This is a genomic window from Sporosarcina luteola, assembly GCF_023715585.1.
Taxonomy (GTDB): Bacteria; Bacillota; Bacilli; order Bacillales_A; family Planococcaceae; genus Sporosarcina; species Sporosarcina luteola_D.
In genome coordinates this window covers 1-57671 of record NZ_JAMBOK010000002.1, presented here as the reverse complement: position 1 = coordinate 57671, position 57671 = coordinate 1, and the positions used below count along the sequence as shown (strand labels likewise).

Sequence of the window (57671 nt, the reverse complement as noted above, 5' to 3'; positions counted from 1 at the left end):
ACAGAACCAATCTTATGGATTGTTTTTTTCACCGAGACGCTTTTCGGCTTAAAACGCAGGTTCGTGCGGATTCTGGCCAGCAGTTCCTCAATTTCGAATGGTTTTGTGATATAATCATTAGCACCCAAGTCAAGACCGTTCACTTTGTCAAACACTGAACTTCTTGCTGTTAGCATAATAACAATAATTTCGTTATTCGCCTGACGGATACGTCGCAGTACTTCCATTCCGTTTAATTCCGGAATCATGACATCCAGAATCACCAAATCTATCTTTTCCTTTTCAATTAAGGCCATACCCTCCCTGCCTGTGTGGGCAATGCTTACATCATAACCTTCATACTCCAGTTCAAGCTGAATGATTCGGGCAATTTTATTATCATCTTCGATAATTAATATATGGTCAGACATTTTATCACCTCATTTATAAATGCAGTCCTGTCCACTGCCAGTACGTAAAATAAAATAACAGCATGACTAGTAAGTAAATCGGCATTAAAACGGAGCTGATTTTGGCTAGCTGCTTTGCATCGTAGGAAACTTCACCTTCTTCGTAGAAAAGCAGTAATGCCTTCGAGCTGACAGGTACCGTTATGCAGTAATTCATCCCTATTAAACTTAGAAAAACTACCGCGGCTGGGTCCATTCCAATACTTTGACTGAACAATATAAAACTTGGGATGAAGACAATCGCCCTTGTCGTATGAGATGTAATATATAAATGGCTCGTAATAGTTACAAGTAAAATAATACTTACAACCACCCACTCAGGCGCCTCGCTAAACAGGTGAATAGCGCTGAACATCCCTTTCTCTATCCAAGAGACAACACCAGTATCTACTAAGACTTGGCCAAGTGCAGTTGCCGCAGCTACAAATAGAATAAGATTCCATGATACCGCCTTGATTCCTTGTTTCCAAGTGATCACTCCATAGTTTGGAAGCATGACTAACACCGAGCCAAGCATCGTAATGAAAGCAATATCATAACCATGGATGCTCTCTGACAGCCAGCCGGCCATCAAAATAAATATAATGACCAATGTCTTTTTTTCGTTTTTCCCAAATGGTCTATTCGGCAAAGTATCATTTCTGATTTCCGTCGATTCAAATTTGTTCGATGCTTCTTTTGGCCATAACATGAACTTTATAACCACGACTGAAATAATAGTGATAATGAGGGCGAACGGTACACCCCAAATAAGCCATTGGACAAAGGAAATGGACTGTCCGACCGTCGTTTCCAATAACCCTATTCCAATCAGGTGGGAGCCGGCTCCTATTAATGTTGCGGAAGTACTCATTAAAATAACGACTGGCGCCATGATTGCCAACACGCTTTGTTCCTTAGCGGAAAACTTGTTGCGCAACTGTTCCAACATCGGCATGGAAAGAGCGGCCCTTCCAGAAGTGGATGGGATAAAAAAGGCGGAGGCGAACAATGCCGACGAAACACCTCCTAGCACTCTATTCTTATTGCTGGAGTATTTTACGATCGACTCAACGAAACGCGTTGCAAGCCCTGATTGTTTGACCGCTTCACCTATAATAAATGAGCCGACCATCAACCATACAATCTCCTCCGAAAGGGAATTGTAGAGGAGCTCTGGTTTACCTGCCTTAAATAATACAATAAATATGAGTAGCGAGACCGCCACGAACCCCGCAGGAATTTTGGTCGCCACCCATAAAGTCATAGCAGACAAGAATGCAAATAGAGAAACCTTGGCAGCATAGCCAAGTTGGGCGGCTGAAGCAATGATCATCAAGTAGAAGACATGGACACTAATAATCCCTAATGTTGCTGTTGGAATTCTGTCGACTAGAGCAACTGCGAAGCTTTCTTTTGTCCTTCTCTTATTCATTCTCGTAATCATCGGTCCACCACCTCATCTATGCCATTTTTCTTCTAGCAATCCGTAAGCCTACGCTCACTTGGCGAAGAACTGCTACAATACTGTCTTCAATCCATTGGGGTGCTTTGCTGATCGCCTTTTCCAATGTCGTCGGTTTTTGAATGATGCTTGAATATGCATCGATACCCGCCTGGTAGTTTAGGTCTGCACCTTTACCGATCGTACCTGTAATCGCTATAACCGGAATTTGATTCTTTTTCGCAATCCTAGCCACTTCAGCTGGAATTTTTCCGTTCGGTGTTTGAAAATCGATACTGCCTTCCGCAGTGAGTACAATATCCGCCCCTGCAATTTTTTCCTCTATATCAATATAATTTTTAATAATATCGAACCTTGGGTGAAGGGTTGCGCCTGTAAAGGCAATTAATCCTGCTCCAAGTCCGCCGGATGCGCCACTGCCTGGCAATGTCCTGACATCGAGTGAACTATTCTTTTGAATTAAAGCAGCATAGTGCTCCAGTGCTGCCGACAATTTTTCCACTTGGTGGGGAGTCGCTCCTTTTTGTGGGCCAAAGACTCGAGCTACCCCTTTCTCCCCGCAAAGTACGTTCGTCCAATTGCATGCCACGTCGATGGAAACATCCGCCAATCGTTTGTCTACATGTGTTGAATCTATATGGGCAACCTTTAGCAAATCTTCACCCCCCTGGATGAGTAGCTGCTTGCGATGATGATCAAAAAACTTCACTCCAAGAGCTTGTGCCATTCCCGAGCCGCCATCTGATGTACCGGAATCCCCACACCCAATAAGGATATTATCGACTCCAAGATCAAGGGCTGCGAGTATCAGTTCACCTACCCCGTATGTAGTCGTTTTCAACGGGTTTCTTTGATCTCGGGGAACATGCTTCAACCCAGCAACAGCCGCCATTTCAATTACAGCCGTCCGTTTATCGTTCTCAGTAAAAACCCCAAAATGGCTTACAATTTTCTCTCCAACAGGGCCCGTCACTTCTTTATGAATTAATTCACCGGCCTTTAAGCTCACAATTGTTTTTGCAAACCCTTCCCCTCCGTCAATCATCGGGACAACTACAACTTCAATTTCCTCATCAAACCGCCTTACCCCTTTAGCCATCGCGATCGCAACCTCTTCTGCATCTAAACATTCCTTAAACCCCGATGGTACAATTACAATCTTCATGTGAATTTCCTCCTCGAAATCATTAATAACTGTAATGTACCTATCAAAAGCTAATATATTTTGAGAGATAGATTAATAAATGATTAGAAATGGAGGATATTTAGTCTGTGAAACGACCTATTCCAGTGTTGTAAAGGGAGGAGAGCAATGATATACTTCCAACTGCGAAAGGCAAATGAAGGGTTGGTCATCAGGAAAAGAAAAATTTTAGTAAATAGAAAGGAAGTTTTTTCAAATGAAGCAACACATTATGAAAACTCTCCTCGTTGTTTTGCAAATTTGTATTTTATATATATTTTCGTATGTTGGAAACGTTATTCAGAACTTTTTCCACTTAGTCATTCCGGGCAGTATTATAGGACTCTTATTACTATTCACTTGTTTATGTTTTAAAATTATTCCGGTGAAATGGATAGAAAGTGGAGCGGGATTTCTACTCAGTTTATTAATGTTATTTTTTATCCCGACAACAGTCGGTGTCATGAACTATTCCTCGTTACTCTCTTTTCAAGGTGCACTGTTCATCCTTGCTGTTCTAGTAAGTACAGTCATTTCCATTGCAATTACAGGTACGGCAGGACAATTTTTTGAGAAAAAGGCACAAAACAGAAAGGGTGATCAAGAATGCAGCAAGCCACACTCGCCTTCTGCATGATTTTAGTAACCATCATTGCATATCTAGCGATGGCTAAAGTCTATAAGCGGTATTCTTACTCATTTCTCATACCTGTTTTAACTGCGACTACGATTATTATCATTATCTTGTCTTTGTTTCATATTTCATATGACAGCTATATGGTTGGAGGGCAATGGATCAGCTCCCTATTAGGTCCATCCGTTGTCGCACTTGCCTATCCTTTGTATAACCAACGCCGTTTTTTACTTGATAACCTTTTGCCAATACTAGGAGGCGTACTTGTTGGCGCCAGTTCCGGAATGGTGAGTGTTGCCCTTCTCGCTAAGCTTCTCCGAATCGACCACTCATTGGCCCTTTCCCTTATCCCGAAATCCCTTACGACTCCTATTGCAATTGAAGTCGCGAAAGGGTTGGGCGGAAGTGCATCACTGGCGGTTGTCTGTGTTATGATTGCAGGTATCTTTGGCGCAATAGTTGCACCTTCTATTTTTACGTGGTTGCGCGTGCATACGGCGATCGGCCGAGGTATTGCCCTTGGCAGCGCATCACATGCGATAGGGACTGCTAAAGCCGCTGAATACGGTGAACTAACCTTTTCGATGAGCTCTATCACAATGGCATTAAGTGCAATCATCGGATCCGTTCTTGGACCAATTGTTGTATGGATGTTTCATATTTGAGAATAAGAAAAGTCCAATCTCCTCTTTGAAGATTGGACTTTAACATGTAGTAATTGCTTTGTTTATCATTTGCTTGCATGGAACTGACGATGGAGTTCGCGAACTTGTTCAGCTAGTTCAGGGACAGGACCGTCAATTGCCGTATCACGGATGACATCCTGAATAGAAAGATTACGAACGCGTGATGGAGCAACCCCCATTTCATTTAACCACTGTTCCAGTTGTTTGGAGGAACTTGCGTATACAATCCGGCCTAGCCCTACCCACCCGTGAGCCGCAGCGCACATAGGACAGTGTTCACCAGAGGTATATACTGTTGCCTTGCTTCTCTCTTCAGGCGTCATGTTCGCAGCCGCCCATCGCGCCAATGCAAATTCGGGATGCTGCGTATGGTCGCCGCCTGCAACGTGGTTATGATCTTCTGCTAGTACTTCTCCGTTAGCTGAGACCAGGACTGAACCAAATGGCTCGTCCCCCTTCTCTAGCGCAGTTCCCGCTAATTCAATACAACGTCGCAGGTGCTTCAAATCTGAATTACTAATCATAATTGAATCCTCCTAGTTTGCATTACTTCCACAAGATCAAATTGAACAGATGGATCAGCTCATTGTTGGTTAGGTTAAATAACTTTTTTCTTTTGCCAACACTAAATTGACGAGCATTTCATTGATCGGAACTTCCAGGCCAAGTTCTTTTGCCTTTTGAACAACTCCGCCATTAATAGCCATAATCTCAGTTCTTCTTTTATTTAGTACATCTACCAACATTGAAGTCTGGTTTGGCGCAGTTTTCCTAGCCAAGTCTTTAATAATAGAGGAATCAGTAAAACGTAAAGGAATGCCCGCTTTTTTGGCAACCATCAGACATTCTTCCGCAATTTTATCCTGTAGGTTAGAAGTCTCCTCGTTTTCAACCAACTCGCCGTTTCTCAGGCCGGTTAGTGCACCCAATGGATTAATACCGCAATTGCCAATTAACTTCTCCCAAATTAATGACATGACATTTTCGGAAACCTTGGATTCCCCAAGTTTTTCATGGTCGAACATGCGTTGAATCTCTTTGATCCGCTCAGTGACTTTACCATTAATCTCACCAATGACAGTACCCCCACTACCTGTGTGGAGGATCACACCAGGCTCCTCAATGTAGCCAGCTGTACTCGTATTCCCAGCAATAATTTTATCTTCATCAATAAACGCAGCGATTTTTTCAATATTACCGATACCGTTCTGTAAAGTTAACACAATCGTATTGTCGCCAAAGAGATCTTTATTTTGCTCCATAGCAATTTCCGTGATATATGTTTTGACTAAAACGATGACTACATCAAGTTCTTCTCCGATCTCTCTACCATCAGTGAACGCCTTGAGATTCGTATACACCTTTTTTTCGTCACCATGCAAGATTGTAAGTCCTTTAGAATTGATTGCGTCTATATGTTCCTTAAATATATCGATTAAGTAGACGTCATGTCCCGTTTCGGATAAGACAGCACCATACAGTCCGCCTATGGCTCCCGCGCCGATGATACCAATTTTCATACAAACTCAACCTTTCTATTACCTGTTCATCCATACTGCAACGAGCTCATTATATCATCCATTGCAACGAGTGATTGTTTGGACCGTTTATAAACCATCCAGCCATCCGTGTCATACAGATAGTTTGTTGGCAAAGAATTTTACAAGCAAGCCATACGCTATGAATGCTGTAACAAAACCAATTATCCAAGAAATTTCGGAGATGCTTGAAAGTAATGGTATGAAATTACCACTTAGAGATACGACTACTCCTAAAATCGTTGCAATATATGCATTCTTATTGACACCCTTATACTTACTAACAGCTGTCGGATCATTCGTATCGTAATATAGTTGGTCAAGATCAATCTCTTTTTTAGTTACGAAGAAAAATTGATAGATCATAACACCAGTTATAGGACCTAAAATGGCGCCAACTCCGCTCAAGAAGGTATAAATACTGTCAGGGTTCTCCATTAGTTTCCACGGCATAATCAAGAAACCGATGATACTCGCAATGAATACTCCCCTTCGATAAGTAACCCATTTAGGGAAGAGCGCAGTTAATTGATAAGCAGCTGGAGTGACATTTGCCGTTACATTTGAGTTGACAGTAATCAGCAATAAAATAAGCATTGCAAAGAATACGGCCGGCAAACTATCCCACTTATTAATTACGTTTAACACATCCCATTGTTCCATTCCATAATAAATGGAACTACCGATGAGAATGGAGATGCTAGTAAAAGCAAAAATGATGTAGCCAATAATTAAGCTCAATGACTGTCCAATCATTTGGTCTCTGTTTGACTTTGCATTTTGCGTAAAATCAGCAACGCTTGTTGTTGGTGCAGCCCAGAATGCCAATACCGCACTAATGATCAAAATGTAAGCAAAAAGAGGGTTGATGGATTGAGTCGGTCCTTCAATGGCGTAGTTTAAAATATTACCGAAACCACCGCCAACGATAACTCCCCAAATTCCCATGGAGATAAACAGAACATAAATGAAGACTGTTAATACTGTATTGAATTTATTTAAAAATCCGCTCCCACTTATGCCGAGCGCTACATTCACAAGCCAAAAGATTATAAAACATACTAGTCCCGGCAGTCCGATTCCGAGGAAAGTAACGTCACCACCAACTTTCAAGAAGCTTGGCCATAACTTTCCGATTATAATAAGCAGAGCTTGAGATCCCACGAAGGTTTGTAAACCGAACCAACCGATCGCCACTACAATACCACGTAAAATGCCCGGAAGTTTAGCTCCAGCCGCTCCATATGTCGCCCGCAAATGGAGAGCGAAGGGAATACCGTATTTTGAACCTGCTTGTCCATTAAAAGCCATGAATAGACCAGTTATAATGGCACCAAGTATCAATGCTATCATTATATTCAGAGGCGCAATTCCTAAAACTATTAAACCACCCACTGCAGCGTAATTCGGGATATTATGTAAGTTGCCCATCCATAATGTGAAATAATTCAAGGGACTCATGTTTCGTTTATCTTTTGTTTTTGGTAACAAGTCTTCATTATCGTACCCTCTAGACTTGAATATCGTAACTTCTTCTTGCGTTACCTTTATTTCCTCTTGAGCAGCCGCGCTCATGCCTTTTTGTTGTGTTGCCCCAATACCTAGTTGACTCATATTGACCCAAACCTCCCGGAGGAATGATAATTACCTAGTTCATTTCTTAAAAAGAGCCGGATAATGTATCCGGCTAACTTTCAGGTTTTCATTTACTATAACTATCAACTAAATCCACAGCAGTTTTCGCTAGCTGTAGATCACATCCACGGGCTCCAATTATTGATATGCCAAGTGGCACATCATGTTGTTTAACTAACGGTAACGTAATCTGTGGAGTGCCGGATAAAGGCGAAATACATAACAGGTTACTAGATTGTGCACGGACGGCATTTATATCATCTGCAGAGCTATCCCGCAAAGGTGCTACGGAAGCAGCTGTAGGTAAACAAAGCAATGCGCCGTCTTTCAAAACCTCATTCATTCTCTCAATAATCGGTTCCCTTTTCGTTAATGCCTCTTTATACTCGCTCAAAGTAATGGTAGATGCCCATTGTAAGCGTTCTTTGGGACCAGGTGAAAGATGCGGACGATGTTTTCTTATCCAGCCACCGTAGCTCTCCCAAACTTCATACCCTTGAATGATTCTAAAGACTTCGGTCCATTCTTCTAAGCCGTTTGGACTCAGTCTTACATGTTCAACATGAGCAAAATGTTGTTTTAGATGGGTAACAGCTGGCTGCAATGCCTCTGAAACATCATTGTTGATCGAATCAAAGCAATCATCAGCGATGAGCAACTTTGTAAATGCAACTTTTTCTGTGTCTTGTCCTAATATCTCTTCAGAAACTCGCCTGAAAATCTCTGTATTTCGGGCTACGTATCCTAGAACATCCATGCTCTCACAATAAGGTGCCTCGCCATCGTTCGCCACTCGGCCATAAGTAGGGCGCATTCCTAGTATTCCGGTGTAACTTGCTGGAACCCGAACAGACCCTAAGCAGTCGCTTCCAATGGCGAAATCGACTAAACCGCCTGCTGTTGCAACTCCCGTTCCGCTCGAAGACCCTCCTGCAAAACGTCTAGGATCATGAGGGTTAATGGGTGAACCATAATTCCAGTTTTCACCGCTGATGCTGTAACATAGCTCGTCGCAAACCGTTTTTCCTACTAAATCGGCTCCTGCAGATAATAATTTTGTTACAATGCTAGAAGTGAAGTCATCTGGAGCATGCGTCCGCAGCCATTCCGGATGCCCATTACTATACGTGCTTCCCAAAATCTTAAATACGTCTTTTACTGCAAACACTAGGTCTTCAAGTTTCCCTTCACCCGTTCCTTCAAGGGCAATATGGTTTTCTCGAACAAACGCTTGCAGCGCATCATAAGGCGGATTGTGTGAGACAGTTAGTCGATCATTAGTTAACATAGTATTCACAGTCAATAGTTTTCACCTTTCTGGATTAAAAATAATAGTTGAAATATGTTATTAATCTTCCATCAATACAGGTGCCAAATCTTGTGTCAATTCATTTTGGACGATGATCTTGCCATTTTTAATGACATAACGAATCAATGGCTGATCATTCACTAGATTACTCAAATCCTTACAATCATAGATGACTACATCAGCATTTTTCCCAACTTCCAAACCGTACGTCTCCGTAATTCCGATAGCTTTGGCTGCGTTATAAGTTACCATATCCAAAACCGAACGGCGCTGTGCAGCGGAGCCCATTTGTTGTGAAACTTGCAGTAAGTACCCGACGGCAATTAAATCAGCATTGCCAAACGGTGTGAAAGCATTTCGGATATTATTTGAGGAATAGGCAAGATTTACGCCGCGCTCCATCATCGCCAATACAGGTGCCATGCCGCGAGGAATATTCTTTCTCTCCGCGCGTCCCGTCATAAACATGTCTGTCACTGGCAGCGGTACGATTGAAACTTCTGCTTTCGCGATTTTATCAAAAATAGGCGCTGCTACTTCTGGATCCAGTGACCCTAAAGTTGTAACATGTCCGATTGCAACTCTGCCTTGGTATCCTCGTTCGATTGTCATATCACAAATTAATTCGATGCATGTATTTTGAGGATCATTCGCATCGGTGCCAAAATCGGCATGCATATCAATCGGTAAGTTGTATTTTTCCGCCAAGTCAAAAACGATTTCCAGTTGTTTTTTAGTATCATCCATCGTCTTTTCACTATAAGGACAACCCCCAACTACGTCTGCTCCCATTTTGATGGATTCTTCCATCATCTCGAGTACTCCGGGGGATTGAATGATGCCTTCTTGAGGGAATGCAACAATCTGCATATCTAGAACATCTTTAAATTTCTCTTTTAAATCTAGAAGCACTTCCACTCCAAGCGTCTTTTCGAAGGGATCCACGTCAGGATGTGCTCTCATGATCGTTGTTCCATTTAACACCGACCACCTGATCACTCGTTCAGCTCGTTCCTTTACATCTTCGTATGTATATAATTTCTTTAGTTCAGCAGTATTCTTCAGAGCTTCCTCTAAAGTGCCTGATAGATTCGGTTTACGCTCTTCCAGAAAAGCTTTATCTGGATGAATATGACTTTCAATGAGTGTTGGCAGTACCGCATTGCCTTTTGCATCAATCTCTCTTGAGTTATTGTCATTTTGAATATGAGCAGCTATTTCTACAATCTTGCCGCCACTTATTTTAATGTCTTTAAGAGCCTCGCCATCTTTGATATGTGCTTTTCTTATTAGTAGATTACCCATGTAAAAATGCCTCCTAAAAAATCGTATTCATCCCTAGGTCTTACACAATTACTTGGCCAATTTTAAACGGGTTGACTCGTGTCAACCCGTCTTAAAAATGCATTCCTTACTTACGCAATGGATTGTCCACCATCGATTTTCATTTCAACTCCGTTGATATGCTGAGCTTTGTCGCTTGCCAAGAAGGCTGAGAAAGCGGCAACTTCTTCAGGGCTGCCCACACGTCCGGATGGAATAGAAGCTACTTGTCTGGCTGCTGCTGGATGTTCTTGCTCAATCGCGTATCGCACCATTGGCGTATCGACTAATCCTGGGCAAAGTGAAACAGCGCGAATGCCATCTTTAGCGTAACTGAATGTCAGCTGTTTCGTGTATCCAACAACCGCGTGCTTAGAAGTGATATATGCCGCATCGCCGACACCTGCAATTGTTCCTCCAATGGAAGCAATATTAATGAAAGTTCCTTTCTTTTTCTCAAGCATATGAGGTAAAAGTTCATTCGTCAGTAAATAGACTCCTTTTACGTTTACAGCCATAATTCTATCCCATTCTTCTTCCGTAATATCGAGAGAAGCTTTGAAATCGGCCAAAATAGCCGCATTATTAACACAAATATCTACTGTCCCAAACTCTTTTAGAGCCTCGTTGACCAATTTATGTACTTCTTCTTTTTTAGAAACGTCAGCAACAACACTGAGTACAGTACCATTATTATCTTCAATTAATTTTGCTGTTTCAGCTAATCCTGTTTCATTCACATCAGTAATGACGATCTTTGCGCCTTCTTTTGCGTATTCAATTGCTTGTGCTCTTCCTAGACCCGACGCAGCTCCTGTAATCATTGCAACTTTTTCTTCTAATAACATAATAACCCTCCTAAATTTTTAAGAAATTGCTATTCAATTAGATATAAAAAGTGAAGCGTTTACATTTATAATTGTAAGCCACTTCTGAAGTTATATCAAATATTCATTACTATAATTGGTATAAAAAACCATATACAAAAATAATTTATTTATTCTATAAGCTCAATTACTTTAAAGACCGAGCACAGAACTAAACTAATTACAGTTTTCTTGGGTATAATAAGTTTATAGAAATAGTAGGTGATGCTAATGGTAGGAATGGGATATCGGACAATTAAAACTGCAATCGGTGCAGGACTAGCAATTTGGATTGCAAGTTTATTCGATTTGGAATTTTCGTCATTTGCAGCGATTATCGTTATTATGTGTATTGAGAAGACAAAAAAAAGAACATTGCATTCCATCCGGAAGAAGTTCTTCGCGTCTTTATTATCTTTACTTCTCGGATCCATCTGTTTTGAATTATTGGGGTATCATCCCTTTGTCTTAACTCTATTCATCTTATTTTTTGTTCCACTTCTTGTAAAAGCACGCATTCAAGAAGGTTTTGTCACAAGCATCGTTGTTCTATTGCATATATATACCGTCAAAGAAGCTAATCTTGAAATCTTATTGAATGAACTCTTTATTATTTTAATCGGCATTGGAATCGCCTTACTTGTAAACAGCATTATGCCAAGCTTTACAAATGAAATTAAAAAGTATAGAACCGAAATTGAACATAAATTCAGCGTTATTCTTTATCAATTCTCCCTGCTTTTAAAAGATAGTGAGCATAAGTGGGATGGCAAAGAGGTAAGCGACGTAGAAAATATCTTGAACGAAGCTAAAAACATCGCAATACAAGATGTAGAAAATCATCTGCTGCGAAGAGAAAATAAGCATTATTATTATCTCGAAATGCGGGAGGATCAACTGGAAATCCTAAAACAAATGGTTGGGATCATCAGCATTGTTTCTTCGTCAGCATTGGACGTCAAACAAAGAGGGATGCTTGCCGATATCTTTCTGAATATCAGTCAACATGTGGATTCGGGAGATACGACGATTGCACTGAAGCTTGTAGAGGAATACGAAGAATCCATACGGGAAACAGAATTACCGAAGACAAGGGAAGAATTTGAAATCCGCGCAAATCTATTTTATTTAAACTTCGAGATCAAGAACTACTTAATTATTAAGAAAAACATCTTTAAAAGGGACAGACTCTCGGCTTAGTAAGCCGAGGAATCTGTCCCTTTATTATTTATTTAGTTTTGGTACGGTTCACCTCACCATATTAAATGGTGGTTCTTTATCGTATAAAATTACTAAAGGCCAGCACTTTTATCAAATGCTGAACCTAGTCTGAAACTGTAAATATAAAAAACCGGTTCACACTATATTTGGGATTGCTTTATAAACTTACTTCTTTATCAATCCTTCTTAATCCAAACAAAACTCGTAACACGTTAAATCTTCGAATGATAAAGTGATATAAAATCATAATTATTGTAAATGCTATTGATACTAAAAACGCAGCCTTAACAAATACATCCCACTCCAAGTTATAGATAAAAAAGCCTATAATAATTATGATAGGTTGGTGAAGAACATAAAACGGCATAGCGGCTTCACTAGTATACTTTAATACACCATTTGATACGTTAAGGAATTTATCACCTAGAAAAAGGATATAAAATACTACGTTCCATACCATTATAACTCTAATAACAATAAAAATAGCCCAATTTAACGATAAGCTCATAGGAAACCCATTATACATAACCAAGAATATATATCCAGCCATACTTAGCACACTTAAAAAACCAGCAAAAATTCCTACCCTACGTATAAATTCCCTCAAATTTCCCCTTGTAAAAAAATAGTACCCATAAACATATAAAATGAAATAAAAGACCAATCCCCCCCCCCCTAGATTCACAATAGTATTAGTTGTTAATGCAGATACTATCAATGGGATTGGCATAAACAAATAATGGAAATACCCAAAAACTTTTTCTCCTGCATTTTCTCTTGGCTTTAGAAAAAAAGGTAATGTGAGAAGCGAAAAAAGTAAAAGCGCCAATAGATACCAAAGGTGGTGTCCAAAAAATGCGAAATTACCAGTTCCACCTATTTCTAAGTAGAGCCCATCAAAATAATGAGGGTAAAATTGAAAATACGTCCCTTCATATTGATTATTCGCGATTCTTTCAATATACACTTGAGGAGGTGACAAGAGAAAAATTCCTAGAATTAGAGGGATCCCAAGTCGAAGAAGCCTTTCCCTAATATAACTTTGAGTATTTCTCTTTTTAAGAGCATGAAAAGTAGCTATTCCTGAAATCACAAAAAAAATGGGCATAATCCAATTTCCTATTAAGAGGGAAAAAAACTCAATAGATGAGTTAATGATATTATTCTTAATGTGCCACTCAAAAGAATTAAAAAACATGGAGCAATGATAAAGGAACACGAGGAGCATTGCAAAAACCTTTATCCAGTCCAAATCGTAATGCCTTTCTATTTGATTATTATTCATAAATTCCCTCCCTTGCATAATACTATGTACAATCCAATTAAAACATTTAACGTTTGACCAAGAAAAACGGAATGAGTTTCTCCTTTTTCCTTCCAACGAGATTTTAGCCTAAAATATTCTGGTAAATAACCCCATTCACCTATATAATTATTATTATTGTTAAGGAGCGGATTCAGATGATGATCGTCACAACTGAAAACATTGCTAATCACCAAATTACAGAAGTGTTAGGTCCAGTATTTGGTTTAACCGTAAGAGCAAGAGGAATTGGTAAAGATATTGCTGCTGCTTTTAAGGGGCTAGTAGGCGGAGAAATAAATCAATATACGGAAATGCTTGAAGATGCCAGAAAACAAGCAATGGATCGTATGGTGAAAAATGCTACAACAATGGGTGCAAACGCTATTATTATGATGCGTTTTGACTCTGGTGAAATCGGTCAGAATATGAGTGAAATTGTAGCCTATGGAACAGCAGTTATTGTAGAAAAGAGATAACTAATGAAATGGATTATAGGATTTTACAGTATCCAATTCCTTATTCTCATTGTTTTAATCATAGGATCATGGCTCATTTGGGATCGCCGTTTCAAAACAAAACATGGCAGGCAAGTACCGAAAGGATTCATACGGACAAATGAGATTTCAATTGATCCAATCACAAATAAAAGATTGGTAGTTTACTTCAACCCGGAATCTGGGGAACGCTTTTATAAAGAGGAAAATGAAAATTGAAAAGGGGCCTTTAAAGGCCCCCTTTTCAATTTTTCTACTTTATCCGCCTTTTACTTATGATACGGTTCAATATAGCCCTGATGTATAACTGAATTTTGGCATGCCACTCCTTATCAATACCATTTCAATTCTCTGCTTTACCACCATTTATGATACGTCCCCCGTAGTATATCCTTTTAACTGTTTAATAGGTATCCGCATATTGATATAAAAACGAATGGAGTTGATCGCTTGGTCAAGTTCAACCCAGAAAAACTATTCGTTCAATATAGGCATGATATTACTATAATGGAACCTATCATTCCAAGACGTTACACACTTACTCACTCAGATGAAACTGGAGATCTATTTTTAGTGATTGGAAATGAATATGCTTGGGATAAAGTTAATACCAAGATGAGAGATGAGGTCTTAGGCGAATGGATTAGTAATGGAGAATGCATCTATTTCTATGTATATTTATATATAGACCAGGGAGAATACAATCAAAATACATCCGCAAAACGCAATGAAATATTTAGACGTGAGTTACCACTTGCACTAACAGCCATTCGATACGGCGATAGATTACTATTCGAAAAATACCCTAACCTCGATAACGCTCCTATCATCGTTAACTTTATATCCACATATCCTCAATTTGCTAGGCAAGAGAACTGGGGGACATTCAGTAATTTTTCTATGTAATACATTTAGGAAGCATTAAAGGAAACTTGCTATATTCATTTTGAAAGTTCCATACAAAAAAAGTAAGCTAGGCATGATAGAAAAGTCTTTGACTGCTTTTTTAAATCCTTCTAAACCGCACTTACTTATGAGTTCTGGTTTAACTTGCCAATTTCGTATATTACTATAATACAATCGTGTTGTTACTATCGTTTAATATTAGCAATACTATTGCCATAGACGTAAACAAATTAACATCTCCTCGTTCTTTTTCTTAGAAAAATCTATGTTACGATTATTTAAGATTAACAACCAAGAACATGGAGGATAAATGAATGCTAAAAAAAATTATATCAATTGTACCAGTTGCAATGCTCTCGGTAACTTTAAGTGCTAATGTTCAAGCTGCAACGATTACTGTACAAAAAGGAGATACACTTTGGGATTTATCACGTGCAAATAATACATCTGTAGAAAATATAAAAGAGTTGAATAATATTACTACCAACCTTATTCATCCCGGGGATGTCCTAACCATTTCACAACAAAAACAATATACCGTTAAGCAAGGTGATACACTATGGAACATAGCCCTAGATCATCAAGTAACAGTTTCGCAAATTAAAGAATGGAACCAATTACATACTGACCTTATTCATCCAGGTTTAAATCTATCCATCATTAATGGTTTGAAAACTAGTACGGCTATATCTGACAAACCAATAATGCCTGCTGCACATGAATCAAAGGAAACTACAACTTCAGCAACCGCTCCATCAACAAATAATACAGCTTCAAAAGAAATTACAGTAGAAGCTTCAGCCTATACGGCTTCATGTGAGGGATGTTCCGGTATTACCGCTACTGGAATTAACCTTAAAACAAACCCAAATGCAAAGGTCATCTCAGTTGACCCAACTATCATTCCACTTGGTAGTAAAGTTTATGTAGAAGGCTATGGTGAAGCGATCGCAGGGGATACTGGCGGTGCCATTAAAGGGAATCGAATCGATGTCTTTATTCCTTCTCAACAGGATGCAATCAATTTTGGAGTGAAAAAATTAAAGGTCACAATATTAAACTAACATATCTATTACCAGCCTATCCTTAAGATTTCTATATATGTACAAAAAGGTGACTTAAAACCTTATAATAAAGCAAAAAAAGAACCAATTGGGTTCTTTTTTTGCTTATTTTTTTCAGCCTTTCCAATGGTTCGTTAACTTCTCACTTACTTCTTCTCAACGTTCCAGGTGGCTCATTTAAAAACCGCACTTACTTATGATACGGTTCACCCCGCATAATCCTGAACCCTCGATAAATCTGCTCCAACAACACCAATTTCATAAGCTGATGAGGAAATGTCATCTTTGAAAATGACAACAGTTCATCCGCACGTTTCAACACATCATTATGTAATCCGAGAGATCCCCCTATGACGAAGACGACTTTGCTACGGCCGTACGTCATCAACGACTCCATTCCCGCAGCCAATTCTTCGCTCGTTTTCATCTTCCCCTCAATCGCCAATGCAACAACGTATGCATCCGAATTGATTTTCGCAAGAATCCGATCCGCTTCTTTTTTCTTGACGATTTCCATATCGGCTTCGCTCAATGACTCAGGGGCTTTTTCATCCGGCACTTCTACTAAATCGATTTTTGCATAAGCTCCGAGCCGTTTGGCATATTCTTCGATGCCCATTTTCAAATATTTTTCTTTTAGTTTGCCAACTGACACAATTGTAATATTCACAGGGTTGTCCACCTTTGCTGAAAAGTTATACACAGAACTTATACACATATCCACAGACAAAACTACATATTGTGCCCGATTATTCGTTCGCCACAATATACATTGCGGGTGTGTCACAGTAGTCGCATTTTGTGGATAACTTTTTCACTTCGTCGATCTTTTCCATGATCGGAAACGTCTCCTCTTTCGCAACAAACACATCAAGTGCATGATTGATATGGGTTTCGCAGCTGTATATTTTCATCATCAACACTTCTTTCATCATTTATTGTTTACACAATGTTATTCACAATTTTGATTTATTATCCACATGTCAATAACTTACCTCGAAAAACAGGCAGTATAGCCGATGTTCTGCTATGCTGCCTGTTGTGGATAAATATTTATTACATCCTTGTAAAAAGTGTAACACTCTACTCCGTTTTATGCCCTCTTTTATGCTAATTTCCTAAAACGTATTGCCGTCCTTCAGTTCCATTTCAATGTCAATCAATTTCCCATCACGATACACTTTCATTGTCATCGTGTCGCCAACCTTTTTGTCATTGTATAGATGCTTGCGCAAGCCGACCATGTCAGTAATTTTCTTGCCGTCCATTTCTACAATGACATCATATCGCTGCACGCCTGCCGCCTCAGCCGGCGTATTGCGGAATACTTGAGTGACAATGACTCCTCCCGCTATGTCCTCCGGCAGCTTGAGCATTCCTTTGCGCTCTGCGGAAGGCACATCCTCCAAATTGAATAGACTTACGCCCATTGTCGGCCGTTGAACCGTACCTGTCTTTTCGAGGTCATTGATGATTGGTACGGCAATATTGATGGGAATAGCAAGACCAATTCCCTCGACGGTTGCTTCCGTTATTTTCATCGAGTTGATGCCGACGAGCTGGCCAGCCATATTGATGAGCGCGCCGCCCGAGTTTCCAGGGTTGATGGCAGCGTCTGTCTGCAGGACATCTGCCTGCCAATCAATCGTCCCGTTCTGATCAAAATCCATCGGAATGGAACGATCTTTCCCGGAAACGATACCCATCGTTACAGATCCCGCAAAGCCGAGACCGAGCGGATTGCCGATAGCGATGACCGTTTCCCCCCGCTTCAAAGCGTCAGAGTCCCCGAACTGAATGACTGTGTTGACAGCAGCGCCATCAATCTCCACTACCGCAAGATCTGTCCACATGTCGCTTCCGACAAGTTTTCCGTTCACCTTCGTTCCATCATCGAACGTGATTTCCAGTCCCTCTGCATTTTCAACAACGTGATGGTTTGTGACAATGTATGCCTTGCCGCCTTCCTTCTTATAAATTACGCCCGAACCGCTGCCCGTTTCCCTTCTCGTTTCGGTCGATGACCAAAAATCGCGCACGGTTTGAAGATTGGTGATGCCCACGACCGTATCCGCGACTTCGGAGACAATGTCAGTAACATCCGTATTGATGTCTACGGAGACTCTCTCGCTCGTCAGGTTGTTTTTCCCTGCCGTTTCGCTGCCGACTTGGGGCGTTACTTTCTCTTTGTCAAATGCAGCATTCATCAGTAACCAGACGATGAGACCACCGAGAATAGCACCGAAGAGAGCGGGCAGAAATCCGCCACGGCGTTTTGACTTGGTCGGTCTATCGCTGTATCTTGGCGGTTCCTCAAACCTTTTTTGTTCTTCGATGAGCGGCTTTTCATCCTCATTGCGAGGACCTTGATTGAATCCTTCGTCCATTCTCCTCTCCCTTTCTATAGACAGATACACTCACTTTACCCCAATCGGGTACTTTAAAATCAAAAAGCCTCGCCAAAAGGCAAGGCTTTTCAATCTTTATTAAACAAGGACGAGCTCTGTCGGTTTGTCCGCGTCGGTGTCATGCAAATGCACGAATTCTCCCGGGCGTATCCCGCATGCTTCCAATGTTTGCGAAACACTCATCCTTGCGAGGTCTTTCATATTATTATCCTTGCTTAGGTGCGATAAATAAATTCTCGTTTCTTTTTGAGCGACAACTTCACTCATTGCAACTGCTGCATCTTCATTCGAAACATGCCCAACGTCGCTCAGGATCCGGCGTTTGACCGACCACGGGTAGCGTCCCATCTGCAGCATGCTGACGTCATGATTGCTTTCGAACACGAACGCATCAGACCCTTGGATATGCCCTTTCATCCTATCGCTCACATACCCCGTATCCGTGATGATTGAAAGCTTGCGGTCATTCTGATGGAATACGTAGAACATCGGATCCGCGGCATCATGCGAAACTGCAAAGGACTGGATATCGAGCGAGCCGAACGACATATTCGTCTCCATATTGAAATGGAAACGCTGCTCCGTTGGAATCTCGCCTACGAGTCCATTCATCGCAAGCCAAGTCTTCTCATTCGCGTAGATTGGCACTTTGTATCTTCGGGCCAGCACACCGATCCCCTTAATGTGATCGCTATGCTCATGTGTAACAAAAATGCCATCTACATTCGTCATGGAGCGCCCGATGTTTTCAAGCTGCTGCTCCATTCTTTTTGCACTAAGTCCGGCATCGACCAGAAAAGCATGCTCTTCGGTCTCTATATATATGGAATTGCCCGTACTGCCACTTGCGAGCACACTGAAACGCATATGAAAAACTCCTTATTCTTCTTCATCCTCGGCCTCATCGAGTTTTTCCTCTTCCATTTTGTCCAATTTGAAGTCTATCACTTTACCTTCAATGGCATTGATGAAGTGATCCTCGATGGTACCATCCTTCAATTCTACACGAATATTCCATGTCGGGGCAAATACTTGCTTTCCGGTCAATTGGACGAGTGACGAGTATCCTGGCGTCACTTTCAACACTTTGGAATCTTGCTTTAAATAACCGCGTGTAACAAGAGACCGAACCGCTTCATCTTGTTTCAACACTTCTTTTTTATGGTTATCGCTTGTGAATTCCTCTAGCATCCGCTGCCTATAATGGGTTACTTCATAGTTCTCGTCCCAATAGATCGTCAAGGTCGCATTCTGGCTGTAGAAAATCGGTTCCCCATTCACTCTTTGAAAGAAGATGGCTTTCCGTGCTTCCTTATCAATTTCCCAAAGCTCATACTCGGCTCCGTTCCATACATACTTCGTCAGGAAATCCGTGAAATGAATATCCTCTTTTGCGTTTCGTATGGAAACCGCGGTTTCCATTACAGATTCAATCTGTGTATTGTCGATGATGACAATGGATTGATCTTCAAGCGATTCCAATTCCTCCTGCGTGAAAGACTTCATATTCGCGGAGATGTAGGAGAAGTCATTTTTTATTACTTGCGGAACATTGTACGTAATATTCTCTTGTTTCATCAAATCCTCAATTGACGTTTTCCCCGCGACTTGTATGTTTTGCGCCTCGGTGCGCTGATTCAAATATAAGAAATAAAGGAAGATATTCAAGATCGAAAAGACGACGATGAAGATTGTTTTTGTTTTATTCCAATCCAATCTGCTCACTCCCGCCTTGTTCAGGTGTATACCGAACCCAGTTTCCTTTGGCATAATAATACCAAGCAGGCTCCATTATAAAAATCCTTTGCTCCAAATCGTGTTTCATCGTATAGCCAGTTGTGACTTCCTCGACGGTTCCGAAATCCATATTTTCAACTGTCTGAAGCTCGTTTACAATTTCGATCCCTGACGGAAGCTCTATTTCATCATTCGCTAACGGCAGATCAATCTTATAGTACGGACGGATATATCGGAAAACCCGGTTTTCGCCGTAATACTGTGCAATCTCCGTCGTACCCGATAGCGGGGGCTCGCTGAAAACCGGATAACCATGAATATATAATTGGAATTTCACGTACCTGGAATAAGGATTTATATATGAAAATCGATACGAATCCGTCCATCCGCCATGCTCATTAATCGAATCAATTACATCCGTCAACAAGTCGGAAGGGTATGCTGCCGGATCACTGCTCAACGCGGCGGGATGGGCGAAATTCAACATTTTAGTTTCTGTATTTACACCCAGCAGTGCATGGTCATCACCGAATTCCTCATGTGTCGCATCTACCTGGCTGCGACGCACTGCATTCGGATCATTGAATAAAGCATCTCGGAAGCGTGTCGGACTGATTTCCTCCTGGATATACGTGGTTTGCAGCATTTTTACCGGTTCAGACGGGACCGCCAAATAGACCGGCTCTTGGACATTCACTTCCGCGTAGGCGGGCAGCGTTTCCCCTTCCAGGATGATTTCACGATACGACTTCAGCGGATCCGAGGCTGTTATCTTGCCATAATAATGGATTCCTGTCGCACGGTTGATGAAGTGTGCTTCAAAAGCAAGTTCCTTCGGATTCCAATTCACTACAAGACGATCAAAGCTGAATTCCGGAATCTGAACATCCTCAATCGGCAAGATCTCATTATATACTGGCAACGGCACTTCACCTTGGAAAAACAATGTAAACTGATTCGTCTGTTCAAAAAAGGATTTCATCTGCCCCTTGTTCATCTCATTTGGTTCCCGGGCTATTTGAGAAACTTTCCAAGTGCCCATTTCCCGCACGATGTGGTCAATTTGCTTCTGCTCGGTCGTCCCTCTGAGCGATCCGTCGTTCTTAATAATAAACTTATAGGGCTTGATGATATCCTCCACTTGCTTTTTTGCACCGATGGAGATGTCGACGGTCGGTGATTGTTCAATCGTATCCAACCTCGGAGAATACGTCCAAATGGAAAAGGTGAATGTGACGCTCAACAAGACGAGCAATAATAGGACGATTGATTTGATAGGCTCAATATACTTCAACCCCATTCACCTTCCTCTTGTCGTTCAAAAGGCAGCGTAAAGAAGATAGTTGTTCCTTTGCCTTCTTCACTTTCCGCCCATATTTCCCCGCCATGGGCAATGATCATTTCTTTGGCAATGGCAAGTCCGAGACCCGTCCCGCCCATCGCCCTCGATCTCGCACGGTCCGCCCTGTAGAACCTATCGAAAATTCGGTTCACATTCGCTTGCGGGATGCCCATGCCATCGTCTGAAATCATCACTTTGATATACGTCCCCGATGTCGTCACCCCGAAGCGCACATCCCCGCCATCCGGAGAATACTTAAGCGCATTTGAAATGATATTGTCGATGACCTGCGTCATTTTATCCGTATCGATTTCAACGAATAGATCTGCAGACGGCAACAGCCGTTTGAAATGCACGTTCCGCGACTTCGAGAACTCGAACCGCTCTATGATTGAGTTGAAGAAATGATTGAATTCCACCCATTCGGTGTTCAACTCATATTCTTTGCTATCCATCCTGGAAAGCTTCAATAGGTCATTAACGAGCCGGATCATCCGCTCTGTCTCCGTCTGTGTCACGCGGAGGAAGGAAGGGGCTATCTCCTCGTTCTTCCAAGCACCTTCCGCCAATGCATCCAAATAACTGCGCATCGTCGTCAGCGGTGTGCGAAGCTCATGAGAAACGTTGGAAACAAATTCCCGCCTTTCCATGTCGATCTTCTCCTGCTCGGTATTGTCATGAAGAACGATGATCAGGCCATTTACAAAGCCCGTCTCACGCTGCGTCACTGAAAAAGTCGCCCGCAGTATGTAAGGTTCCTTCTCTGTACTGAAGTCGAGCGCAATGGAATCTTTCACTTGAATGAGATCTTCGAATGTATACTCCTGGTCCAACCCTAAAATACTCGCAATAGGGCGGTTCAGCACGATGTCGCGTGTCATCCTCAACATCATAAGAGCAGAGTCATTGATCAGGCTTACCCTGCCTTTGCGATCCGTCGAAATGACGCCGTCCGTCATATTTTCAAGAACAGAGGCTAGCTTCCTTTGCTCACTTTCCGTCGTTGACTGCGATTCTTGGAGCTGATTCGTCAAATGGTTAAAAGCGATTGCCAGCTGGCCCATCTCATCATTCCCGTACACGTAGACCTTCCTTGAAAAGTTCCCTTGCGCCATCGCTTGCGCCTGGCGCCTCATATCCGAAATCGGTCTTGTGAATGTGCGGGCGATGAAGATGCCTATGATGATTGTGATTGTCAGCGATACTGCCACTCCGCCCGCAAGGATCTGGTTGATTTCATTGATCTGCTTGAACACCTTTTCAATATTGGCCGTCACATATAAAGTGCCGACGACTTCCTTATCATTGTTCATGATCGGTTTCACACGCACCATGACACGTTCGCGCTTTGCCGGATCAAAGTTGATATTCTCATAAAACGTTTCGGAGGAGATGGATCTCCTCACACTGTCTTCCATCGATCGCTGGCCGACCAATGATTGATTGCCTAATTCGGAAGTGGCCAATATGCGATATTTTGCATTGATGACCCGTATTTCATTGATATCTTCCGAAGTAAAGTTCGAGAGGATAGTCGCCAGGCTCTGTTCGATTGACGGATCGTCCGGAGAGCGGTCTTTTATCATTTCTTCACGCACACTGAATTCGACAAGGTTCATCCTGTCCCTGACCGATGTCGTGAAGTTCGTCTTCAATGTATCTTCAAGCTTACTTGCAAAATAAAGACCGATGATCTGCATTGCTACAAGGATGAGCATGATATAGATGAGGACGAATTTTACGTGAATCGATCGAAAAAATCCGACTTTTTGCATGATCCTTACTCCTGTTCCGGATCACGCAAATAGTAACCGACTCCACGTCTCGTCACGATCCACGTCGGGTGGCTCGGAGTATCCTCGATCTTTTCGCGCAGACGGCGGATTGTAACGTCGACTGTCCGCACATCTCCGAAATAATCATATCCCCATACGGTTTGCAATAGATGCTCCCTCGTCATCACCTGTCCGATATGCTTCGATAGATAATGCAGCAATTCGAACTCGCGATGCGTGAGCTCAATTGACTCCCCGCGTTTTTGCACTAAATAGGCATCCGGTTGAATAATGAGGCTTCCGACTGTAATCTCATTCGTCGCCTCGTCCTGCTCTTCCGACAATGTCTTTGAATGCCTGCGCAGATTCGCCTTCACCCTGGCAATCAATTCGCGTGTACCGAACGGCTTTGTCACATAATCATCTGCCCCAAGCTCCAACCCTAGCACTTTATCGATTTCCGAATCTTTTGCTGTCAGCATGATGATCGGAAAATCATACTTCTTCCTTACCTCTCTGCATACTTCCATGCCATCGCGCTTCGGAAGCATAATATCGAGCAGCATAATATCCGGCTGCACCTCTTCCACTTTTTCGAGCGCCTCTTCACCGTCATATGCGCAATAGACAGTAAAGCCTTCCTTCTTTAAATTGAACTCTAATATATCCGCTATTGGTTTTTCATCATCTACAACTAAAATGGTTTTGTTTTGCATCGTTCATTCCCTTTCTCGCCGGTTTTGGCGACTACTTTAGTATATATTCTATTACTTTCGCTAGAAACCTTCCATTCTGCACCTACACCAAATTAGAAAAAGAGACGGCAACAGAATACACTGCAGCGTCTCCATTCCTTCTCTTTATCTTAACACACTCAACGGATTGATATTGGAACCGTTCTTGAATACTTCAAAATGCAAGTGCATACCTGTTGAGCGTCCCGTAGAGCCCATGACTCCTATTCTCGACCCTTGAGGCACTGTCTGTCCGACTTTGACCTCAATCGATGACAGATGGGCGTATAACGTCTTGTACCCGTTGTTATGAGTAATGATGATACGGTTTCCATATGTGGCATGATGGCCGACATCGGTCACAACGCCATTATCGGAAGCAAAAATTGACCGGGTCGATGGCCGTGCGATATCAATGCCTTGGTGCACCCTGCCCCAGCGTTTCCCCATTTGACTTGAAACGTATCCGCCATCCGCCGGCCACTTGAAGTTGCCCGTTCCGCGCGATGGAATCACCTTTGTTCCGACGACCGTTACTTCATGAATTGGCTCTTCGAGTACATGTTCCTCCGCCACGGTCTTGCCGATCACTTTTCCGTTCTTCTTCCGGATCAGATGTGTAACTGATTTCTTGCCGTCCGTTCCTTTTTGTTTAACTCTCTCTTCACCTTTAAAAGTCGATGCATCTTTTTCAGTCAGCTTCTTGAACTGGATAGGTGCAATCTCCTTTGATTCATAGAGTGCTTCCACTTCTATATAAGGTTCAAGTGCTGTCACATTAAGTTCCTGGCCAATTTGAAGAACCGAGGCTTCCGTAATGCCGGGATTGATTTCCATCAATTTATCCGTAGACATCTTATGGGCACTGGCGATTTTCCCTAATACATCCCCTGCTTGAATAGAGTATTGCTTCTCCTCCAATGTACCCTTATTTAATAAAGTCATTGCCTCTTGCACACTTCGTACCTCTTTGGGTGCCGTCTGGCCTTCGGTAGCCTGAATGTCAGCGCTGAATTTAATAGTTGCAAGTCTCGTTTCATTTTCTTTTAACGGTGGTATAGGTTCAGTAGATTGTTGGCGGGCTTCAAATTCAGTAAGCTCCTGCTCGGTAACTGTTTGTAATGTCAGCTCATGGATCACTGCTTCAAAATCGGCCTTGTCTTTGACATAGAACGCTGTTTCTCCGTCAATTTGAACACCAATTGCTTCCGCCTCCACGGTAAGCATGTTCTGAAGTTTTCCAAGGACCTGTTCATCGTCTGTACCTATCGTAAATACCTTTTCAGGCACGATAGATAATTCAGTTCCGATCGTTAATGGGAGACCTTCGTATTCGGAGGCCGCTTTCTCCAACTCTTCTTTTTTAAGCTGTTCGATCTTTTTATCGTCAGAAAGCATTCCAATATATTTGCTTGCAAAGTAGACATGGTAAACGGTATGGATCGAGGAATCTTTCTCTTTTTCCAGTGCAAAACCGGAGCTTATGCTGAATCCGCCTAAGAAGACTGCCATGAGGCCTATCTTTTGGAACTTTTTATATAGGGCCGTTCTATTCTTTTGATTGTTTATGCTTTGTTTCTTAAAAAACATCGATTGTTACTCCTTCCGACTGGCAGCTGCTACTAGAGGCCATCCTTATTGAAAGATTTTCACACTTCTCCAATTTATCATATCTTGTAAGTAGCTTGTTGCTTTGTGTCTATTTGTAATGAACTTGTAGTATTACAGCCAATTATTACTTATTAACTTCCAAATGACAGTTATAAATGAGGAAAATACCAACTGAGAATATAGTCGTATAGATAGAAAAGAGCCTTGATAAACCTGTTTGGCAGGTGAATCAAGGCTTTTTACTATCCATTACTGATATGACGGTGCTTGGTGTTGGCTCCAGTCGATGTTCAGGAACTTGTTGTATTCTTTGGCGAACGCTAGCGTGACGGTGCCGGTTGGGCCGTTACGCTGCTTCGCTATGATGATTTCAATCATATTCTGATTCTCTGTTTCTTTGTCATAGTAATCTTCCCGGTAGAGAAAAGAAACGATATCCGCATCTTGCTCAATACTTCCCGATTCCCGCAAGTCGGACATCATCGGCCGCTTGTCTTGACGTTGTTCCACGCCACGGGATAGCTGGGAAAGCGCGATGACTGGGATTTTCAGTTCCCGCGCAAGCGCTTTTAAGGAACGTGAGATTTCGGATACTTCTTGCTGACGGTTCTCGCCGGTACGGCCGCTTCCCATAATGAGCTGCAAATAATCAATCATGATCATGCCCAGACCGTGTTCCTGCTGAAGTCGCCGGCATTTGGAACGAATTTCGTTAATCCGGATGCCTGGAGAGTCGTCGATGAAGATTCCAGCGTTGGAAAGAGACCCCATCGCCATCGTCAGTTTCCGCCAATCCTCTGCTTCTAAATTCCCCGTCCGCAACACTTGCGCATCGATATTCCCTTCCGCACAAAGCATACGCATGACGAGTTGTTCCGCACCCATCTCCAAGCTGAAAATCGCGACGTTTTCATCCGTTTTGGTCGCTACGTTTTGTGCCACATTCAAGGCGAACGCTGTTTTACCAACGGAAGGACGGGCGGCGACGATGATCAAGTCATTCCGCTGAAAACCCGCTGTAATTTTATCCAGATCGCGGAATCCAGTCGGAATGCCTGTCACTTCGCCTTTTCTCGTATGAAGGAGCTCGATATTGTCATACGTTTCCACGAGGACATCTTTAATATGCTTAAAGTCACCGGCATTTTTCCGGTTGGAAACTTCCATAATCCTTTTTTCCGCCTCGGAAAGGACAGCTTCCACTTCATCCTCTTTTGTAAAACCTTCTTCGACAATATTGGTTGCTACCCGGATGAGCCTTCTAAGGATGGATTTTTCTTCAACAATTTTGGCGTAATACTCAATATTAGCAGCTGTCGGCACGGCATTTGCAATTTCCGTCAAATACGAAATGCCACCGACATCTTCCAATTCCTTCTTCGCTGAAAGCTCTTCTGTGACCGTAACAACGTCAATCGCTTGCCCTTTATCGCTCAGGATCAGCATCGTGTCGAATATTTTCTCATGAGCCGTCCTGTAGAAGTCATCTGGGCGAAGGACTTCGGAAGCTGTAATTAATGCCTCTGGTTGAAGGAAAATCGCACCTATGACAGATTGTTCGGCTTCGTTATTATGCGGAGGGACGCGATCATACATCTGATCCATCATTATCGCTCCCTATCATTCTTCGGTAACGTGGACTTTAAGCGTAGCTGTAACTTCCGGGTGCAGTTTGATCGGCACATTTGTATAGCCGAGTGCCCGTATTGCATCAGGCAATTCCATCTTACGGCGATCCACTTTTATTTTATGATTTTTTTCCAGAGCATCTGCGATCTGCTTCGTCGTGATTGAACCGAAGAGACGTCCGCCTTCCCCGGATTTTGCTTTCATTTCCACTGTCTTCTCATCGATGACTTCTTTAAGTTTCTGTGCTTCGGCTAATTCTGCAGCCGCATCCTTTTGCGCACGCTTCTTCTGTCCTTCAAGCTGGCTCAGGTTTGCAGGCGTCGCCTCAATCGCCAATTTGTTTTTCAACAGGAAGTTTTGCGCGTAGCCGACCGATACTTCTTTCACTTCGCCTTTTTTCCCTTTGCCTTTAACATCTTTCAAAAAAATAACTTTCATTATCAATTTCCCCTTTCTGATTTATCTTCTATAGCAGATTTTAATAATTGAACTGCTTCTTCAATTGTTTCCAATTCAAGCTGGCAAGCGGCATTCGTCAAATGTCCTCCACCGCCAAGCTCTTCCATGACGAGCTGCACATTCAGCTCCCCAAGGGACCTTGCGCTAATGCCGATTTTGCCATCCGCACGGGAAGCGATGACAAACGAGGCGATGACCCCTTGCATTGTCAGAAGGATATCTGCAGTCTGAGCAATCAGCACCGGACTATAGATGACGCCTTCCTCTCCTTTTGCAATCGCTATGCCGGCAGAAGTTAGCTCGACCGTTTCAATCAATTTAGACCGCTGAATGTACGTCGCGATGTCTTCCTTCAACAGCCTCTGTACAAGTACCGTGTCTGCTCCGTTCGTCCGCAAATAGGATGCCGCCTCGAATGTTCTAGCCCCTGTTCGCAATGTAAAGCTCTTCGTGTCGACAACAATCCCCGCGAGCAACGCAGTCGACTCAAGCATCGTCAATTTCGCATTCTTCGGCTGATATTCCACAAGCTCCGTGACGAGCTCAGCTGTCGAGGAAGCATACGGTTCCATGTAGACAAGCATCGTATTATTGATGAACTCTTCGCCGCGTCGATGATGGTCGATGACGACGACCTTTTCGGCCTTCTCGATCAGCCGCTCATCGATGACCATGCTTGGTTTATGTGTATCGACAATGACAAGAAGAGATTTTTCGGTAATCATTGATAATGCGGTCTCGGGATCGACAAATTGTGAAAATAACCCCTCGTCCTTTTTAATCTCATCCATCAGACGGGTCACACTTCCATCCAACTCATCAAAATTCAGGACGACATGACCTTCAATATTGTTCATCCTTGCCATCTTCCGGACTCCGATGGATGCCCCGATTGCGTCCATGTCGGGCATTTTATGACCCATAATCAATACTTTATCGCTGCCTTGGATCAAATCGCGCAATGCGTGTGAAATGACCCTAGCGCGTACACGAGTCCTTTTTTCCACCGGATTCGTCTTGCCTCCGAAGAATTTAAGCTTGCCATCCGTATGCTTAATGGCGACCTGATCGCCTCCACGCCCCAATACGAGATCCAAACTGGATTGTGCCAGCTCACCAAGCTCCGTAAGCGCGGCGGAGCCGGTTCCGACTCCGATGCTCAGCGTAAGGCCCGCATTCTGAATAGCTGTCTTCTCCCGAATATCATCTAAAATCGTAAACTTCGCCGTTTCCAGCTTGGATAGAATTGCTTCGTTAAAGACTGCTAAAAAACGATCGGATGCTATACGTTTTACATAAATGCCATTATCCAACGCCCATTGATTCACGAGTGAAGTGACAAGCGAGTTAAGATTGCTTCTCGTCTGATCGTCCATCGTCTGTGCTAGTTCATCATAATTATCGATAAGCATGACTCCGAGTACAGTACGGTCTTGGTGATAGAGAGATTCAATCTCCACTTTTTCCGTGATATCGAATAAATAGAGCAGTTTTTCCTCAGCCCTGTAAATGACTTGATAAGTGGAATCGCCAACATTCAAAGTCGTCTTCTGTCCGTCATTTTTAAGAATGGTTTGGAATGCTTCGGATAGCTGGAACAATTCCTCTCCGATTAACGTCTCTTTATCAAAGATATTAACAGCGTAGGGGTTTGCCCATTCGATAATATGTTTTTCATTAAAGAGGATAATGGCGATCGGCAGCTCTAGCAGCGCCTCTTCTCCGACCTTTTTCATCCGGTAGGAGAGGGATTCGATATGCTTCTCCGTTTCAATATACGTCTGTTCCTCCAGCTTCCAAGCGATGCCTGCCGCTATTGTGAAGGGGATCGTGAATAAAAGGCCCTCCCAGAAATTCGAAAGGAATAACAGGACGGCCGCTATCAATCCAAGGAGAGATATGACAGTCAGTGGATATCGGATAGCTCTTCTTCTAAAAAATGACCTCATGGTCTCATCCCCTTACTTCAAGTTGTCTTTTCCGATCCAAGCACGGATATTCACGCCTATATCAAGTATGCCAAGAAGTGTGGTGATTGGACTGAATAGCAATGCGAAAATGGTGGAAAGCACCGTGACAAAAGTAGGCAATTTCATTTTGTACATAAAATAGTGAATCAATGCCAACCCTTGTACGAGCAAAAGGAACCGTAAAATAATCGTCGCATTGACATAAAGCAAATAAGCCGAGGATTCCGGTTTCAATTCCATTATCCAAGGAAGTATAATGATCAGCCCGTAAACGAAAATGGTTATGACAGGCAGCCTCATTTCCCGGAATGGCGGAAACACAGGCACTTGATGGCCTAGTCTGCGGAGCATCTCGAAATTGGGGATCACCATGATGAACGTAAACACATACACCGACAGAATGAACATAGCCGGAATGGCGGAGCGGTACATAGTGAACGCCTCTCCCACTATCTCTTCATAGTTTTCAGGCAGTGCGCCCAAACTTTCGAGCGACGTCTTGAATTGCTTCTCCGATTCCTTCATCATCGTCATCAAGCTGTCGATTGCATTGACTTCAAAAACAAGCGCGGCTATCAGATAAACCAATATACCTGTAATGATGAAGAATAATCCCGATGCCATGAATGTGTAAAGCTTTGATTTGCCCAACAATATTGATTCAGCAACCAGGAAGGCTAGTACCCCGAACATTACAGCGAAAGGCACTAATAGAATGCCCCCTACAATAAGAGACAGGATGGCGCCTGCAATCGCTACGAAAACCGTCGAGCTTCTGTCATGCCGCAGCCGATAAAGAATGATCGGCAATGGGATGAATATCATAATGATGCTTCCGAGGAAAGGGACGTAGAAAGCCCCTGCCAGAAGTATCGTAAACAATGCGAGCATCATCGCACCGAATGTTATTTTTTGAGATTGGTCCTGCATCATTCTGTTCCTCCGTCCAGTCAATGGACTTAGTATTTTCTATCCCCTAATTAAAAAGGAGTTCTTATAATTGTATCATGATTGCTGCTGATTAACCAAAAGACAGGATGACTTCCTGTCCAACATACGCCTCACAGCCCTCGGCAGTTTTCATCAAACAAATACGCATAACTTCTTAGAAACGCGCATAAACGCCCCCAAACACGCATATTTCCCAGGAAACACTCATAACCGTCCGCAAAGACGCATAATTCTTCCCAAACACGTATAAAGAGTTTTATTCACGCATAAAAATAGAAATTCAAAAAACCGCCCCGAGACCGGAAATACCGGTATCACAAGGCGGTTTAAAATAGTACTTCTTATCTTTCTTCCGAAACGAACGGAAGAAGTGCCATAATACGAGCACGTTTAATAGCAGACGTCAATTTACGTTGATATTTAGCGCTTGTACCAGTTACACGGCGAGGCAAGATCTTTCCACGTTCAGAAACGAATTTCTTAAGTAGGTCAGTATCTTTATAATCGATATGTGTAATGTTATTCGATGTAAAATAGCAGACTTTACGACGTCTTTTACCTCCACGGCGTGGTGCCATATCGCTTTCCCTCCTTACTTGACTACGTTACCGACAATTATCCATTAGAACGGCAGATCGTCATCCGATACTTCTATCGGACCGCTGCCCGTTGAGAATGGATCGTTGTCAGTACGTGTATAGTTTTGTTGTTGAGCTGGTTGTTGATATTGCTGGTTCGGCTGCTGATTCTGATAATAGGGTTGTTCGTTCTGTGGTGCACCACCATAAGCAGCTCCAGATCTCTCAGCATTTGCACTGCGCGGCTCAAGGAACTGCACGCTGTCCGCTACGACTTCTGTCATGAAGACACGTTTGCCGTCTTGTCCATCGAAGCTGCTCGTTTGGATGCGGCCTTCGATACCGGCAAGACTTCCTTTACGTAAGAAGTTCGCAGTGTTTTCCGCCTGTTTCCTCCAAGTGACACAGTTGATGAAATCAGCTTCACGCTCTCCTGATTGGCTGGAGAACGTCCGATTCACCGCTAGCGTAAAACGCGTTACCGCAATTCCGCTCTGCGTGTACTTGAGTTCAGGATCTTTTGTCAATCGGCCGACTAAAACGACACGGTTAATCATCAGAATGCAACCTCCCTCATCATTTTCAAGTTCCACCTTTTAACGGTACTGCATTTAGTTCTTCTATGGATTAGTTGTCCAGACGAACAGCCATATGACGAATGATAGCTTCGTTGATGTTCGCAAGACGTGTAAATTCATCGATTGCTGCAGTGTCTGCATTAGCTGTTACCAATTGGTAGTAGCCTTCACGCAAGTCGTCGATTTCGTATGCAAGACGACGCTTGCCCCACTCTTTCGACTCGATGATTTCCGCTCCGTTTGAAGTTAGGACGTCATCGAAACGAGTGATCAATGCTTTTTTTGCTTCATCTTCTACTGTTGGACGGATGATGTACATGATTTCGTACTTTCTCATCTTTAGTCACCTCCTTATGGACTTTGGCCCACTTGTTACGGCGGGCAAGGAGTAAGTAATGTTTATTACTCACATCATCATATTTTAACATGATGTCTTCGGACAATCAACTATTAAATATGTTAATACGGATTTTCGTTTCAGGCGGACGCTTTCCGTGGGCATGGCTTCAGCCTCCTCACTTCGCTACGCTACGTTGCGGGGTCTTCAGCTCATGCTATTCCCACTGGAGTCGCCGCCTTACACTGCAATCCTAAGCAAGTCCTATCCAATTTAACAATCTAACTACACCAAAATGTGTATAATTATAACAAGAGGTGATCTTATGAATAATAATAGTGAACCAGACAAAATCATTGAAATCGACTTACCTACGGTTGCTAAGAGTGGCATGCTGATTACCATTCTGACGCTCATTGGATTGCTGGTTGTAGATGGTCTTGTACATCAGGAACTATCTTTCACTTTTTCCATTCGGAATGTTCTGTTTTTCATTGGTGGATATGTAGCTTTAATTGTCCTACATGAGCTTTTTCACCTGCTAGGCTTTAGAGTGTTTGGCAAGGTGCCTTGGAAGAGCATGATTGTTGGAATGAATCTCAAGTTGGGTATTGCTTATGCAACGACCGATCGGCTGATGACGAACCGGGCTATTCAGAAAGCGTTATTGCTTCCTTTTTGGACGACAGGTGTAGTACCCGCGATGATTGGAGTAGTTACGAGTAATGGCATCTGGCTAGGTTTAGCTGCTTTTCTCATTGGCGGGGCTGCGGGTGACTTTGCAATGCATAAGGAACTGAAAAAACTTCCGGATGATTGGCTTGTAAAAGATGATCCCGAGTTGCCGAAGCTCTATCTGTTCAAACCTGATCGAAATATACAGTAAAACAACCGGAAAAGGATATCCCTTCTCCGGTTGTTTTTTCATTTATTTACACGTTAAATCTAAATAACATGACGTCTCCATCTTGGACGACGTATTCTTTACCTTCCAGACGAACTTTTCCTGCTTCTTTTGCAGCTGCCATGGAGCCGGCTTCTACGAGCGCTTCATAAGCCACTGTTTCTGCTCGGATGAAACCACGTTCGAAGTCTGTATGGATGACGCCAGCACATTGCGGCGCTTTCATCCCTTTTCGGAACGTCCATGCTCGGACTTCTTGGACGCCTGCCGTGAAGTATGTGGCAAGCCCAAGTAAATGGTATGCCGCTTTGATCAGTTGATCGAGGCCGGATTCCTGGATACCTAGCTCCTCAAGGAACATTGCCTTCTCTTCATCATCCAACTCTGCCATTTCTTCCTCGATTTTTGCACAGACGACAATCACTTCTGCATTGTCCTGCTTGGCAAATTCACGGACCATTTTGACATACTCGTTTTCTTCTGCATCCGCAATTTCATCTTCCGATACGTTTGCAACATATAGCATCGGCTTAATTGTCAACAGGTGCATTCCTTTGATGAGTTGGAACTCTTCCGGTGTCAATTCAACAGATCGGGCAGGCTTTTCATTCTCAAAAGCGTCTTTCAGCTTCAGTAAAACCGGTTCTTCCGCCATGGAATCCTTATCTTTCTGTTTTGCCATTTTAGAGACGCGTGTCAATCGCTTGTCCACGCTTTCCATATCAGCAAGGATAAGTTCCAAGTTGATGACTTCGATATCGTCAATCGGATTCACTTTTCCGGATACATGTGTAATATTTTCATCGTCAAAACAACGGACGACTTGGCAGATTGCATCGACTTCACGGATATGAGAGAGGAATTTATTCCCCAACCCTTCCCCTTTGCTCGCCCCTTCTACAATTCCTGCAATATCTGTAAATTCAAAAGCTGTCGGAACTGTCTTTTTCGGTACGACGAGCTCTGTTAACTTTTGAAGCCTTTCATCGGGCACTTCCACAATTCCGACGTTCGGATCGATTGTACAGAATGGATAGTTGGCTGCCTCTGCTCCCGCTTTCGTAATTGCGTTGAATAGAGTCGACTTTCCAACGTTCGGTAAACCGACGATACCTGCTGTTAACGCCATTTATTTCCCAACCTTTCATATAGGTCAATTTCATAATCATCTTTGCAACTCTTCTATTATAAGAATTGTTGGCGTTCCTGTCTAATTTTGTTCTGCTTCCGCTTTGACAAGCACCTTTTTCATCTTCTTTGCAAATTCATTTCTCGGAATCATCACGCTATGCCCGCAACCTTCACATTTGATCCGGATGTCAGCGCCCATTCGAATGATTTTCCAAGCATTGGTACCGCACGGATGCGGTTTCTTCATTTCCACTACGTCTTTCAACTGAAACTCTTTCTCCACCGTCCATCTTACTCCTTTCCTTGCCCCTTATTGGTTATCGAATGATTTTGACACAAGCATAGGATATGGAATCTCGATCCCTTCCCGCTCTAAATGTTTTTTTATGCCTATGCTAATATTCCTTGCAGTATCGAAATGTCGCATCGGTCTCGTTTCGACGATTATCCGTTCAATGACCGAGTCCTCCGTGAAATCATACGCCCCGATCAATTTCGGTTTTCCTAAAAGATCGGGGTTGTCCTTGCTCATCGACTTCAGATAAGCATCGATTGACTTTTCCACTTTCTCCACACCAAGTTCAAATGGAATAGCGACATCAACAATGGCCAATGAGTTTTTCAATGAATAATTAATGACTTGCGCAATCGTTCCATTCGGCAATATAAAAATTTCGCCTGTGAAATTTTTAATCTTCGTTGTCCGCAAACCGATTTCTTCAACCCGGCCTTCTGCCGTACCGTTTTTAACGTAGTCCCCCACGGAAAATTGGTCTTCGAAAAGGATGAAGAATCCAGAAATAACGTCCTTTACTAGGCTTTGTGCTCCGAAACCGACAGCGAGGCCCAAAACCCCTGCGCCTGCCAGCAGTCCCTTCACGTCGATATTAAACTCCTGCAGGATGGCCAGTATCGCGGAGAAATAGACGACGTAGGAGAGCGTGTTCTCGAGCAGCTTCAGCAAAGTCTGTTCCCGCCGCTCCTCTTTTCGGATGGGACTTTTTAGTTTGATCCTGAAGATCTTTCGAATAATATATTTGCCGACTTGCACGACAATAATAGAGATTGTGATGATAAAGGCAATCTTTATGGCAACAACTCCGAAATGGACCCATGTTTCTTCGGAGAAGATGAACTTGCCTATTTTCTCCGTATCTTCATTGATGAATACTTCTTTAATACTTTCAGTTTGCTTGTTTGTCACCCGCATCAAACCTTTCCGTATAAATCCCCCTGCAGCCGCGTATACTGCTACACAATCAATTATTGAACTATTTATGAGAATGGAGTTTTGTCATGCATACAACACTTTCCACTGAATACGATTATCGCCTTCACTATAATGATACCGGCGCAGTTTGGAAGCTCAGCACTTATTTCCTTGAACAAATCCCTTTTCATGAAGATTCTTTAACCTTCTTCTGTATCGGAACGGATCGATCCACTGGCGATGCATTAGGTCCGTTGACCGGATCTCATTTAGCCGAATCATTATTATTTCCATTCAACGTCGTCGGAACATTGGAAAAGCCTTTACATGCTCTAAATTTACAACAGCATTTGGACGAACTTCAATCGAGGGAGCCTTCCTCCTTCATCGTTGCAATAGATGCGTGCTTAGGAAGAAGCGACTCTATCGGCCAATTGCTTTTTCATCAAGGACCTCTCTATCCCGGCAAAGCAGTCGGAAAAGAATTGCCGCCCGTAGGTAATTTATCCATCAAAGGTGTCGTTAACATCTCAGGTTTCATGGAGCAGGCTGTTCTTCAAAGCACACGACTCCATTTATCTTTTGAAATGAGCAGAATCATCTCCCGTTCCCTTCAACTTGCCTATGGGAGATTCAAAACAGGTAATGAACGATTGTCACAATAACACCGACGACAGCGATTCCTGGAATGAGATTCGCCACCCGTATTTTTGTTATGCCGATCAGATTCAATCCGATACCTACAATCATTAAACCGCCTGTAGCTGTCATTTCTGAAATGAAAAATTGTAGTAGTTCATCCGGTACAAAGCGGCTTATTTGCGTTGAAAATATTGTAATGAGGGCTTGGTAGAGGAATACCGGAACTGCAGAAACCATAACTCCAATGCCAAGCGTCGAACTAAGGATGACCGACGTGAATCCATCAATGATCCCCTTCATGATCAACACATCATGATCATTCCGCAGTCCGCTGTCAATTGCCCCGATAATGGCCATTGAGCCGACAACGAAGATGAGTGTTGCAGTGACAAATCCTTGTGCGATGCCAGGTCCTTCTTTTTTTGAAGGGAGCTTCCGCTCAATCCATTTTCCCAATTCATTTATTTTGTCGTCAAGGTTCATCCATTCACCAATAATTGCTCCAATAACGATGCTAATGATGACAATTAAAATTTGAGTGCTTTCAAATGTCATTTGAATGCCGATTGCGGTGACCGCCAATCCGATTCCATACATGACGGTCTCTTTCATCCGTTCGGGAATATTATATAAAAAACGGCCAAGCAATGCGCCGACCACGATAAGCAAAGCATTTACAATTGAACCGAATAAAATCATCGTTTTTCACTTCCATCTGTAAAAATAATACCTATTTTGCAGCAAGCAAAATAGGTATAGGCTTATTCATTCAATAGTTCTAGGATTCTTTCAAGATCCTCTTCCGTGAAAAACTCGATCTCGATTTTACCTTTGTTCTTTGATTTCTTTATCGTCACGTTGGTGCCGAAATATTCCCTCAAATGAGACTCCTGCTCTTCCAGGAATATATTTTTCTTTTCCGGTTTTGTTTCACGTGGAACATTTTCATTCAGTTTATGGACTAGCTTCTCCAGTTGACGCACATTCAATCCTTCGTTGATTGTTTTTTCTGCAATCAACAAGATTTGCTCCTTCTTTCGGAGCCCGAGCAATGTGCGTCCATGACCCATTGAAAGTTTTCCATCCGTAATTAAGTTGCGCACCTTTTCAGGCAAGCTTAACAATCGGATATGGTTTGCTATATGCGGGCGACTTTTACCTAGTCTGAATGCTAATTGTTCCTGAGTAAGAGTTAGGTTATCCATTAATTTCTGATATGCTTCCGCTTCCTCGATCGGTGTTAAGTCTTCACGTTGCAAGTTTTCCAGAATCGCTAATTCCATTGACTCTTCATCTGTCAGTTGACGGACGACTGCTGGAATCTCTGCCAATCCTGCGATTTTAGCAGCTCTGAATCGTCTTTCACCTACTACAATTTCATACATTGTCCCTACTTTACGGACAATGATCGGCTGCAAAATTCCGTGCTCCTTGATTGATTCACTTAACTCATGGATTGCATTCTCATCAAATATTTTTCTTGGCTGGTACGGATTCACTTTAATGCTTTTTAATCGAATATTTTCGATAGACTCTGCTTTCGTTAACGATTCATCCGGAAATAAAGCGTTCAATCCTTTTCCAAGACCTTTAGCCATTGTGCACCACTTCCTTTGCCAGCTCTAAGTATACTTCCGCGCCTCTCGATCTAGAATCATAAATGATGATCGGCTCCCCGTGGCTTGGCGCCTCACTCAATCTTACATTTCGTGGAATAATCGTTCCGTACACTTTATCTTGGAAATATTTTTTCACTTCATCAATGACTTGAATACCCAAATTTGTCCTTGCATCGAACATTGTTAATAATACGCCATCAATTGTGAGGCCTTCATTCAAATGCTTTTGGACGAGTCGGATGGTGCTCAGTAATTGGCTCAATCCTTCCAATGCGTAATACTCACATTGCACCGGGATAACGACTGAGTCTGCAGCTGTAAGAGAGTTAATAGTCAATAATCCTAAAGATGGCGGGCAATCAATGATAATATAATCATACAATTCCTTCGCCTCTTGAATAGCATGTTTCATCCGCACTTCCCTAGAAATTGTTGAAACGAGTTCAATTTCTGCCCCAGCCAATGAAATGGTTGCCGGAACGATATCCAAGTTTTCCATCTTCGTCTGATGAATGACTTCCTTTATATTGACATCATCAATTAACATATCGTAAATACATTGATGTACGTCCCCTTTATTGACCCCTACCCCGCTCGTCGCATTCCCTTGTGGATCGGCATCTATCAAGAGAACTTTTTTGCCGATATGAGCAAGGCAAGCACTAAGATTTACCGAAGTGGTTGTCTTACCAACTCCTCCTTTTTGATTGGCAATGGCTAAAATTTTACCCACACTTGCACCTGCTTTCTCACTCATCTATCAAACAGTTATCTTCAATAATGAATAGATTCATTCTATTTTCATGACTCTTTACTAGTTTATCAAAAAAACGTTGGCCGTGGTATTGTATAGCACAAAAAAACTCCTGCTTCATTCAAGCAAGAGTGCGTCTCGCACATTTTACGAGAACATTATGTTGTTTCCTACTTTTTTTTCGGTATTTTAACAGTGATTGTATAGAATTCCTCTGCATCTTCTTCTTCTGTCACTACATCGATTCCGCTTTTCGTTACGAGCGCCAATGACTGACGAATTGTATTTAATGCAATCCTGACATCCTTGCTTACCGATTTTCGTTTAACTGCTTTCTTTTTTCCCTTCTCTTCTTCAACAGGATTCAATGCTTGCTGAATCCGCTCTTCCAATTGCTTTACATTGAGCTGTTCATCAATTGCTTCTTGAAACAGCTTATGTTGCAATTCGGGATCCTTGACGGAAATCAATGCCCTTGCATGCCTTTCGGATATTTCCTTCGTCATGATCTTATGTTTAATGTCCTCCGGAAGCTTTAATAAACGTAGTTTATTCGCAACTGTGGATTGTCCTTTTCCGAGTCGTTGCGCTAACGCTTCTTGGGTTAACCCGTGTAATTCCAACAACTTTTCATAAGCATACGCTTCTTCGATTGCAGTCAATTCCTCACGCTGCAGGTTTTCAATCAATGCAATGGACGCTGTTTCTTTATCATCCAGGTTACGAATAATGGCAGGCACTTCTTCCCAACCTAATTTCTTCATTGCACGGAATCTACGTTCACCCGCAATGATTTCAAAACCGTCGTCGCTTTTTCTAATGACAATGGGTTGGATTACACCATGTGTATGAATTGTACGTGCAAGCTCTTCAATTTTCTCCTCGGAAAAAATAGTTCGAGGTTGATATTTATTCGGTTTAATCAAATCTATTTTTACTTGATCGACTTTCTCTTGTGGAGTGTTATCATTGTTCTGTAAATCAGGTTCTTTTTCTCCACTACCAAAAAACCGTGAAAACGTGTTTTTCATCGCCGGCACCCACCTTTACAAAACTGCTCATCGTTACTAGCTATTTCGTCATATCTATTATATATCCTCTTTACTACATATTAAAGAGTAGAATTCTATGAGATTACAATACTATAAAATTATGTTCCAGCTATATAAGCGGATAGTACAAAGACAGGCGCAAAAATTCAAGCGCCTGTGTTTTTTTTCATTCCAATAAGAATTCGTAATAAGGAGATATTGTTTCACGTGAAACAATTATTTGATTGGCGTTTTATTTGGGATGCCTGGCTTTCGAGGGTATTTCTTAGGTGTTTTCTTAACCTTATTCATGATGAATATATTTCTTTCGCTTTCCTCCATAGGTAAATTGAAAGAAAATTTCTCGACGAGTTCCGCTCCCAACACATTGATTGCTTTTTTTGCATCCATTAATTCTTCTTCAGCAGCCGCGCCCTTCATGGAAATAAAGATTCCACCCTCTTTTACAAGCGGTAAGCATAACTCTGATAGCACAGATAAACGAGCAACGGCACGTGCGGTGACAATATCAAACTTTTCTCTGTATTTCGGGTTTTGCCCGAAGTCCTCGGCTCTTGAATGAATGAACGTAACGTTATCAAGTTCAAGTTCAGAAGCTAGTTCCGTCAAGAAAGTAATTCGTTTATTTAAAGAATCAACAATTGTTACAGATAAATTCGGAAAACAAATTTTTAGTGGAATGCTCGGAAATCCAGCACCTGCACCTACATCGCAAATGGATTTATTTCCAGTCAAATCCGTGTAAAACGCAGCGGTAATAGAGTCATAAAAATGTTTAAGATAAACAGATGGCGAATCCGTAATCGCTGTTAAGTTCATTTTTTCATTCCATTCCACCAGCATGTAGAAATACTTATTGAATTGTTGAAGCTGATGATCGGTAAGGGGTAGCCCCTGCTCTTTCAACGCCTCTATAAATTGTTCTTCGTTCACTCGAATCCTCCTTCTGTAAAAAAAGACTGATGCGGACTATTCCCACATCAGTCACATGATGTTAACCAGTAATTTTCGCTATTTTTCCTTGTTCGATATAGACGAGCAAGATAGATATGTCGGCTGGATTTACACCTGAAATCCTTGACGCCTGCGCAATGGATAGCGGTCTGACAGCGGATAAATTCGCTTTCGCTTCCTTGGCAATTCCTGAGATTGCATTGTAATCAATGTTCTCAGGTATTCTTTTGTTCTCCATCTTCTTCATACGTTCCACTTGCTGCATGGATTTTTCGATGTAGCCTTCGTACTTGATGAAGATTTCGACTTGCTCCGCCACTTCTTCGGATTTTTCTTCCTCCGGCGGTACAACAGTGATAATTTGTTCGTATTTCATTTCCGGACGTTTTAATAGATCTGCCGCTTTCATCGGTTCGCGAAGTTCTGTTCCACCGGATTCACGGATGATTTCCTGGACCGCTTCACTTGGTTTGATTGTTACTTTTCGAAGTCGTTCGATTTCCTCTTCAATTTGCTGCTTCTTGAGAAGGAATTTTTCGTGACGCTCTTCACTGATCATCCCTAGTTTGTATCCGATTTCCGTTAGACGCATATCAGCATTGTCATGGCGCAGCAAGAGACGGTACTCCGCCCTCGACGTAAGAAGGCGATACGGTTCGCTCGTTCCTTTTGTTACGAGGTCGTCGATTAGAACGCCGATATAAGCATCCGATCTTCCAAGAATGACTTCTCCCTTGCCGAGCACTTTACTTGCCGCATTGATGCCGGCCATGATTCCTTGGGCAGCAGCTTCTTCATAACCAGACGTTCCATTGATTTGCCCAGCTGTATAGAGATTTTTAATTTTTTTCGTTTCGAGTGTCGGCCGGAGCTGCGTCGGAATGATTGAATCATATTCAATCGCATATCCTGCACGCATCATTTCCGCTTTTTCCAGACCCGGGACACTTTCGATCAACCTTCGTTGAACGTGTTCCGGCAGGCTTGTTGAAAGCCCTTGGACATAAAACTCTTTCGTGTTTCGCCCTTCTGGTTCCAAGAAAATCTGATGGCGCGATTTATCCGCAAAACGGACGATCTTGTCTTCAATTGAAGGGCAATAGCTTGGCCCCTTCCCTTTAATCATACCTGAATACATCGGGGAAAGATGAAGATTTTCATTAATAATTTCATGTGTCCTCGGTGTGGTATAGGTTAACCAGCAAGGAAGTTGGTCCATGATGAATTGCGTCGTTTCATAACTGAATGCACGAGGCACGTCGTCGCCTGGTTGAATTTCCGTTTTACTGTAATCAATTGTATTTCCGTTGATTCGCGGAGGTGTTCCTGTCTTGAATCGAATTGTTTCCAATCCAAGTTCGTGCAGATTTTCGGCAAGCTTGATTGCCGGCATTTGATTGTTCGGACCGCTTGAATATTTCAAGTCGCCGATAATGACTTCCCCGCGAAGGAAAGTTCCCGTCGTAATGATGACCGTTTTCGCACGGTAGATTGCCCCGATTTGCGTAACAAGCCCTTTAACTTCGCCATCCTCGACGATCAATTCTTCAACAACTCCTTGATGGAGCGTCAAGTTTTCCTGTTCTTCAAGGACGCGTTTCATTTCTTGTTGGTAAAGGACTTTATCAGCTTGTGCGCGAAGTGCACGGACAGCTGGTCCTTTCCCTGTATTCAACATCCGCATTTGGATATGTGTTTTATCAATCACTTTCCCCATCGCACCGCCAAGCGCGTCAATTTCACGTACGACAATCCCTTTTGCGGGACCTCCGAGTGAAGGATTGCATGGCATGAAAGCGATCATATCAAGATTCATTGTCAGCACCAATGTCGATGCACCCATCTTTGCAGAAGCCAATGCCGCTTCAACGCCGGCATGCCCTGCTCCGATAACTATACAATCGAACGTGCCTGCTTCAAATTGTGGCATGTTCGTTCATCCTTCCTACTAGTTAAATTTTCCGTGTCTATAATAAAACAAGCAAAAGAAATTCATATTTTCAAAAGACAATGTTGCTTTTCGTTTCGGTACTCGCTTTCCGCGGGCATGGCTTGAGCCAATCGAACTGCGTAGGGTTCGATTTGTAGAATTTCTGCGTTCTGTGCAGAAATTCTACATCCGGTGCTCGCAACGCTATGCTTTTGCTCGCAAAAGCCGTTCTTCGTGACGGCTTTCGCAGGAGGCTCGCACCTGCACTACAAGCAACAGGAGCTGTAGCTTTAAAAAGTACGTTCAATAATATATCGTTCACCAACTGGTTTATATATTATTTACCTAAACAAAACTGAGAGAACAACTGGTTGATGAGGCTGTCTTGGACGGTGTCGCCGACGATTTCGCCTAGGAGCTCCCACGTGCGCGTAACATCGATTTGAATCATGTCGACAGGCACGCCTCCCTCTGCAGCGGACAAGGCATCCTTAATGGATGTATGCGCTTTGTGAAGCAATGCGATATGTCTCGCATTGGACACATATGTTAAATCTCCCGCTTCAAGTGTCCCCTCGAAAAATAGCTTGGCGATCGCTTCTTCCAATTCATCAATGCCTTCTTCCTTGAGGATCGATGTTGTGACGATCGAACTGCTGCCAGCAAATTCACTCACTTGCTGCATATCGATTTTTTGAGGCAGGTCGGTTTTGTTGATGACGACGATCATGTCCATTCCTTCTGTCGCTTCGAAAAGACGGATATCCTCTTCCGTAAGCGGCTCGGAACTATTGAGGACAAGCAAGATAAGATCCGCTTCCTTTAGAACTTGACGGGATCTTTCAACCCCGATCCGCTCGACGATATCCTCCGTCTCCCGGATGCCGGCCGTATCTACGAGACGCAGCGGCACTCCTCTGACATTCACGTATTCCTCTATGATATCACGAGTCGTCCCTGCAATATCGGTGACAATCGCCTTATTCTCCTGAACGAGGCTGTTCAGCAAGGAAGATTTTCCGACGTTCGGTCTTCCGACAATGACCGTGGATAATCCTTCACGCAGAATTTTTCCTTGAGATGAAGTGCGAAGAAGCTTTTCAATTTCTTCTTTCACCCATGTTCCTTTTTCAATCATGAGTGGGATCGTCACTTCTTCGACGTCGTCATATTCCGGGTAATCAATATTCACTTCGACTTGCGCTAATGTTTCAAGAAGCGCCTGCCGCAGTTCGCCAATCAGCTTGGAAAGCTTGCCTTCCATTTGATTCAACGCAACATTCATTGCCCGGTCCGTTTTTGCACGGATTAAATCCATGACTGCTTCCGCCTGCGAGAGATCGATGCGGCCATTCAGAAATGCACGCTTGGAAAACTCGCCCGGTTCCGCAAGGCGAGCACCTTCTTTCAACACTAGGTTGAGGACGCGGTTCACCGCCACCACGCCTCCGTGGCAGTTCACTTCGACAACGTCTTCACGGGTGAATGTTTTCGGAGCTTTCATGATGGATACCATGACTTCCTCGACAGTTTCCCCCGTGGGCGGGTCTATCAAATGTCCATAATGGATTGTATGTGATTGTTCATCCGCAAGTTTTTTCCCTGACGGAGAACGAAAAATTCGATCTGCAATGCCGATAGCCTCATCTCCACTAAGCCGGACGATGGCGATAGCCCCTTCCCCCATTGGAGTCGATATGGCGGCTATTGTATCAAAATGCAAATTCTTCACCTTCCTAACTCGGTTGCCCACATGTGGATAACCTGTTTTAACTTGACTATCTGACAACATATAATACCACAAATCCAATCGTTCTCATAGTTATCGGGCTAAAAAAATGTGGATAAGTTATCTTACGGGGAGATGTGAAAAGTTTTGCTCGATTTTGAAGAAGTTATGCTCGAGTTTGGCTGAGTTATGCGCGAGTTGAGGAGGCTTATGCTCGTTTCGGGACTTTTATCCCAGTGTCACCTTCCCTCTTCACTCTTAGAAAACAGTATTTCAACGCACATAAAAACCCCGTGATCAGTTCACGGGGTTCAGATTAGATGATCGGCTCAATGACGAGGTACCGGTTCGGATCCGTTCCTTCCGAATACGTTTCGATGTCCAATCGGTTTGATAAAGCGTTATGAATGACTTTCCTTTCATAGGAAGGCATTGGTTCAAGTTGAACTTTTCTTCCATTTCGGACGGCCTGGTCTGCCATCCGCTCCGCGAATTGCTCCAATGATTGTTCTCGGCGTTCACGGTAGTCGCCTACGTCCAGACGTACGACTTTAAATTGTTCGGACGACTTGTTGGCGACGAGCTGGGCCAGTTGCTGCAAAGCGTTTAATGTTTGACCACGTTTGCCGATTAGGAATGCAGCTTTCTCACTATCAAGTTGGAATGAAAGATATTTCCCATTCATTTCGTGCTTGACGACTAGATCGTCGATTCCCATCGCCTTGGCGATTTCCGTCACATAGGCTTTCGTTTCGTTAATCGCCTGTTCATCCGACATAGCCGGACTTTCACCTTCCGACTCAATCGTTTGCATTGCCAGTTCAACAGCCTCGACCACCGATTCTTCTACACTTGGCGGTAATGAAGGCTGGGCCGGAATTGTAGATTCAACCGTCGATGCGGGTTCTTCTTTGGCTGATTCTCTTTTCTCAGATGGCTTACTTGTTTCCTTTAACGTGACGGCTACTTCGGCGTCCCTTGCCCCAAAGCCGAGAAATCCTTTTTTTCCGGCATCCATAATTTCGACTTCCACATCAGTACGCGTGACATTGAGCTCTTGTAGTGCCGCCTTAATCGCAGCATCCACTGTCGCCCCTTTTCGCGTTATCTTTTTCATTTCCGTTTCCCTCCTACTTTTACAGGTGCCACTTCTTCTTTCTTAAATGGTTTGTAAATGAAAATATTCTGGATAATTGAAATGATATTACCGATAACCCAATAAAGTGCTAATGCTGCCGGCAGGAATGTACCGAAAATCATAATCATGAAAGGCATGATATACATCATCGTCTTCATTTGCGGATTATCCATTGCCGGGCCTGTCCGCAAAACGACGAACTGCATGAGTCCAGCGACGACAGCCAGCGTAATGCTCGGAGTAGCAAGTTCGAACCAAAGGAAATTCCCGATTTCGATTTCCGGAGTGGCATTCATTCTGCTGATGGCATGATAAAGTCCGATGACGATTGGCATTTGAATCAATACAGGCAGACATCCTGCGGCAGGATTGATTTTCTGCTCCGTCATCACTCTTTGCATTTCTTCACGGTATTTTTGCTGTGTCACAGCATCCTTCGATTTATATTTCTCTTTCAATCCGGCGAGAATCGGCTGCATTTGCTGCATCCGCTTTGAGTTTTGCGCTTGTTTGATCATTAACGGCAGCAAGATGAGTCGAATAATGATCGTTACAGCTATAATTCCTAATCCATATGTTCCTAATAAGTCTTTGAACGTGACGATCAAGGACACAATCGGCCAGACAATGTATTTATTCCAAAAACCTTCGCTCGTATCATATATCGGTTGATTGAATTCCGAACATCCGGCAAGGAATACTGACACTACTGTCAGCATAAGTAATAACGCGGCTCTTTTCTTCAAATCGTTTCCCCCAAATCTGCTTCTATGAAATATCGATGATTTCAGTTTATCATGAACATTTAATACGTTCTACTTCTTACTCAATAATGCCTCTATACCTGTTTCGGCTTGAAGGCTTTGGCGATTCTTAATACATGCTGCAAGCTTTTTTTCGTTTCGTGGAAATCAAGTGCGGCCGCCTGGTGTCTGGCGATGATAACATAGTCTCTGTCATTTTTCAGTTCGTCTTTCATTTCGAGGAAGGCTTGGCGGATGTATCGTTTTATACGGTTACGCGTTACTGCATTCCCTATTTTCTTTCCTACGGATAAGCCGATTCTGAATTCCAGTTGGTCTTCCTTCCTATAGGAGTAGACGACAAATTGCCGATTCGCCACGGACTTGCCTTTTTTAAATACTTTTTGAAAGTCTTCATTCTTTTTGACGCGCTGGCTTTTTTTCAAGCACTTCACCTCCATGGATCAACATCTAATCATCATCTAGCTCCGGCGGCCAGATGCTCGGGGTCATAAGTCAGCCCTGCTGCACGGCAAAAAGCGCCGTTTCGCATGTCCGCCTTATGCCTGTCGCATCTAGGCAGGCCGCCTTCGCTTTTGTTATAAAAAAAAGACCACTGAGTTAGTGGTCTTATGCTGAAAGCACTTTTCTTCCTTTGCGACGACGAGCAGCGAGGATATTACGACCGCTTTTTGAGCTCATTCTTGCACGGAAGCCGTGAACTTTACTACGTTTACGTTTATTTGGTTGGAATGTACGTTTCATTTTCAAAGACACCTCCCGCATTGTCCCTTTACAATCTGACAGTCTTGAACAGTATAAAGGGCATAGGCTTATATGTCAACAGTTTTTTATGCATCCAATTTGAACACCAAACTCATTCTACAAATTTCAACTGCATCATTCGACAATAAAGGTTATCCACATCTACAAAAACCGACTGCTGAGTAATATGTTCATAGAAATTTTTCCTCATTTTTTTATGCACAGGCCTTATCTACACCTTTTACACATACAAAAGCCTGTGGATAAAGTATTTCTCCACAATTGCCGCTATTGTTAGTAAGTCATAGAATCCCTTGTCATTCTTATAGTTTCTTGGTACAATATAAAGGATTTTGCTGTTAACAAATTTATACGCCTATTTATTTATCCACAATTGTTGATAGGTTGTGGATAATTTTTTCAACACTTTTGGATATTTCTTATCCACAGGAGCGGATTCTGTGTATAATACATATTCCTGTGTTTTTTTATTTTCTATGTAAAGGAGGCCCACGAGTGGATCAGCTTGAAAAATTATGGAACAATGTTTTGTCGAAAATTGAAGACAAAATTTCCAGGCCTAGTTTTGAAACCTGGCTCAAATCGACAAAATTAATGTCCTATGGGGAAGAGAATGTAACAATTGCTGTTCCAAATTCGTTTGCTAAGGATTGGCTTGAAAATCATTATGTGCATTTGATTACAGGCATCCTCTCAGAATTGACTGGGGAGGATCGGCTCATTCATTTCGTTGTTCCAAAAGAAATGGAAGAAAACGATTTCCAAGTACCGAAACCCGCGGTAAAACAAGCAGAGAAGTCGGCTATCCAATCAGCATCTGTCATGTTGAACCCAAAATATACATTTGATACATTCGTCATCGGCTCTGGCAACAGGTTTGCCCATGCTGCTTCACTCGCTGTTGCAGAAGCGCCGGCGAAATCATATAACCCTTTATTCATCTACGGTGGCGTAGGACTCGGAAAGACCCATCTAATGCATGCAATCGGGCATTATATTATGGAACAGGACCCATCCTCGAAAGTCGTTTATTTATCATCGGAGAAATTTACGAATGAATTCATTAATTCGATCATGAATAACAAAGCAGGCGATTTCAGGAACCAGTACAGGAACGTGGATGTACTTCTAATTGACGATATTCAATTCATCGCTGGAAAAGAACAGACACAAGAAGAATTTTTCCATACGTTCAATACATTGCATGAGGAATCGAAGCAGATCATCATATCCAGTGACCGTCCACCGAAGGAGATTCCTACGCTGGAAGATCGTCTTAGATCCCGTTTCGAATGGGGGTTAATAACGGATATCGCTCCTCCCGATTTGGAGACGCGAATTGCCATCTTGCGCAAGAAGGCGAAGGCGGATGGATTGCTCGACATTTCAGATGACGTAATGTTGTATATCGCAAATCAGATTGATACGAACATCCGTGAATTGGAAGGGGCTTTGATTCGCGTCGTTGCCTATTCATCCCTCGTCAATATGGACATAACGACTGACCTGGCAGCGGAAGCACTGAGAGATATCATTCCGAATTCCCGTCCACGAACTGTCAGCATATTGGATATCCAAAAAACAGTCGGTGAACATTACAATATACGGTTGGAGGATTTTACGGCCAAAAAAAGGACGAGAGCGATTGCATTCCCTCGTCAAATTGCCATGTACTTATCACGAGAACTTACAGACTCGTCCCTGCCGAAAATCGGATCCGAGTTTGGTGGCAGGGACCACTCAACCGTCATCCATGCGCATGAAAAAATCTCTAAGCAGCTAAAAGATGATCAAAATCTACAGCAGGATATTCAGGATATTAAGAGCATCCTTGGTCGCGGATGAATATCCACATGTGTATAACCTGCTAAAAACAGAACAAGCTGTGCACATATTATGCACATGTGAATCGTTTTACAACATATAGGATTTAGGGACTTATCAACATTTCCACAGCCCCTATTACTATTACTATCTTTATTACTTAACTAATAATTATATAAGCGAGGGTGCAAAATGAAATTTGAAATAATGAGAGACTGGTTGCTCGAAGGATTGAATGATGTCATGAAAGCAATAAGTTCAAAAGTTGCCAACCCCATTTTGACCGGCGTGAAAATGGATGTGAGTGAAAAAGGATTGACGATGACAGGAAGTGACTCAGACATCACAATCTGCACATTCATTCCTGTTGAACAAGACGGAGAGCAGATCATCCGTGTGATTGAAACCGGGTCGATCATTCTTCAAGCAAAAGTCTTCAGTGAAATCGTCCGGAAATTGCCTACGAACGAAATTACGATTGAAGTTGAAAACATGCAAACCCTTATTCAATCTGGAAAATCCGAATTCAATCTGATCGGTTCAAATTCAGACGAATACCCAGTTCTCCCCAATGTGAAAGACGAATATCGCTTTTCTTTGCCTTCGGATTTGATGAAATCAATTATTAAGGAAACAGTCTTTGCCGTATCCCAACAGGAAACTCGGCCAATTTTGACGGGTGTACATTGGGAAACGGATGAAGAGAAGCTCGTATGCGTAGCAACGGACAGCCACCGACTGGCGAGAAGGGAAATCGTTCCTGAAATGATGCCGGAAAGCCCATTCAGTGTCGTCATTCCTGGGAAAAGCCTTCAGGAGCTGAATAAAATCCTTGAGGACAACTCTGAGGTTGTCGAAATCGTTATTGCAGATCAGCAAGTTTTATTCAAATCTAGGAATGTACTGTTTTACTCAAGGCTCTTGGAAGGGAATTACCCGGATACGTCAAGATTGATCCCATCCGAATATAAAACGACTGTACAAGTGAATGGCCGTAAATTATTGCAAGCCATTGATCGGGCTTCACTTCTTGCACGTGAGGACCGAAATAACATTGTCCGATTCGCTGCGGAAGGTGGCAATGTCATCGAAGTTTCATCCAACTCCCCGGAAATTGGAAAGGTTGAAGAATTGATCGAGGCAATTGATGTAAACGGCGAGGATTTAAAAATTTCCTTTAGTGCCAAATACATGATGGATGCATTGAAAGCAATTGAAGGCCAGGATATAGCGATTCATTTCACTGGTGCCATGAGGCCTTTCATCTTGAAATCGATGGAAAGCGATGCAATTTTACAATTAATTTTACCTGTCAGGACATTTTAACAATCAAGAGACTGTCTACTTATCAGCAGGCTAAGGAATGCAAAACGTTTTCCTTCGCCTGTTTCTTTTTATTTGTGCATGTCTTTTTCAATTACATTTTTACTTACAGCTGAAAGTTCGGTAAAATAGAGGAACAGACTAACTTATGAAGGACTGAAGCGGATGGAACTTATGAAAATCGATACGGAATTTATTACATTAGGTCAATTGTTGAAAATGTCGAATAGCATAAGCTCGGGCGGCATGGCCAAATGGTATTTGGAGGAAAACACTGTGTACGTGAACGGAGAAGTCGATCGCAGACGAGGCAAAAAGCTATATGACGGGGATATCGTCACACTTCCCGGCGTCGGCAAATTCAAGATATCCACATCCTCAGACGGTCAATCGGATGTTCATTGAACGGCTTGCTTTAACAGATTATCGGAATTATGAATCCCTTGAACTATCCTTTTCCCCGCATATCAATGTTCTGATTGGAGAAAATGCGCAAGGAAAGACCAACATCATGGAGGCGATCTACGTATTATCAATGGCGAAATCGCATCGCACTGCAAATGATCGTGAACTTATACGTTGGGAACAAGAGTATGGTAAAATAGAAGGGGACATCAAACGGAAATACGGACGACTACCACTTGAACTGACGATATCGAAAAAAGGCAAGAAAGCGCGGGTCAACCATCTGGAACAGAATCGCCTCAGCCTATATATCGGTCAGCTCAATGTTGTCATGTTTGCTCCGGAAGACTTGAATCTCGTAAAGGGAAGTCCACAGGTCCGAAGAAGATTCTTAGACATGGAAATCGGACAAATCTCCCCCGTTTATCTACATGACCTGCTGACTTTTCAAAAGGTCTTAAAGCAACGGAACGCAATCCTCAAAGATAATCGCGGTAAATTAGATTTAACGGACGTCATGTTCGATATTTATACAGAACAATATATACAGCTGGCCGTGCAAATCATCCGGAAACGGTTTTACTTCATCGAACTGCTCCAGAAATGGGCGGAACCGATTCATAAAGGGATTTCCAGAGGCATCGAGCAGCTAAAAGTGACATATGGAACATTAAAAGAGTTGGATTCTGGGCAGACTGCTGAGCAGATGGAAGAAATACTCAGTCAGAAATTGCAAGAAGTGAGACGTCGAGAATTGGAGCGTGGGATGACTCTGATCGGACCGCACCGTGACGATCTCCATTTTTTTGTAAATGACTATGATATCCAAACGTACGGTTCGCAAGGGCAGCAGCGGACAACTGCTCTGTCGCTCAAACTTGCGGAAATAGACCTCGTCAAACAGGAAGTCGGAGAGACCCCGGTCCTTCTTTTGGACGACGTGTTATCCGAGCTTGATGATTATCGACAGTCACACTTGCTGAATATCATGCAGGGCCAAGTGCAGACATTTGTCACGACGACGAATATTGCGGGAATCGATCATGAGACGATACGTGACGCCGAGCTGTATGAGGTATCAGCGGGTAAGGTCAGCGATAAAGGGAATTAAGTCCATTCCTGTTTGTAAGTGATAGAAGGTTAGATTGATGTTCGGAAAGGAAAGGTGAACGGTTTGGCTATGGAAGAAAAAGAATTGCAAATGGCATATGACGCCAATCAGATACAGGTCCTAGAAGGCCTTGAAGCTGTCCGTAAACGTCCGGGCATGTACATCGGCACAACGAGTTCACGGGGACTTCACCATCTTGTATGGGAAATTGTCGACAACAGTATCGATGAAGCGCTTGCGGGCTATTGCGATCATATTGAAGTAACGATTGAAAAGGATAACTGGATCCGTGTCGATGACAATGGACGTGGCATCCCGGTAGGCATCCAGGAATCGACAGGCAGACCAGCCGTTGAAGTCATTATGACGGTCCTTCATGCCGGAGGTAAATTCGGAGGCGGCGGCTATAAGGTATCAGGCGGTTTGCACGGTGTCGGGGCTTCTGTCGTGAACGCTCTTTCCGAAGTGACGGAAGTGTATGTACGCCGGGATGGTAAGCTTCACTTTATCCAATTTGAACGAGGCGTCCTCTCGCATGAATTGGAAGTCATCGGTGAATCCGACGAAACCGGAACGCGCACACGATTCAAAGCAGACCCTGAAATATTCACGGAAACGACAGTCTATGAATATGAAATATTGGCACATCGTCTGCGTGAGTTGGCATATCTGAACAGAGGCTTGCGCATTAGCATCACGGATGAACGTGAGGAGGAAATCCGCACAGATACGTTCTACTACGAAGGCGGCATCAAATCCTACGTTGAACATTTAAATAAAAACAAAGAACCGATCCATGAGGAACCAATTTTCATAGAAGGCGAGAAAGATGGAATCTCCATCGAAATCGCGATGCAATACAATAGCGGCTATGCGGAAAACCTGTTTTCATTCGCGAATAATATCAATACGTATGAAGGCGGTACGCATGAATCCGGATTCAAGACCGCATTGACTCGTGTTGTCAACGATTATGCCAGGAAGAACGGAATGCTGAAAGAAGCAGATCCGAACCTTTCAGGCGATGATGTGCGTGAAGGTTTGACGGCAATCATTTCAATCAAACACCCGGACCCACAGTTCGAGGGACAGACGAAAACGAAATTGGGCAACTCTGAAGTGAGTACGATTACAAATGCTTTATTCTCGGAAGGGTTCCAACGCTTCCTGCTAGAAAACCCGGTGACTGCGCGACTGGTGATCGATAAGAGCCTTATGGCTGCACGGGCGCGAATTGCCGCAAGGAATGCACGTGAATTGACACGCCGGAAATCAGCGTTGGAAGTATCGAGCCTTCCCGGAAAACTGGCGGACTGCTCTTCGCGTAATCCAGCAATCAGTGAATTGTATATCGTAGAAGGTGACTCCGCGGGCGGCTCCGCAAAGAGCGGACGTGACCGTCATTTCCAAGCGATCCTGCCATTACGAGGTAAAATCCTGAACGTTGAAAAAGCTAGGTTGGACCGTATTTTAGGGAATGCGGAAATCCGGACGATGATCACGGCACTCGGTACAGGCATTGGGGATGAATTTGATCTTTCGAAGGCGCGTTACCATAAAATCGTGATCATGACGGATGCCGACGTCGACGGAGCACATATCCGGACGTTATTATTGACATTCTTCTTCCGTTTCATGCGACCGTTGATTGAAGCGGGCTATGTCTACATCGCACAACCGCCGCTTTACCGGGTCAAACAAGGCAAGCATGAGGAATATTGTTACGACGAAGAAGAACTGCAGGAAATCCTGAACCGTCTTTCTGCTGTTCCGAAACCGGTCATTACACGCTATAAAGGTCTTGGTGAGATGGACGCCACCCAGTTATGGGAGACGACGATGGACCCGGATCAGCGTACACTCCTTCAAGTGCACCTCGAAGATGCATTTGATGCAGATTCGACATTCGAGCAATTAATGGGTGACGAAGTTGAACCGCGCCGCAGATTCATCGAAGAAAATGCGATGTACGTAAAGAATTTGGATACTTGATTTATTCAATTAACGAAAAATGGAACAGGGACCTTCAACAGAGGTACCTTTTGCAGTTGACAGGCTGTGTGTGAATAGCGCCTGAGTTGAAAGGAGTTTGACAATATGGCAGATATGCCAAAACGTGGTGTCCAAGGCATTAACATCAGTACGGAGATGAAAACATCATTTCTCGACTATGCGATGAGTGTCATCGTCTCCCGGGCATTGCCTGACGTAAGGGATGGGTTGAAGCCCGTCCACCGGCGTATTCTTTATGCAATGCAAGATCTTGGAAACACCGCGGATAAACCACATAAGAAATCAGCCCGTATCGTCGGCGATGTAATCGGTAAGTATCATCCCCATGGCGACAGTGCCGTTTATGACACGATGGTCCGGATGGCGCAGGATTTCAACTATCGCTATATGCTCGTAGATGGCCACGGGAATTTCGGTTCCGTAGATGGCGATGCGGCAGCAGCGATGCGTTATACGGAATCTAGAATGTCCCGAATCGCAATGGAATTGCTGCGAGACATCAATAAAGATACGATCGATTACCAAGACAATTATGATGGCCAAGAAAAAGAACCGATTGTCCTGCCGAGCCGTTTCCCGAATCTGCTAGTCAACGGAACTTCGGGCATCGCGGTCGGTATGGCTACGAACATCCCGCCTCACCATTTGGGTGAAACGATTGACGGAGTGCTTGCAATGGCGGATAATCCGGCAATCACCACCGAGGAATTGATGGAAATCATTCCAGGCCCTGATTTCCCTACCGGCGGGATCATTCTCGGTAGAAGTGGTATTCGCAGAGCATATGAAACGGGGCGCGGTTCGATTATCATCAGGGGTAAAGTTGAAATCGAGACGCACTCGAACGGCAAAGAGACAATCATCGTGACAGAACTTCCTTACCAGGTGAACAAAGCACGGCTCATCGAGAAAATTGCTGAGCTCGTCCGTGACAAACGGATTGAAGGCATCACACATTTGGCAGATGAATCCGACCGGACAGGTATGCGTATTGTCATCGACGTCCGCAGGGATGCAAATGTTCATGTGTTGTTGAATAACCTTTACAAGCATACGGCGCTTCAATCGAGCTTCGGCATCAATATGCTTGCCCTCGTAGATGGACAGCCAAAGATCTTAGCTCTGAAAGAAATCCTTTATCATTATTTGGAGCATCAAAAAGTGGTCATCCGGAGACGTACTCAATATGAGTTGAGGAAAGCCGAAGACCGCGCGCACATTCTGGAAGGTCTGCGGATTGCGCTTGATCATATCGATGAAATCATCGCGTTGATCCGCGGTTCGAAGACGACCGATGAAGCGAAAACAGGTCTGATGGAACGTTTCAGTTTATCTGAACGTCAATCCCAGGCAATCCTTGACATGCGCCTTCAACGTTTGACAGGACTGGAACGCGATAAGATCGAAAATGAATACCAAGAGCTTTTAACCTTGATTGCCGAGTTGCGCGCCATTCTTGCAGATGAAGAAAAAGTCATTGATATCATCCGGGAGGAGCTGCTTGAAGTGAAGCAGCGTTTCGCCGATGACCGCAGGACCGAGATTGGCAGTGGCGGTGCAGAAATGCTCGAAGATGAAGACCTTATCCCTGTCGAGAACTCCGTATTGACATTGACCCATAATGGTTATATCAAACGGCTTCCTGCCAATACGTACCGGAGCCAGCGTCGCGGCGGCCGCGGAATTCAAGGAATGGGAACGAATGATGATGACTTTGTCGAGCATTTGTTGAACACTTCAACGCATGACACGATCCTGTTCTTTACAAGCCGTGGAAGGGTATTCCGTAAGAAGGGATATGAAGTGCCGGAGTTCAGCAGGACGGCTAAGGGGCTGCCAATCATCAATCTGCTGGATGTAGATAAGGATGAAAAAGTCACGGCCATGATTCCTGTGGAAAAATTCGAAGAGGATAAATATCTCTTCTTCGCCACGCGAGCCGGTGTCGTCAAGCGTACATCCGTTTCCGACTTCGCCAATATCCGCTCCAACGGCCTGATCGCTCTGACATTGCGGGGCGATGATGAACTGATCGGAGTGAAAATGACAACTGGCGATCAAAACATTGCAATCGGTACACGTGATGGAATGCTTATCAAATTCGACGAGCGGGATATCCGTTCGATGGGACGTGTCGCTAGTGGTGTACGCGGCATCCGTTTACGCGAAGGAGATATTGCGGTCGGCATGGACACCGTATCGGAAGGCGATGAAATTCTGGTTGTAACCGAAAAAGGCTTCGGAAAACGGACACCTGAAGACGAATACCGCATCCAGTCCCGTGGCGGATACGGGTTGAAGACGTTGAATGTGACTGATCGGAACGGACAACTCGTTGCAATGAAGACAGTCGATGGATCGGAAGACCTAATGTTGATCACGATTCATGGCATACTCATCCGCATGGATATTGAAGACATTTCTTCAATCGGCCGCAGCACTCAAGGTGTGCGCCTGATCCGTCTTGGAGAAGATGAGCTCGTCGCGACAGTTGCGAAAGTCGAGAAGGAAGAAGAACTTGATGTTCTCGATGAAACCGACGACATCGACAGTAGTAATACGGACGAAGAGATGGAAGGATCCAACGAAGCGGATCATATAGAAGAATGATGTGAAAAGTTATTGGGTCGGCAAAATGCCGCTCAATAACTTTTTTTTCTATCGTCTATTTTGAATATTTGCAGTATGATAGTCCTTAAGAATGATTGGAAAGTGGTGACACCTTAGATATGGAAGTATATAAGACAATCAGCGAGCTGCGGACAGGAATAGTAATTAAAGAAGATGTGTACTGCAAGACGAAGTATCCGATATTGCGAAAAGACACGGTGCTTATGCTTGAACATATTGAAGTATTACAGGCTTTCGGAGTGCAACGCGTTAAAGTAGAAGAACGAGTTGCACAAAAAGACATTCCAGATTCGGAAAAAAGTCCTTCCATGAATGCTGCAGACATTCTTGAAAATATTCCGGTGAGTATGTACCAACTACGCAAAGAATATAACGAAGTGGTCCGCAATTATAAAAAGGAATTCAGCAATTGGCGGGCCGGTCAACGTCCTGATGTCCCAAAAATCCGTGGATTCATCATTCCTCTAATTGAGAAATTCATTAAACAAAAGCAAATGCTTACGATGTTGAACGATTTTTCCAATCCTGAAGAATACATTTATCATCATTCGGTCGCAGTCGGCATTCTCGCAGCCGCTATCTGCAATCAAATGGGATATGAGAAAGGAGATGCGCTGCAATTAGGATTGGCAGGTGCATTGGCGGATTGCGGTATGGCGAAGATCGCACCTTCCATATTGGAAAAGACCGCGTTCCTTACGAAGGAAGAATACAATGAAGTGAAAAAGCATACGTTGTTCAGTGTCAAAATGATACAGGACACGCCTTTGCTAAGGCAGGATATGAAAGTGGCAATTCTTAAGCATCACGAGCGTCTCGACGGTAGCGGGTATCCACGCGGAGAGAAGATGGATACCATTTCGGTGTTCTCCCAGATTCTAGCCGTGGCTGACGTTTTCCATGCCATGACATCCGAAAGATTATATAGGGTAAAACATTCCCCTTACAAAGTGATTGAGATGATCAAAGAGGAGGAGTTCGGCAAATTCGACATCAAAGTCGTCGAAGCACTTCATAGACTTGTCGGCAATCTTTCCATTGGAACAAGAGTGAAGCTGACGGATGGCGAAGTCGGCGAAATCATGTTCATTCACCGTGATACTCCATTAAGACCCATGGTTAAAAAAGAAGTGGATGGGAGTCTCATTGATTTAGCGACGCACAGAAGCATTGCGATTTCGAAGATTGTAGATTGAATGGAATAAAGCCGCGACTGTATCGATACATCGTGGCTTTAGGTAATTGGATAAGGATTAAAAAAGTTATTTATAAAAGGGGTTGCAATTAAAAAGGACGCATGGTATATTTGATGACGTTGCCTTTCCGGTAAGTAAATAACTGCTTTAAAACAGCTTAAAACTTTTTCAAAATAGTTATTGACATAGGGATTGCGAACATGGTACTATATAAGAGTTGCTTCTAACGGAGTGACGCACAATGAACCTTGAAAACTGAACAGCAAAACGTCAACAAATAAAGTTCTGGAGCCGACTCTGTCGGTGAAAAGAACAAACGAATCTTCGGATTCAAATTGACATCTTAATTGATGCCAGCAAGAAACTCGAGCTACTCGAATTTCTCTATTATGGAGAGTTTGATCCTGGC

Annotated in this window: 56 protein-coding genes (1 of these 56 running past the window's edge); 16 read left to right on the top strand and 40 right to left on the bottom strand. The window is 43.2% G+C overall.

Annotated features, from left to right (window positions below; all coding sequences use genetic code 11):
• The 3 genes in view from M3193_RS10605 to M3193_RS10595 are tightly spaced (at most 16 nt apart) and all read right to left on the bottom strand, a layout consistent with a single transcriptional unit that may run on beyond the window.
• Positions 1-410 carry the 5' portion of a response regulator transcription factor gene (locus M3193_RS10605; RefSeq protein ID WP_251627425.1) on the bottom strand. Its footprint begins 274 nt before the window's first position, so 410 of the gene's 684 nt are visible here — the first part of the coding sequence; its start codon is at positions 408-410; the stop codon falls past the left edge of the window.
• 13 nt (positions 411-423) lie between these two features.
• Positions 424-1875: an SLC13 family permease gene (locus M3193_RS10600; protein WP_251627423.1), complete on the bottom strand. Its 1452-nt coding sequence runs from the start codon at positions 1873-1875 to the stop codon at positions 424-426.
• 16 nt (positions 1876-1891) lie between these two features.
• Positions 1892-3058, bottom strand: coding sequence for a glycerate kinase family protein (locus M3193_RS10595; protein WP_251627421.1), 1167 nt, complete (start codon positions 3056-3058; stop codon positions 1892-1894).
• A 235-nt stretch (positions 3059-3293) separates the two neighbouring features.
• Here M3193_RS10595 and M3193_RS10590 point away from each other — a divergent pair, with 235 nt between their 5' ends.
• Both M3193_RS10590 and M3193_RS10585 read left to right on the top strand, forming a co-directional pair.
• Positions 3294-3713: a CidA/LrgA family holin-like protein gene (locus tag M3193_RS10590; RefSeq protein WP_435372041.1), complete on the top strand. Its 420-nt coding sequence runs from the start codon at positions 3294-3296 to the stop codon at positions 3711-3713.
• The gene (locus M3193_RS10585) at positions 3683-4375 is read left to right on the top strand and encodes an LrgB family protein (RefSeq protein ID WP_251627419.1); all 693 of its coding nucleotides are present in this window, start codon (positions 3683-3685) and stop codon (positions 4373-4375) included. Before M3193_RS10590 ends, M3193_RS10585 begins: the two co-directional genes overlap by 31 nt.
• A 65-nt stretch (positions 4376-4440) precedes the next feature.
• Here the strand turns inward: M3193_RS10585 and M3193_RS10580 are convergent, their stop codons facing one another.
• The 6 genes from M3193_RS10580 to M3193_RS10555 form a co-directional block, all read right to left on the bottom strand.
• Positions 4441-4920: a nucleoside deaminase gene (locus M3193_RS10580; protein WP_251627417.1), complete on the bottom strand. Its 480-nt coding sequence runs from the start codon at positions 4918-4920 to the stop codon at positions 4441-4443.
• Between the two features lie 69 nt (positions 4921-4989).
• Positions 4990-5916 carry a ketopantoate reductase family protein gene (locus M3193_RS10575; protein WP_251627415.1) on the bottom strand — a complete coding sequence of 309 codons (927 nt, stop codon included), beginning with the start codon at positions 5914-5916 and terminating at the stop codon, positions 4990-4992.
• Positions 5917-6027: 111 nt separating this feature from the next.
• Positions 6028-7548, bottom strand: a complete 1521-nt coding sequence (gene allW, locus M3193_RS10570) for an allantoin permease (protein WP_251627413.1) — start codon at positions 7546-7548, stop codon at positions 6028-6030.
• A gap of 88 nt (positions 7549-7636) precedes the next feature.
• Positions 7637-8866 (bottom strand): amidase, encoded by a 1230-nt coding sequence (locus tag M3193_RS10565; RefSeq protein ID WP_251628258.1) that lies wholly within the window; start codon positions 8864-8866, stop codon positions 7637-7639.
• A 51-nt stretch (positions 8867-8917) separates the two neighbouring features.
• Entirely contained in the window at positions 8918-10183 is a 1266-nt protein-coding gene (locus M3193_RS10560) for an amidohydrolase family protein (protein ID WP_251627411.1), read from the bottom strand.
• A gap of 110 nt (positions 10184-10293) precedes the next feature.
• Positions 10294-11049, bottom strand: coding sequence for an SDR family NAD(P)-dependent oxidoreductase (locus M3193_RS10555; protein WP_251627409.1), 756 nt, complete (start codon positions 11047-11049; stop codon positions 10294-10296).
• A 249-nt stretch (positions 11050-11298) separates the two neighbouring features.
• Here M3193_RS10555 and M3193_RS10550 point away from each other — a divergent pair, with 249 nt between their 5' ends.
• Entirely contained in the window at positions 11299-12267 is a 969-nt protein-coding gene (locus M3193_RS10550; protein ID WP_251627407.1) for an aromatic acid exporter family protein, read from the top strand.
• Between the two features lie 178 nt (positions 12268-12445).
• On the opposite strand, the gene M3193_RS10545 is transcribed toward M3193_RS10550, so the two are convergent.
• A complete protein-coding gene (locus tag M3193_RS10545; protein ID WP_251627405.1) occupies positions 12446-13573 on the bottom strand; it encodes an acyltransferase family protein in 1128 nt (375 codons plus the stop codon).
• Between the two features lie 176 nt (positions 13574-13749).
• Here M3193_RS10545 and M3193_RS10540 point away from each other — a divergent pair, with 176 nt between their 5' ends.
• From M3193_RS10540 to M3193_RS10525, 4 genes are all read left to right on the top strand, one after another.
• Complete coding sequence (locus tag M3193_RS10540; protein WP_251627403.1) at positions 13750-14070, top strand: YbjQ family protein; 321 nt, start codon at positions 13750-13752, stop codon at positions 14068-14070.
• A 3-nt stretch (positions 14071-14073) separates the two neighbouring features.
• Positions 14074-14307, top strand: coding sequence for a hypothetical protein (locus M3193_RS10535; RefSeq protein WP_251627402.1), 234 nt, complete (start codon positions 14074-14076; stop codon positions 14305-14307).
• Positions 14308-14538: 231 nt separating this feature from the next.
• On the top strand, positions 14539-14994 hold the full coding sequence (locus M3193_RS10530; protein ID WP_251627401.1) for a staygreen family protein: 456 nt from the start codon (positions 14539-14541) through the stop codon (positions 14992-14994).
• 314 nt (positions 14995-15308) lie between these two features.
• Positions 15309-16058, top strand: a complete 750-nt coding sequence (locus tag M3193_RS10525; protein WP_251627399.1) for a 3D domain-containing protein — start codon at positions 15309-15311, stop codon at positions 16056-16058.
• Positions 16059-16248: 190 nt separating this feature from the next.
• On the opposite strand, the gene rlmH is transcribed toward M3193_RS10525, so the two are convergent.
• From rlmH to rpsF, 16 genes are all read right to left on the bottom strand, one after another.
• Complete coding sequence (gene rlmH / locus M3193_RS10520) at positions 16249-16728, bottom strand: 23S rRNA (pseudouridine(1915)-N(3))-methyltransferase RlmH (protein ID WP_251627396.1); 480 nt, start codon at positions 16726-16728, stop codon at positions 16249-16251.
• A gap of 79 nt (positions 16729-16807) precedes the next feature.
• The gene (locus tag M3193_RS10515) at positions 16808-16993 is read right to left on the bottom strand and encodes a CxxH/CxxC protein (protein WP_435372040.1); all 186 of its coding nucleotides are present in this window, start codon (positions 16991-16993) and stop codon (positions 16808-16810) included.
• A 183-nt stretch (positions 16994-17176) separates the two neighbouring features.
• A complete protein-coding gene (locus M3193_RS10510; RefSeq protein ID WP_251627394.1) occupies positions 17177-18445 on the bottom strand; it encodes a S1C family serine protease in 1269 nt (422 codons plus the stop codon).
• Positions 18446-18544: 99 nt separating this feature from the next.
• Positions 18545-19333, bottom strand: coding sequence for an MBL fold metallo-hydrolase (locus tag M3193_RS10505; RefSeq protein ID WP_251627392.1), 789 nt, complete (start codon positions 19331-19333; stop codon positions 18545-18547).
• A gap of 12 nt (positions 19334-19345) precedes the next feature.
• A complete protein-coding gene (locus tag M3193_RS10500; RefSeq protein ID WP_251627391.1) occupies positions 19346-20182 on the bottom strand; it encodes a two-component system regulatory protein YycI in 837 nt (278 codons plus the stop codon).
• Entirely contained in the window at positions 20169-21503 is a 1335-nt protein-coding gene (locus tag M3193_RS10495) for a YycH family regulatory protein (RefSeq protein ID WP_251627389.1), read from the bottom strand. The genes M3193_RS10500 and M3193_RS10495 overlap by 14 nt, the downstream gene beginning before the upstream one ends.
• A complete protein-coding gene (walK, locus tag M3193_RS10490; RefSeq protein WP_251627380.1) occupies positions 21494-23320 on the bottom strand; it encodes a cell wall metabolism sensor histidine kinase WalK in 1827 nt (608 codons plus the stop codon). Before walK ends, M3193_RS10495 begins: the two co-directional genes overlap by 10 nt.
• A 5-nt stretch (positions 23321-23325) precedes the next feature.
• Positions 23326-24036, bottom strand: coding sequence for a response regulator YycF (gene yycF / locus M3193_RS10485; protein WP_251627378.1), 711 nt, complete (start codon positions 24034-24036; stop codon positions 23326-23328).
• Positions 24037-24180: 144 nt separating this feature from the next.
• Positions 24181-25644, bottom strand: coding sequence for a M23 family metallopeptidase (locus M3193_RS10480; protein ID WP_251627376.1), 1464 nt, complete (start codon positions 25642-25644; stop codon positions 24181-24183).
• Positions 25645-25914: 270 nt separating this feature from the next.
• A complete protein-coding gene (gene dnaB / locus M3193_RS10475; protein ID WP_251627374.1) occupies positions 25915-27273 on the bottom strand; it encodes a replicative DNA helicase in 1359 nt (452 codons plus the stop codon).
• Between the two features lie 12 nt (positions 27274-27285).
• Positions 27286-27732 carry a 50S ribosomal protein L9 gene (gene rplI / locus M3193_RS10470; protein ID WP_251627365.1) on the bottom strand — a complete coding sequence of 149 codons (447 nt, stop codon included), beginning with the start codon at positions 27730-27732 and terminating at the stop codon, positions 27286-27288.
• Between the two features lie 2 nt (positions 27733-27734).
• The gene (locus M3193_RS10465) at positions 27735-29702 is read right to left on the bottom strand and encodes a DHH family phosphoesterase (protein WP_251627363.1); all 1968 of its coding nucleotides are present in this window, start codon (positions 29700-29702) and stop codon (positions 27735-27737) included.
• Positions 29703-29714: 12 nt separating this feature from the next.
• On the bottom strand, positions 29715-30656 hold the full coding sequence (locus M3193_RS10460) for a YybS family protein (RefSeq protein ID WP_251627361.1): 942 nt from the start codon (positions 30654-30656) through the stop codon (positions 29715-29717).
• Between the two features lie 359 nt (positions 30657-31015).
• Positions 31016-31252, bottom strand: a complete 237-nt coding sequence (gene rpsR / locus M3193_RS10455) for a 30S ribosomal protein S18 (protein WP_251627359.1) — start codon at positions 31250-31252, stop codon at positions 31016-31018.
• 44 nt (positions 31253-31296) lie between these two features.
• A complete protein-coding gene (gene ssb, locus M3193_RS10450; protein ID WP_251627352.1) occupies positions 31297-31809 on the bottom strand; it encodes a single-stranded DNA-binding protein in 513 nt (170 codons plus the stop codon).
• Positions 31810-31879: 70 nt separating this feature from the next.
• Complete coding sequence (gene rpsF / locus M3193_RS10445) at positions 31880-32167, bottom strand: 30S ribosomal protein S6 (RefSeq protein WP_251627350.1); 288 nt, start codon at positions 32165-32167, stop codon at positions 31880-31882.
• Positions 32168-32492: 325 nt separating this feature from the next.
• On the opposite strand from rpsF, the gene M3193_RS10440 reads away from it, so the two are divergent.
• A complete protein-coding gene (locus tag M3193_RS10440; RefSeq protein ID WP_251627348.1) occupies positions 32493-33053 on the top strand; it encodes a DUF3267 domain-containing protein in 561 nt (186 codons plus the stop codon).
• A gap of 46 nt (positions 33054-33099) precedes the next feature.
• Here the strand turns inward: M3193_RS10440 and ychF are convergent, their stop codons facing one another.
• From ychF to M3193_RS10425, 3 genes are all read right to left on the bottom strand, one after another.
• On the bottom strand, positions 33100-34200 hold the full coding sequence (gene ychF / locus M3193_RS10435; protein ID WP_251627346.1) for a redox-regulated ATPase YchF: 1101 nt from the start codon (positions 34198-34200) through the stop codon (positions 33100-33102).
• A gap of 81 nt (positions 34201-34281) precedes the next feature.
• The gene (locus tag M3193_RS10430; protein ID WP_262175426.1) at positions 34282-34485 is read right to left on the bottom strand and encodes a DUF951 domain-containing protein; all 204 of its coding nucleotides are present in this window, start codon (positions 34483-34485) and stop codon (positions 34282-34284) included.
• 27 nt (positions 34486-34512) lie between these two features.
• Positions 34513-35412 (bottom strand): mechanosensitive ion channel family protein, encoded by a 900-nt coding sequence (locus M3193_RS10425; RefSeq protein WP_285851957.1) that lies wholly within the window; start codon positions 35410-35412, stop codon positions 34513-34515.
• A gap of 86 nt (positions 35413-35498) precedes the next feature.
• Between M3193_RS10425 and yyaC the strand changes: the two genes are divergently transcribed.
• Positions 35499-36077, top strand: a complete 579-nt coding sequence (yyaC, locus tag M3193_RS10420; protein WP_251627337.1) for a spore protease YyaC — start codon at positions 35499-35501, stop codon at positions 36075-36077.
• Here yyaC and M3193_RS10415 read toward each other — a convergent pair.
• From M3193_RS10415 to rpmH, 11 genes are all read right to left on the bottom strand, one after another.
• Entirely contained in the window at positions 36046-36753 is a 708-nt protein-coding gene (locus tag M3193_RS10415; protein WP_251627334.1) for a DUF554 domain-containing protein, read from the bottom strand. The genes yyaC and M3193_RS10415 overlap by 32 nt on opposite strands.
• A gap of 62 nt (positions 36754-36815) precedes the next feature.
• Positions 36816-37652 (bottom strand): ParB/RepB/Spo0J family partition protein, encoded by an 837-nt coding sequence (locus M3193_RS10410; RefSeq protein ID WP_251627332.1) that lies wholly within the window; start codon positions 37650-37652, stop codon positions 36816-36818.
• Positions 37645-38406, bottom strand: coding sequence for a ParA family protein (locus M3193_RS10405; RefSeq protein ID WP_251627330.1), 762 nt, complete (start codon positions 38404-38406; stop codon positions 37645-37647). Before M3193_RS10405 ends, M3193_RS10410 begins: the two co-directional genes overlap by 8 nt.
• A 191-nt stretch (positions 38407-38597) precedes the next feature.
• Positions 38598-39458, bottom strand: a complete 861-nt coding sequence (gene noc, locus M3193_RS10400) for a nucleoid occlusion protein (RefSeq protein WP_251627328.1) — start codon at positions 39456-39458, stop codon at positions 38598-38600.
• Between the two features lie 237 nt (positions 39459-39695).
• Complete coding sequence (gene rsmG / locus M3193_RS10395; protein ID WP_251627326.1) at positions 39696-40412, bottom strand: 16S rRNA (guanine(527)-N(7))-methyltransferase RsmG; 717 nt, start codon at positions 40410-40412, stop codon at positions 39696-39698.
• A 61-nt stretch (positions 40413-40473) separates the two neighbouring features.
• Positions 40474-42363, bottom strand: coding sequence for a tRNA uridine-5-carboxymethylaminomethyl(34) synthesis enzyme MnmG (gene mnmG, locus M3193_RS10390; RefSeq protein WP_251627317.1), 1890 nt, complete (start codon positions 42361-42363; stop codon positions 40474-40476).
• Between the two features lie 337 nt (positions 42364-42700).
• A complete protein-coding gene (gene mnmE / locus M3193_RS10385; protein WP_251627316.1) occupies positions 42701-44086 on the bottom strand; it encodes a tRNA uridine-5-carboxymethylaminomethyl(34) synthesis GTPase MnmE in 1386 nt (461 codons plus the stop codon).
• 322 nt (positions 44087-44408) lie between these two features.
• A complete protein-coding gene (gene jag, locus M3193_RS10380) occupies positions 44409-45209 on the bottom strand; it encodes an RNA-binding cell elongation regulator Jag/EloR (protein WP_251627313.1) in 801 nt (266 codons plus the stop codon).
• Entirely contained in the window at positions 45206-45976 is a 771-nt protein-coding gene (gene yidC, locus M3193_RS10375) for a membrane protein insertase YidC (RefSeq protein WP_251627311.1), read from the bottom strand. Before yidC ends, jag begins: the two co-directional genes overlap by 4 nt.
• 92 nt (positions 45977-46068) lie before the next feature.
• On the bottom strand, positions 46069-46419 hold the full coding sequence (rnpA, locus tag M3193_RS10370; protein WP_251627309.1) for a ribonuclease P protein component: 351 nt from the start codon (positions 46417-46419) through the stop codon (positions 46069-46071).
• A 184-nt stretch (positions 46420-46603) separates the two neighbouring features.
• Entirely contained in the window at positions 46604-46738 is a 135-nt protein-coding gene (gene rpmH / locus M3193_RS10365) for a 50S ribosomal protein L34 (RefSeq protein ID WP_147060480.1), read from the bottom strand.
• A gap of 516 nt (positions 46739-47254) precedes the next feature.
• On the opposite strand from rpmH, the gene dnaA reads away from it, so the two are divergent.
• The 7 genes from dnaA (at position 47255) to M3193_RS10330 (ending at position 57262) form a co-directional block, all read left to right on the top strand.
• Complete coding sequence (gene dnaA / locus M3193_RS10360) at positions 47255-48604, top strand: chromosomal replication initiator protein DnaA (protein WP_251627307.1); 1350 nt, start codon at positions 47255-47257, stop codon at positions 48602-48604.
• A 171-nt stretch (positions 48605-48775) separates the two neighbouring features.
• Positions 48776-49909, top strand: a complete 1134-nt coding sequence (gene dnaN / locus M3193_RS10355) for a DNA polymerase III subunit beta (protein ID WP_251627305.1) — start codon at positions 48776-48778, stop codon at positions 49907-49909.
• 162 nt (positions 49910-50071) lie between these two features.
• The gene (gene yaaA, locus M3193_RS10350; protein ID WP_251627303.1) at positions 50072-50311 is read left to right on the top strand and encodes a S4 domain-containing protein YaaA; all 240 of its coding nucleotides are present in this window, start codon (positions 50072-50074) and stop codon (positions 50309-50311) included.
• The gene (gene recF / locus M3193_RS10345) at positions 50301-51422 is read left to right on the top strand and encodes a DNA replication/repair protein RecF (protein ID WP_251627301.1); all 1122 of its coding nucleotides are present in this window, start codon (positions 50301-50303) and stop codon (positions 51420-51422) included. The genes yaaA and recF overlap by 11 nt, the downstream gene beginning before the upstream one ends.
• A gap of 69 nt (positions 51423-51491) precedes the next feature.
• A complete protein-coding gene (gene gyrB / locus M3193_RS10340; protein ID WP_251627299.1) occupies positions 51492-53414 on the top strand; it encodes a DNA topoisomerase (ATP-hydrolyzing) subunit B in 1923 nt (640 codons plus the stop codon).
• Positions 53415-53519: 105 nt separating this feature from the next.
• Positions 53520-56045: a DNA gyrase subunit A gene (gene gyrA / locus M3193_RS10335; RefSeq protein ID WP_251627296.1), complete on the top strand. Its 2526-nt coding sequence runs from the start codon at positions 53520-53522 to the stop codon at positions 56043-56045.
• A 119-nt stretch (positions 56046-56164) separates the two neighbouring features.
• Entirely contained in the window at positions 56165-57262 is a 1098-nt protein-coding gene (locus tag M3193_RS10330; RefSeq protein WP_251627294.1) for an HD-GYP domain-containing protein, read from the top strand.
• Positions 57263-57671: the final 409 nt, after the last annotated feature.

Excerpts from the sequence above, each read along its gene's own strand:
- M3193_RS10600 (WP_251627423.1), bottom strand. The coding sequence starts at position 1,875 with ATGATTACGAGAATGAATAAGAGAAGGACAAAAGAAAGCTTCGCAGTT.
- M3193_RS10595 (WP_251627421.1), bottom strand. The coding sequence starts at position 3,058 with ATGAAGATTGTAATTGTACCATCGGGGTTTAAGGAATGTTTAGATGCA.
- M3193_RS10590 (WP_435372041.1), top strand. The coding sequence starts at position 3,294 with ATGAAGCAACACATTATGAAAACTCTCCTCGTTGTTTTGCAAATTTGT.
- M3193_RS10585 (WP_251627419.1), top strand. The coding sequence starts at position 3,683 with ATGCAGCAAGCCACACTCGCCTTCTGCATGATTTTAGTAACCATCATT.
- M3193_RS10580 (WP_251627417.1), bottom strand. The coding sequence starts at position 4,920 with ATGATTAGTAATTCAGATTTGAAGCACCTGCGACGTTGTATTGAATTA.
- M3193_RS10575 (WP_251627415.1), bottom strand. The coding sequence starts at position 5,916 with ATGAAAATTGGTATCATCGGCGCGGGAGCCATAGGCGGACTGTATGGT.
- allW (WP_251627413.1), bottom strand. The coding sequence starts at position 7,548 with ATGAGTCAACTAGGTATTGGGGCAACACAACAAAAAGGCATGAGCGCG.
- M3193_RS10560 (WP_251627411.1), bottom strand. The coding sequence starts at position 10,183 with ATGGGTAATCTACTAATAAGAAAAGCACATATCAAAGATGGCGAGGCT.
- M3193_RS10555 (WP_251627409.1), bottom strand. The coding sequence starts at position 11,049 with ATGTTATTAGAAGAAAAAGTTGCAATGATTACAGGAGCTGCGTCGGGT.
- M3193_RS10550 (WP_251627407.1), top strand. The coding sequence starts at position 11,299 with ATGGTAGGAATGGGATATCGGACAATTAAAACTGCAATCGGTGCAGGA.
- M3193_RS10545 (WP_251627405.1), bottom strand. The coding sequence starts at position 13,573 with ATGAATAATAATCAAATAGAAAGGCATTACGATTTGGACTGGATAAAG.
- M3193_RS10540 (WP_251627403.1), top strand. The coding sequence starts at position 13,750 with ATGATGATCGTCACAACTGAAAACATTGCTAATCACCAAATTACAGAA.
- M3193_RS10535 (WP_251627402.1), top strand. The coding sequence starts at position 14,074 with ATGAAATGGATTATAGGATTTTACAGTATCCAATTCCTTATTCTCATT.
- M3193_RS10525 (WP_251627399.1), top strand. The coding sequence starts at position 15,309 with ATGCTAAAAAAAATTATATCAATTGTACCAGTTGCAATGCTCTCGGTA.
- M3193_RS10515 (WP_435372040.1), bottom strand. The coding sequence starts at position 16,993 with ATGATGAAAGAAGTGTTGATGATGAAAATATACAGCTGCGAAACCCAT.
- M3193_RS10510 (WP_251627394.1), bottom strand. The coding sequence starts at position 18,445 with ATGGACGAAGGATTCAATCAAGGTCCTCGCAATGAGGATGAAAAGCCG.
- M3193_RS10505 (WP_251627392.1), bottom strand. The coding sequence starts at position 19,333 with ATGCGTTTCAGTGTGCTCGCAAGTGGCAGTACGGGCAATTCCATATAT.
- M3193_RS10495 (WP_251627389.1), bottom strand. The coding sequence starts at position 21,503 with ATGGGGTTGAAGTATATTGAGCCTATCAAATCAATCGTCCTATTATTG.
- walK (WP_251627380.1), bottom strand. The coding sequence starts at position 23,320 with ATGCAAAAAGTCGGATTTTTTCGATCGATTCACGTAAAATTCGTCCTC.
- yycF (WP_251627378.1), bottom strand. The coding sequence starts at position 24,036 with ATGCAAAACAAAACCATTTTAGTTGTAGATGATGAAAAACCAATAGCG.
- M3193_RS10480 (WP_251627376.1), bottom strand. The coding sequence starts at position 25,644 with ATGTTTTTTAAGAAACAAAGCATAAACAATCAAAAGAATAGAACGGCC.
- dnaB (WP_251627374.1), bottom strand. The coding sequence starts at position 27,273 with ATGATGGATCAGATGTATGATCGCGTCCCTCCGCATAATAACGAAGCC.
- rplI (WP_251627365.1), bottom strand. The coding sequence starts at position 27,732 with ATGAAAGTTATTTTTTTGAAAGATGTTAAAGGCAAAGGGAAAAAAGGC.
- M3193_RS10465 (WP_251627363.1), bottom strand. The coding sequence starts at position 29,702 with ATGAGGTCATTTTTTAGAAGAAGAGCTATCCGATATCCACTGACTGTC.
- M3193_RS10460 (WP_251627361.1), bottom strand. The coding sequence starts at position 30,656 with ATGATGCAGGACCAATCTCAAAAAATAACATTCGGTGCGATGATGCTC.
- rpsR (WP_251627359.1), bottom strand. The coding sequence starts at position 31,252 with ATGGCACCACGCCGTGGAGGTAAAAGACGTCGTAAAGTCTGCTATTTT.
- ssb (WP_251627352.1), bottom strand. The coding sequence starts at position 31,809 with ATGATTAACCGTGTCGTTTTAGTCGGCCGATTGACAAAAGATCCTGAA.
- rpsF (WP_251627350.1), bottom strand. The coding sequence starts at position 32,167 with ATGAGAAAGTACGAAATCATGTACATCATCCGTCCAACAGTAGAAGAT.
- M3193_RS10440 (WP_251627348.1), top strand. The coding sequence starts at position 32,493 with ATGAATAATAATAGTGAACCAGACAAAATCATTGAAATCGACTTACCT.
- ychF (WP_251627346.1), bottom strand. The coding sequence starts at position 34,200 with ATGGCGTTAACAGCAGGTATCGTCGGTTTACCGAACGTTGGAAAGTCG.
- M3193_RS10425 (WP_285851957.1), bottom strand. The coding sequence starts at position 35,412 with ATGCGGGTGACAAACAAGCAAACTGAAAGTATTAAAGAAGTATTCATC.
- yyaC (WP_251627337.1), top strand. The coding sequence starts at position 35,499 with ATGCATACAACACTTTCCACTGAATACGATTATCGCCTTCACTATAAT.
- M3193_RS10415 (WP_251627334.1), bottom strand. The coding sequence starts at position 36,753 with ATGATTTTATTCGGTTCAATTGTAAATGCTTTGCTTATCGTGGTCGGC.
- M3193_RS10410 (WP_251627332.1), bottom strand. The coding sequence starts at position 37,652 with ATGGCTAAAGGTCTTGGAAAAGGATTGAACGCTTTATTTCCGGATGAA.
- noc (WP_251627328.1), bottom strand. The coding sequence starts at position 39,458 with ATGAAAAACACGTTTTCACGGTTTTTTGGTAGTGGAGAAAAAGAACCT.
- mnmG (WP_251627317.1), bottom strand. The coding sequence starts at position 42,363 with ATGCCACAATTTGAAGCAGGCACGTTCGATTGTATAGTTATCGGAGCA.
- jag (WP_251627313.1), bottom strand. The coding sequence starts at position 45,209 with ATGAAAAAGATAACGCGAAAAGGGGCGACAGTGGATGCTGCGATTAAG.
- rpmH (WP_147060480.1), bottom strand. The coding sequence starts at position 46,738 with ATGAAACGTACATTCCAACCAAATAAACGTAAACGTAGTAAAGTTCAC.
- dnaN (WP_251627305.1), top strand. The coding sequence starts at position 48,776 with ATGAAATTTGAAATAATGAGAGACTGGTTGCTCGAAGGATTGAATGAT.
- yaaA (WP_251627303.1), top strand. The coding sequence starts at position 50,072 with ATGGAACTTATGAAAATCGATACGGAATTTATTACATTAGGTCAATTG.
- recF (WP_251627301.1), top strand. The coding sequence starts at position 50,301 with ATGTTCATTGAACGGCTTGCTTTAACAGATTATCGGAATTATGAATCC.
- gyrB (WP_251627299.1), top strand. The coding sequence starts at position 51,492 with ATGGAAGAAAAAGAATTGCAAATGGCATATGACGCCAATCAGATACAG.
- gyrA (WP_251627296.1), top strand. The coding sequence starts at position 53,520 with ATGGCAGATATGCCAAAACGTGGTGTCCAAGGCATTAACATCAGTACG.
- M3193_RS10330 (WP_251627294.1), top strand. The coding sequence starts at position 56,165 with ATGGAAGTATATAAGACAATCAGCGAGCTGCGGACAGGAATAGTAATT.